This is a genomic window from Peptostreptococcus anaerobius VPI 4330 = DSM 2949 (assembly GCF_000381525.1).
Taxonomy (GTDB): Bacteria; Bacillota; Clostridia; order Peptostreptococcales; family Peptostreptococcaceae; genus Peptostreptococcus; species Peptostreptococcus anaerobius.
Genome location: NZ_KB906614.1, coordinates 1 through 53,776 on the forward strand (window position 1 = coordinate 1; position 53,776 = coordinate 53,776).

General features: G+C 36.2%; 44 protein-coding genes, 1 pseudogene and 1 riboswitch. Of the genes and pseudogenes, 7 read left to right on the top strand and 38 right to left on the bottom strand.

What is annotated here, in order from left to right:
• Window positions 1–352: 352 nt before the first annotated feature.
• Complete coding sequence (locus F823_RS0104360; protein ID WP_004167102.1) at window positions 353–520, bottom strand: DUF362 domain-containing protein; 168 nt, start codon at window positions 518–520, stop codon at window positions 353–355.
• A gap of 426 nt (window positions 521–946) precedes the next feature.
• Between F823_RS0104360 and F823_RS0104365 the strand changes: the two genes are divergently transcribed.
• From F823_RS0104365 to rho, 3 genes are all read left to right on the top strand, one after another.
• Complete coding sequence (locus F823_RS0104365) at window positions 947–1,225, top strand: HU family DNA-binding protein (RefSeq protein ID WP_002845772.1); 279 nt, start codon at window positions 947–949, stop codon at window positions 1,223–1,225.
• A gap of 168 nt (window positions 1,226–1,393) precedes the next feature.
• A complete protein-coding gene (locus F823_RS0104370; RefSeq protein ID WP_002845770.1) occupies window positions 1,394–1,633 on the top strand; it encodes an RNA-binding S4 domain-containing protein in 240 nt (79 codons plus the stop codon).
• 129 nt (window positions 1,634–1,762) lie between these two features.
• A complete protein-coding gene (rho, locus tag F823_RS0104380; RefSeq protein ID WP_002845769.1) occupies window positions 1,763–3,298 on the top strand; it encodes a transcription termination factor Rho in 1,536 nt (511 codons plus the stop codon).
• Window positions 3,299–3,455: 157 nt separating this feature from the next.
• Here the strand turns inward: rho and F823_RS0104385 are convergent, their stop codons facing one another.
• The 6 genes from F823_RS0104385 to tsaE form a co-directional block, all read right to left on the bottom strand.
• On the bottom strand, window positions 3,456–4,094 hold the full coding sequence (locus tag F823_RS0104385; protein ID WP_002845768.1) for a redox-sensing transcriptional repressor Rex: 639 nt from the start codon (window positions 4,092–4,094) through the stop codon (window positions 3,456–3,458).
• 188 nt (window positions 4,095–4,282) lie between these two features.
• Window positions 4,283–6,211 carry a ribosomal protection-like ABC-F family protein gene (abc-f, locus tag F823_RS0104390; RefSeq protein WP_002845767.1) on the bottom strand — a complete coding sequence of 643 codons (1,929 nt, stop codon included), beginning with the start codon at window positions 6,209–6,211 and terminating at the stop codon, window positions 4,283–4,285.
• Between the two features lie 11 nt (window positions 6,212–6,222).
• On the bottom strand, window positions 6,223–7,242 hold the full coding sequence (gene tsaD, locus F823_RS0104395; RefSeq protein ID WP_002845766.1) for a tRNA (adenosine(37)-N6)-threonylcarbamoyltransferase complex transferase subunit TsaD: 1,020 nt from the start codon (window positions 7,240–7,242) through the stop codon (window positions 6,223–6,225).
• The gene (gene rimI / locus F823_RS0104400; RefSeq protein ID WP_002845761.1) at window positions 7,242–7,688 is read right to left on the bottom strand and encodes a ribosomal protein S18-alanine N-acetyltransferase; all 447 of its coding nucleotides are present in this window, start codon (window positions 7,686–7,688) and stop codon (window positions 7,242–7,244) included. Before rimI ends, tsaD begins: the two co-directional genes overlap by 1 nt.
• On the bottom strand, window positions 7,678–8,409 hold the full coding sequence (gene tsaB, locus F823_RS0104405; protein WP_002845760.1) for a tRNA (adenosine(37)-N6)-threonylcarbamoyltransferase complex dimerization subunit type 1 TsaB: 732 nt from the start codon (window positions 8,407–8,409) through the stop codon (window positions 7,678–7,680). Before tsaB ends, rimI begins: the two co-directional genes overlap by 11 nt.
• Window positions 8,406–8,864 (bottom strand): tRNA (adenosine(37)-N6)-threonylcarbamoyltransferase complex ATPase subunit type 1 TsaE, encoded by a 459-nt coding sequence (gene tsaE / locus F823_RS0104410; protein ID WP_004167125.1) that lies wholly within the window; start codon window positions 8,862–8,864, stop codon window positions 8,406–8,408. Before tsaE ends, tsaB begins: the two co-directional genes overlap by 4 nt.
• A gap of 318 nt (window positions 8,865–9,182) precedes the next feature.
• On the opposite strand from tsaE, the gene bioB reads away from it, so the two are divergent.
• The gene (gene bioB / locus F823_RS0104415; protein WP_002845758.1) at window positions 9,183–10,178 is read left to right on the top strand and encodes a biotin synthase BioB; all 996 of its coding nucleotides are present in this window, start codon (window positions 9,183–9,185) and stop codon (window positions 10,176–10,178) included.
• Between the two features lie 129 nt (window positions 10,179–10,307).
• On the opposite strand, the gene F823_RS0104420 is transcribed toward bioB, so the two are convergent.
• From F823_RS0104420 to F823_RS0104550, 26 genes are all read right to left on the bottom strand, one after another.
• Complete coding sequence (locus F823_RS0104420; protein ID WP_002845756.1) at window positions 10,308–11,222, bottom strand: bifunctional enoyl-CoA hydratase/phosphate acetyltransferase; 915 nt, start codon at window positions 11,220–11,222, stop codon at window positions 10,308–10,310.
• Window positions 11,223–11,611: 389 nt separating this feature from the next.
• Window positions 11,612–12,223: an ECF transporter S component gene (locus tag F823_RS0104425; RefSeq protein ID WP_002845754.1), complete on the bottom strand. Its 612-nt coding sequence runs from the start codon at window positions 12,221–12,223 to the stop codon at window positions 11,612–11,614.
• A gap of 75 nt (window positions 12,224–12,298) precedes the next feature.
• A riboswitch (FMN riboswitch) is annotated at window positions 12,299–12,415 on the bottom strand.
• Between the two features lie 148 nt (window positions 12,416–12,563).
• Window positions 12,564–15,197 carry a YfhO family protein gene (locus F823_RS0104430; protein ID WP_002846626.1) on the bottom strand — a complete coding sequence of 878 codons (2,634 nt, stop codon included), beginning with the start codon at window positions 15,195–15,197 and terminating at the stop codon, window positions 12,564–12,566.
• A 5-nt stretch (window positions 15,198–15,202) separates the two neighbouring features.
• Window positions 15,203–16,132, bottom strand: coding sequence for a glycosyltransferase family 2 protein (locus F823_RS0104435; protein WP_019595422.1), 930 nt, complete (start codon window positions 16,130–16,132; stop codon window positions 15,203–15,205).
• Window positions 16,133–16,293: 161 nt separating this feature from the next.
• Complete coding sequence (locus F823_RS0104440; protein ID WP_002846629.1) at window positions 16,294–18,444, bottom strand: Tex family protein; 2,151 nt, start codon at window positions 18,442–18,444, stop codon at window positions 16,294–16,296.
• Window positions 18,445–18,460: 16 nt separating this feature from the next.
• Window positions 18,461–19,577 (bottom strand): peptide chain release factor 2 gene (gene prfB / locus F823_RS0104445; protein WP_100068881.1). Its coding sequence is split into 2 segments (ribosomal slippage): window positions 18,461–19,501 and window positions 19,503–19,577, totalling 1,116 coding nucleotides; the frame shifts between segments, so codons are not numbered across the junction.
• 108 nt (window positions 19,578–19,685) lie between these two features.
• Window positions 19,686–22,370 (bottom strand): preprotein translocase subunit SecA, encoded by a 2,685-nt coding sequence (gene secA, locus F823_RS0104455; RefSeq protein WP_019595423.1) that lies wholly within the window; start codon window positions 22,368–22,370, stop codon window positions 19,686–19,688.
• Between the two features lie 494 nt (window positions 22,371–22,864).
• The gene (locus tag F823_RS0104460) at window positions 22,865–24,709 is read right to left on the bottom strand and encodes a cell wall-binding repeat-containing protein (RefSeq protein WP_002846632.1); all 1,845 of its coding nucleotides are present in this window, start codon (window positions 24,707–24,709) and stop codon (window positions 22,865–22,867) included.
• 303 nt (window positions 24,710–25,012) lie between these two features.
• The gene (locus F823_RS0104465) at window positions 25,013–25,645 is read right to left on the bottom strand and encodes an A24 family peptidase (protein ID WP_002846633.1); all 633 of its coding nucleotides are present in this window, start codon (window positions 25,643–25,645) and stop codon (window positions 25,013–25,015) included.
• The gene (locus F823_RS0104470) at window positions 25,639–26,706 is read right to left on the bottom strand and encodes a type IV pilus twitching motility protein PilT (RefSeq protein WP_019595424.1); all 1,068 of its coding nucleotides are present in this window, start codon (window positions 26,704–26,706) and stop codon (window positions 25,639–25,641) included. Before F823_RS0104470 ends, F823_RS0104465 begins: the two co-directional genes overlap by 7 nt.
• A gap of 144 nt (window positions 26,707–26,850) precedes the next feature.
• Entirely contained in the window at window positions 26,851–26,970 is a 120-nt protein-coding gene (locus F823_RS11150) for an ABC transporter ATP-binding protein/permease (protein ID WP_147285840.1), read from the bottom strand.
• 31 nt (window positions 26,971–27,001) lie between these two features.
• A complete protein-coding gene (locus F823_RS0104480) occupies window positions 27,002–27,682 on the bottom strand; it encodes an ABC transporter ATP-binding protein (RefSeq protein WP_004167118.1) in 681 nt (226 codons plus the stop codon).
• A gap of 25 nt (window positions 27,683–27,707) precedes the next feature.
• Window positions 27,708–30,248, bottom strand: coding sequence for an FtsX-like permease family protein (locus F823_RS0104485; protein WP_002846640.1), 2,541 nt, complete (start codon window positions 30,246–30,248; stop codon window positions 27,708–27,710).
• A complete protein-coding gene (locus F823_RS11155; protein WP_002846641.1) occupies window positions 30,226–30,402 on the bottom strand; it encodes a hypothetical protein in 177 nt (58 codons plus the stop codon). Before F823_RS11155 ends, F823_RS0104485 begins: the two co-directional genes overlap by 23 nt.
• A 356-nt stretch (window positions 30,403–30,758) precedes the next feature.
• Entirely contained in the window at window positions 30,759–31,307 is a 549-nt protein-coding gene (locus tag F823_RS0104495; RefSeq protein ID WP_002846643.1) for an Mpv17/PMP22 family protein, read from the bottom strand.
• Between the two features lie 178 nt (window positions 31,308–31,485).
• Window positions 31,486–32,442: a ribose-phosphate diphosphokinase gene (locus F823_RS0104500; RefSeq protein WP_004167105.1), complete on the bottom strand. Its 957-nt coding sequence runs from the start codon at window positions 32,440–32,442 to the stop codon at window positions 31,486–31,488.
• Between the two features lie 143 nt (window positions 32,443–32,585).
• Window positions 32,586–33,962, bottom strand: coding sequence for a bifunctional UDP-N-acetylglucosamine diphosphorylase/glucosamine-1-phosphate N-acetyltransferase GlmU (gene glmU / locus F823_RS0104505; protein WP_002846645.1), 1,377 nt, complete (start codon window positions 33,960–33,962; stop codon window positions 32,586–32,588).
• Window positions 33,963–34,008: 46 nt separating this feature from the next.
• Entirely contained in the window at window positions 34,009–34,665 is a 657-nt protein-coding gene (locus F823_RS0104510) for a C39 family peptidase (protein WP_002846646.1), read from the bottom strand.
• Window positions 34,662–35,510 carry a hypothetical protein gene (locus tag F823_RS0104515; RefSeq protein WP_002846647.1) on the bottom strand — a complete coding sequence of 283 codons (849 nt, stop codon included), beginning with the start codon at window positions 35,508–35,510 and terminating at the stop codon, window positions 34,662–34,664. Before F823_RS0104515 ends, F823_RS0104510 begins: the two co-directional genes overlap by 4 nt.
• A complete protein-coding gene (gene rsmA, locus F823_RS0104520) occupies window positions 35,504–36,385 on the bottom strand; it encodes a 16S rRNA (adenine(1518)-N(6)/adenine(1519)-N(6))-dimethyltransferase RsmA (protein WP_002846648.1) in 882 nt (293 codons plus the stop codon). The genes F823_RS0104515 and rsmA overlap by 7 nt, the downstream gene beginning before the upstream one ends.
• A gap of 39 nt (window positions 36,386–36,424) precedes the next feature.
• The gene (rnmV, locus tag F823_RS0104525; RefSeq protein ID WP_004167144.1) at window positions 36,425–36,955 is read right to left on the bottom strand and encodes a ribonuclease M5; all 531 of its coding nucleotides are present in this window, start codon (window positions 36,953–36,955) and stop codon (window positions 36,425–36,427) included.
• A 206-nt stretch (window positions 36,956–37,161) separates the two neighbouring features.
• On the bottom strand, window positions 37,162–38,307 hold the full coding sequence (locus tag F823_RS0104530) for a S1C family serine protease (RefSeq protein WP_004167131.1): 1,146 nt from the start codon (window positions 38,305–38,307) through the stop codon (window positions 37,162–37,164).
• 109 nt (window positions 38,308–38,416) lie between these two features.
• On the bottom strand, window positions 38,417–39,748 hold the full coding sequence (locus F823_RS0104535; RefSeq protein ID WP_002846652.1) for an MATE family efflux transporter: 1,332 nt from the start codon (window positions 39,746–39,748) through the stop codon (window positions 38,417–38,419).
• A 127-nt stretch (window positions 39,749–39,875) separates the two neighbouring features.
• Complete coding sequence (gene preA / locus F823_RS0104540; protein WP_004167112.1) at window positions 39,876–41,129, bottom strand: NAD-dependent dihydropyrimidine dehydrogenase subunit PreA; 1,254 nt, start codon at window positions 41,127–41,129, stop codon at window positions 39,876–39,878.
• 1 nt (window position 41,130) lies between these two features.
• A complete protein-coding gene (locus F823_RS0104545; RefSeq protein ID WP_002846655.1) occupies window positions 41,131–42,363 on the bottom strand; it encodes an FAD-dependent oxidoreductase in 1,233 nt (410 codons plus the stop codon).
• A gap of 184 nt (window positions 42,364–42,547) precedes the next feature.
• Window positions 42,548–43,051, bottom strand: a complete 504-nt coding sequence (locus F823_RS0104550) for a DUF1097 domain-containing protein (protein WP_002846656.1) — start codon at window positions 43,049–43,051, stop codon at window positions 42,548–42,550.
• A 514-nt stretch (window positions 43,052–43,565) separates the two neighbouring features.
• Between F823_RS0104550 and F823_RS0104555 the strand changes: the two genes are divergently transcribed.
• The 3 genes from F823_RS0104555 to F823_RS0104565 all read left to right on the top strand — a co-directional run bounded on the left by F823_RS0104555 (window position 43,566) and on the right by F823_RS0104565 (window position 48,357).
• Window positions 43,566–45,146, top strand: a complete 1,581-nt coding sequence (locus F823_RS0104555) for a sigma-54 interaction domain-containing protein (RefSeq protein WP_002846657.1) — start codon at window positions 43,566–43,568, stop codon at window positions 45,144–45,146.
• A gap of 450 nt (window positions 45,147–45,596) precedes the next feature.
• Window positions 45,597–46,976, top strand: a complete 1,380-nt coding sequence (gene hydA / locus F823_RS0104560) for a dihydropyrimidinase (RefSeq protein WP_002843416.1) — start codon at window positions 45,597–45,599, stop codon at window positions 46,974–46,976.
• A 103-nt stretch (window positions 46,977–47,079) separates the two neighbouring features.
• Entirely contained in the window at window positions 47,080–48,357 is a 1,278-nt protein-coding gene (locus F823_RS0104565) for a Zn-dependent hydrolase (protein WP_002843438.1), read from the top strand.
• A gap of 220 nt (window positions 48,358–48,577) precedes the next feature.
• Here the strand turns inward: F823_RS0104565 and F823_RS0104570 are convergent, their stop codons facing one another.
• The 5 genes and pseudogenes from F823_RS0104570 to F823_RS11160 form a co-directional block, all read right to left on the bottom strand.
• The gene (locus F823_RS0104570) at window positions 48,578–49,924 is read right to left on the bottom strand and encodes a glucose-6-phosphate isomerase (RefSeq protein ID WP_002846658.1); all 1,347 of its coding nucleotides are present in this window, start codon (window positions 49,922–49,924) and stop codon (window positions 48,578–48,580) included.
• A 208-nt stretch (window positions 49,925–50,132) separates the two neighbouring features.
• A complete protein-coding gene (locus F823_RS0104575; protein ID WP_002846659.1) occupies window positions 50,133–51,731 on the bottom strand; it encodes an NAD(P)/FAD-dependent oxidoreductase in 1,599 nt (532 codons plus the stop codon).
• 53 nt (window positions 51,732–51,784) lie between these two features.
• Window positions 51,785–52,159: a hypothetical protein gene (locus F823_RS0104580; RefSeq protein ID WP_002843440.1), complete on the bottom strand. Its 375-nt coding sequence runs from the start codon at window positions 52,157–52,159 to the stop codon at window positions 51,785–51,787.
• 10 nt (window positions 52,160–52,169) lie between these two features.
• Window positions 52,170–53,279, bottom strand: coding sequence for an SEC-C domain-containing protein (locus tag F823_RS0104585; protein ID WP_002843415.1), 1,110 nt, complete (start codon window positions 53,277–53,279; stop codon window positions 52,170–52,172).
• A gap of 288 nt (window positions 53,280–53,567) precedes the next feature.
• Window positions 53,568–53,776: pseudogene (locus F823_RS11160) on the bottom strand (hypothetical protein); the annotation flags it as partial.

The window sequence follows — 53,776 nt, forward strand, 5'->3', positions numbered from 1 at the left end:
CAGTTCGTTGTTACTAGGTTTTCCCTCTGTGAGACCTCACGGGATAAGTCGTCAGTCTTTCCTCGTCTACCTGCCTAATTTACTTACATAAGTTACGTTTGCCTTTTGGACTTCGTGACTTTGAGCCCACTCATCCTTTATGTAAGCCTTTATATTAGGTTTCTGTACGTCAGGCTACGATTTTGCTATTGCTTCTTCTCGCCATCACCTCACGGTGATAACCTTGCAAGTTGCTATGAGGTTCGTCGGCAACTACGCCTTACGTGGACTTTCACCACAGACTGACGGCATGCCCGTCATACGCAAAAAACACCCTAAGAATAATCTCAGGGTGCTGAATAATTTTTAATTATTATTCTGGCTGAGGAGCGTCAACTGGACAAACACCAGCACATGAACCACAGTCTATACAAGCAGATGCATCTATTGAATAGATATCTCCGTCAGATATACAAGATACTGGACATTCAGCAGCACATGCTCCACAAGCGATACAAGAATCTTTAATTACGTAAGCCATTTCTAAATCCTCCATTTTTCGATAAATATATTTTCTTTACAAACTTATTATAACATCAAGAGGGACTTTTTGCAATTGATTTATTAGTTTTTTTTATTTTATTTTTTATTTTTGTTTTACATTGAAATTTCAGTATTATTTATTTATATATTTAAATATATCCCCCATATCTTCCTTTCAATTGATAATATATATTAATAAATTCTTTTTATCATTTCATCTTATTAAACCTCCACTTCTCCACCACAAAATTTACTACTTTCTTCTTTTATGTGTTTATTTTTAAAAATATTCCCACATCTTTATTTGCAATAATTTCCTTGTTTTTGTTGATATTTAAGCCTTCTTGGGGTATAATAATCTTGTCAACAAAGTAAATTATAATTTATGTTGTAAAAAAATATATTATTACAGGAGGTAATTATTGTGAATAAGGCAGAATTAGTTGCTAAGATTGCAGAAAAAAGTAACTTAACAAAGAAAGAAAGTGAACTTGCATTAAATGCATTTATGGATGTTGTAGAAGAAACTCTAGTAGCAGGAGAAAAAGTTCAGTTAGTAGGTTTTGGTACTTTTGAAACTAGAGAAAGAGCTGCTAGATCAGGTAGAAACCCAAGAAAGCCAGACGAAACTATAGAAATACCTGCATCAAAGGCACCAGTATTCAAGGCTGGTAAGGGTCTTAAGGAATTAGTAAACAAATAATAGTTGATTCGCATAAAGCAAAAATGGTATTGGTCATAAGATCAGTACTATTTTTTTATTCACATTAATTAACTTCTTTTTAAAACCTATATATAATAATATTATTTCTACATTCTTCTCTTCTATGATATAATATATAGGATATAAGAATATTATGGAGATGTAGAAATGAGATTAGATAAATTTTTAAAAGTTTCAAGAATAATAAAAAGAAGAACTGTAGCCAAAGAAGCCTGTGAAAAGGGCTTGGTTCAAATAAACGGTAAGACAGCAAAGTCTTCATCTGAAGTTAAAATCGGAGACGAACTTACCCTTACTTTTGGCGAAAAGGCAATCAGATGTAGAATTACTGATATAAGAGAGCACGTACTAAAAGATGACGCAAAAGATTTATATGAGGTGATATAATGTCTAAAACAAAGAAAAAAAATGATAAACTACTGTACAAGGTTATTGCTGTTTCTATAGCCTTAATGTTTGCTGTATCAAGTGTAGCTTTTACAATCAGCTTGTTTTTATAGAAAGGCGGTATAGAACTTGGAATTAAACAAAAAGATTGATGATTTAAAAAAGGAAAGTCTGATAGAACTTAGGATCATAGCCAAGAACCTAGGCGTTAAATCATCTACTACTTATAAAAAATCGGATTTGATAGAAAAAATAGCTGAAATGTATGCCAAGAGAGAAGATATCGTTGAGAAAAATGATACTAGCTCTGATTCTGATCTTGATAAGCAGATGAATAAAACTGTGACTTACAGACAAAACACAGGTGATCAGATGGCAGACCAGCAAAACAACCGTCGTAGTGACAACCACTATGATAATAGACAAGATGGTCGTAGTGATAACCGCTATGATAGTAGACAAGATAATCGTAGTGATAGCCGTTATGATAGCAGGCACGACAATAGAGACGAGAAAAAACTTTTATACACCACTCCTCCTGAAATGACTGATGAAAATAAGGTGGAGGGTATCCTAGAAATACTTCCTGATGGTTTTGGATTCCTAAGAGGTAGCAACTACCTATCAACAGAAAATGACATCTATGTATCACCCAATCAGATAAGAAAGTTATGGTTAAAGACTGGCGACTATATCACAGGTGTTGCTAAGCCTGAGAACCCTAATGAAAAATTCAGAGGAATGATGTTTATTCACCTAGTAAACGGAGACAATCCTTCAGTTGCAAGAACAAGGACACCTTTTGAACAATTAACACCAATTTATCCAGACAAGAAATTGAGGTTAGAATCTGAAAATAGCGGCCTGTCATCAAGAATTGTAGACCTATTTTCTCCAATAGGAATGGGTCAGAGGGGGCTAATAGTAGCACCACCTAAGGTTGGTAAGACAATGCTATTAAAAGAAATCGCCAACTCAATATCAGAAAACTACCCTGATGTTACTCTTATAATCCTTCTAATAGACGAAAGACCAGAAGAAGTAACAGATATGATGGAGTCCATAGATGGCGAAGTAATATACTCTACTTTTGACCAGGCATCTAGTCACCATGTCAAGGTAGCAGAGATGGTACTTGGCAGGGCCCAAAGGCTTGTAGAACATGGCAAGGATGTCGTAATCCTACTAGACAGTATCACTAGGTTAGCAAGAGCCTACAACCTTACAATCAATCCTACAGGTAGGACACTTTCTGGTGGACTTGATCCCGGAGCTCTTCATGGTCCAAAGAAATTCTTTGGTGCTGCAAGAAACATTCGTGGAGGTGGTTCACTTACTATATTGGGAACAGCCCTTGTAGACACAGGATCTAAAATGGATGATATAATTTTTGAAGAATTCAAGGGAACTGGAAACATGGAGTTGTGTCTAGATAGAAATATGGCTGAAAAGAGAATATTCCCAGCTATAGACATCTACAGGTCTAGCACGAGACGTGAGGACCTACTCCTTTCAAAGGAAGAGATGGATTCCTTATACAAACTAAGGAGAAGCCTTGACTCCAAAAATTCACAATTAGCAACAGACCAAGTAATAGAGGAAATGAAAAAGACAAAGTCAAATAAAGAGTTCCTTGATATGATAAAACAAATTCACTTTAGGTAGGACTTATTTAAATAGGCTAGATAAAAAATAAGAGATTGAAGAATTTAACATTCTACAATCTCTTTTATATTCTCTAAAATTTTAAACATAAGCCCTAGACACTGTGGTTAAGATAGAAACTAAGCATCAAAACCTAAAGTCTAATAAAGAATTATCCCTATAACTGGTCATCACTTTCCTTCATCAGATATGAAAGAGTAAATAGACTCTCTGTAAGGTTTACATTTTCAACTATTACTTCTGATGGAACTTCTAGGTCTATTGGAGCAAAGTTCCAAATACCCCTAACACCAGATGAAACCAATTTGTCAGCTACTGCCTGAGCCCCGTTCTTAGGTATACACAAGATAGCTATATCTATATCGTTGTTAGATACAAATGACTCTATATTATCTGAATCCATTATCTCATAGTCTCTAATCTTTAGCCCTATCATCTTAGGATTGGCATCAAAAACAGCTTCGATATTAAATCCTGCATTCTTAAATCCAGAATAATTTGTCAAGGCCTGACCTAGGTTACCAGCACCAACCAAAACAGCCCTGTACTTTCTATCAAGACCTAGTATCTTACCAATTTCTCTATGTAGTGCCTCTACATTATATCCATAACCCTGCTGACCAAAGCCACCAAAATTGTTAAGGTCTTGTCTAATCTGAGATGCAGTAAAACCAATTATCTCACTTAGTTCTTTTGAAGATATCCTCTGAATATCTCTAGATAATAAATCTGCCAAATATCTATAGTATTTCGGCAATCTTCTGATGACTGCCATTGATATGTTTTTATTTCCCATTCCAATTAATCCTCCTTGTGTTTTTAGCTTTATTTTAAAGTAGTAGCATTATAATTATCCAAATAATAAAACAATCTCATAAAATTTTATTAGTAAATACCTATATCTATTTATAGTTTTACAATAAAATAACAAAATTGAGATTTATACATACTATTATACATTATTTTAGATAAATTTAAAACATATTATTCTATTATTTCTTCCCATTTTGTATATAATTTTTCAAGCTCTTTTTCTAGGTCGGATTTCTCTAAATTTACCTCTTTTAGCTTGTCTGGGCTAGAGTATATCTCTTCTTGACACAACATCATCTCAAGACCACCTATCTGTTTTTCAACTAGATTGATCCTATCTTCTATATCTTTTACGATTTTTTTGGCCTTGTTGGCTTCCTGTCTTTTTTCCTTTTCTCTTCTTCTCTCTTCCTTTATCTGAGTCTTTGTTTTACCAGTGTCTTGAGGCTCAACATATAAATTTTCAAGGTCATATTGTTGTTTTTTCTTGGCCTGATAGTAGTCATAATTTCCAAGATATTCTTCTATTCCATTTTCACCTAAAACTAAAATTTTGTCAATGACTGTGTTAAGAAAATATCTATCATGAGATATAGTAAATAAAGTGCCTTCATAATCTAATAAAGCTTCTTCCAAGACTTCTTTTGAATCTATATCCAAGTGGTTGGTAGGTTCATCCAGCAATAAAAAGTTTGATTGAGATAAGATCAACTTTAGTATTGCAACTCTGGCCCTCTCTCCACCACTTAGGGACTTAATCGGTTTAAATACCTCTTCTCCTTCAAACAAAAATCCTCCAAGCATGTTTCTAACCTCAGTCTGACTTAAATGTGGGTTGGCATCCCATATTTCATCAATTATAGTATTTTTGATGTTTAAGGTTTTTTGCTCCTGGTGGAAGTATGATGTTTCAACATTTTGTCCTATTTTGACCAAGCCCTGGTCATAGTCCTCCTGGCCTAGAATCATCTTGAATAAGGTAGATTTGCCCGCACCATTCGGCCCTATCAATGCAACCTTTTCTCCCCTGTATATATCCAGGTTTAGGTCCTTAAATAGGATTCTTTCTCCGTAAGACTTTTTTATATCCTCAAGGTGAAGGACATCATTACCACTTTGTCTAGTCTGGCTAAATGTAAACCTAGCCTTTTTCTTTATCTCCTGTGGTTTTTCAAGTCTTTCAACCTTGTCTAGCATCTTTTCCTTGCTTCTTGCCCTTTTTATATGTTTTTCACGTCCGTAAGACTTGAGTCTCTCTATTGATTCTTCCTGCTTCTTTATCTCTCTTTGCTGGTTTTCATAGTTTTTAAGGTCTATCTCCCTCTGGAGTTTAGCCTGTTTTTGGTATTCAGTATAGTTACCCTTGTAGGCGGTCAACCTCTTGTTTGACATTTCAAATATCCTGTTGACAGATTGGTCTAGGAAATACCTGTCATGGGATATAATCATTAGGGTTGCATCATAGGACCTCAAAAATCCTTCCAACCATTCTACAGCCTCTGAATCAAGGTGGTTTGTAGGTTCGTCAAGTAGGAGTAGCGACGGCTTAGAAAGCAGTAGTTTACCAAGGAGAACCCTGGTCTTCTCACCACCGGATAGGACATTTACTTCCTTGTCCATGTCTTCATCCTTAAAGCCCAAGCCCCTTAGGATTCCAAGCACTTCACTCTTATATCCATAGCCGTTGTTCTGCTCAAAGACTTCATACTTGTGACCGTATTCGTCCATTAATTTCTTTAATTCCTTGCCAGAGCCAGAATCACCAGACATCTGAGCTATCTTGTGCTCCAATTCTCTTAACTCTTTCTCAGACTCAATCAGGTCTTCAAATACAGATACAAGTTCTTCATATATGGTCTTTTCTGAGTAGAAATTTGTATTCTGTTCTAGATACCCCATCCTACAATTCTTGGCTGTATATATATCTCCATTGTCATAGCCATATATTCCAGTTATTATCTTAAATAGTGTCGTCTTACCAGTACCGTTTATCCCTACTATACCGACCTTGTCACCCTCGTTTACCGAAAAAGATATATCTTCAAGTATAGTATCGACACCAAAGTTTTTTGTAACATTGTTACAAGACAGCATTATCATTTTATGTCCTCCTAACCCTCGTTTATCTTCAGGTTTGGCACAGCATTTAGGTACATATCGTCTCTTCTGCCATTTATATACCTATAATAACCTGCACAGCCTATCATCGCTGCATTATCCGTACACAAAACCATCGGTGGGTACTTCAAATCTATACCTTCAAGTTCAGCCCTTGTCTTTAGGGTATCCCTAAGAGCTGAGTTCGCAGCTACCCCGCCTGATAGGGTAAGCCTTGTATATCCCTTGTCTTTTGTAGCCTTTATAGCCTTATAAGACAATACGTCAACAACAGCCGCCTGAAAAGATGCACACACATCCTCTGCTACTATTTCTTTTTCCTTCATCTTCATAGAGTTCAGGTAGTTTAAAACAGATGATTTTAGGCCACTAAAAGAAAAGTCATAGCCTTCTTCATGAATGCAGGCCCTAGGAAAATCAATGGCATTGGGGTCTCCCTCTTTGGCCAACCTATCGACTATTGGTCCGCCCGGATAGCCTAGTCCCATAGCACGAGCTATCTTGTCAAATGCTTCTCCTGATGCGTCATCCTTAGTCTTACCAAGTATCTCATAGTCGCCATAGTCCTTGACCTCTACAAGATGAGTATGGCCACCTGATACTATCAAGGTCACAAATGGAGGTACTAGGTCCTCATGCTCAATGTAATTGGCTGAAAGATGACCCTCTATATGATTGACCCCTACTAAAGGTATACCAAGACTAAAAGCTAGGCTCTTTGCATATGAAAGCCCCACCAACAAGGCTCCAACAAGACCAGGACCATATGTCACAGCTATATGACTTATGTCTGAAAATTTCATTCCTGCCTTTTCAAGAGCCTCCTCGACAACTATATCTATATTTTCTATGTGTTTTCTCGATGCCACTTCTGGTACGACACCGCCGAATTTCTTATGTATGTCAATCTGCGTAGATATCACATTTGCAAGGACCTGCCTGCCATTTTTAAGTATAGCACAGGCAGTTTCGTCACAACTAGATTCTATCGCTAGTGTTATTATATCCTTCATTAAAATACCTCCCTGAGTTGCTTCCACATTATCAAAGCATCTTCCTTATTGTCATGATAGTATTCTTTTCTTATACCGCTTATCAAAAAACCGTATTTTTTGTAAAGATTTTGGGCTACTGTATTGCTAGACCTTACCTCTAGGGTAATAGATGCTATATTATATTCCTTGCATTGCTTATCCAAGGCTTCCATCAGTCCGTTACCTATGCCCCTACCCCTGTAGTCCTTATGAACAGCTACATTGGTTATGTGGGCCTCATCTATTATATGCCATGTGCCCAAGTATCCCACTATCCTTCCTTGGTCTTCGGCTACTATGTATTTCGCCAGCTTGTTTTTCAATTCATCTCTTAGGGCATTGTATGACCAAGGCTCGCTAAAGGCAGATACTTCCACCTCATAGACCCCATAAATGTCCGTGTCCTTCATATTCCTATAAATCATTTTTTAATTTCCTCTGTTTTTCTTCGTACTGGACCTCTGCCTGTGACTTTCTTAAATAAATCGGTGCTAGGTCATAGCAAGTTGAAATATCTTTCTTTTCTTGGTATTTTATAGAAGCACAATGGCAAAGACTCGCTGCCCTAGATACATTGGAATTAGGGTTGGCTACCCTTATCCTATCAGATAAGGCTGATAGCAACTTGTCCATATACTTGTAGACCCCTTCACCAACTATTGTCACTGTCTTTTTTTTATCTTCTAGTTCTTTTGCGTAGGCAAGTACATCTCTTATATCCTCAACACACATGTCTTTTATTGTATTTAACTCGCCCCCTACAAACTCGTATGCTCCTGTGTATACCTGGCTTGACTGGGCGTCCAAGATAGGTATTATAGTCGTACTAGAGTCGATCATTGAATAGGCTATATTCTCCAAAGAATTGATTCCAACAATCGGGAGGTCCCTAACATGGGCTATAGCCTTCACTGTAGCAACTGCAATTCTTATACCTGTAAATGAACCAGGCCCCAAGCATACAGCTAAAAGGTCTATATCCTCTATTTTCATATCAGCCAACTTAAGTAGGTCCTCAAGCATTGGCATTAGCTTTTGTGAATGTGTTCTCTTATCGTTTATTAGGATTTCTCCTAGCAATACTCCATCTCTCCATAAGGCAACGCTCGCTGCCCTTGAAGAAGTATCTAGTCCTAGTATATTCATTGTCCAACAACCTCCCCGACTAGTTTTTCGTATTTTTCTCCATGTGGTATAAACTCAATTGTCCTACCCATACCCTCATAGTTTATGTCTATATCAAGTCTTTCCTCTGGTAGGATGTCCTCTATAATAGTAGACCACTCTATGATAGACACCCCATCTGAATTTATGTATTCATCAAATCCTATATCGTACATTTCATCACTAGACCCTATCCTATAGACATCAAAGTGGTTTAGCTTTAATCTACCATCTCTATATTCATTAACTATAGTAAAAGTAGGACTTGTTATATCTTCATCAATGCCTAGGGCCTTGGCTATTGATTTAGTCATTGCAGTCTTACCTGCACCCAAATCTCCGTTAAGACAGATTATAGCCCCGGAAAACAAGGCTCTACCTATCTTTTGTCCCATATCATATGTAAAACTTTCATCAGCTAGATAAATTTTTTCCATATTCCCTCCTATTTTATAATAAAACACAAAACCACAAGTAGCCTAGCAAACTAGATAAGCCTGTATTTTGCGAAGTAATTTCTCTGAACAATTAAGGGTATGTAAACTACCCATATCTTTTTATTATATCACATAGTCATTTGTTTTTTGTATTATAATAAGCAAAAAGTAGAGTAAAAGCCACCTATAGCCCCCTTTATAGACTCTTATTTATCATTTTTCCTATAAAACCCATATTGTAAACTATATTCTTTAAAGGTTTACAATATAGGTTGTTTCATGTTATCATATCTTGTATAAGAAAGGTGGTATGTATTTATGGATAGTAAAGAAAATCAAATTAATTCACAAGCAATTTCCTTAAAAGATATGATTATAAATGGATATCAGGTAAGTTATAATGACATGGAAGTCCTAAAAAAATGCGAGCTAGACCTATTATCTGAACTGGCCTGTGAAATCAGGGATAACTTTTCTGATGGTGAGTTTGACCTATGCACAATCATAAATGGTAAAAGTGGGTCCTGCAGCGAAAATTGTTCCTTCTGTGCCCAGTCAGCCCACCACAATACCCATGTAGACATCTATGATATATTGGATACAGACCAGATCAGCCAATCAGCAATAAAAAACTACCAAGACAAGATTAATAGGTTTTCTATAGTTACTTCAGGTAGAAAATTGAACGACTCTGAGCTCGATAGAATTTGTCAGGCTTTTAAGAAAATCAAGGACCTCTGTCCAATCAATCTTTGCTCTTCTAATGGTCTCTTGTCCTATGACCAGTTTATAAAGTTAAAAAATGCAGGAGTTTCAAGATACCACAACAACCTAGAAACATCCAAATCATTTTTCAAAAACATATGCACAAGCCATACATACGAAGACAAGGTAAATGCTATAAAAGCTGCTCAAAGGGCAGGACTAAAAATATGCAGTGGCGGTATATTTGGACTTGGAGAAAATCTAGACAACAGGATTGAAATGGCCTTTGCCCTAAGAGACCTGGATGTAGATTCAGTACCACTGAACATCTTAAACCCAATACCAAACACCCCCCTAGAAAATAATAAGCCCCTTTCCTATGAAGAAGTAAGAAGATCTATAGCAATATATAGATTTATCCTTCCTCAAAAAAGCATCAGGCTTGCAGGAGGTAGGGTCCTACTTAAGGACAAGGGTAGAGCTGCCATAGATTCAGGTATAGATTCTATGATATCAGGTCATATGCTGACAACATCAGGAATCAGCCACCTAGAAGACATCAAGATGGTCGAGGAGATGGGTTTTACCATAAAAAGAACATCTATCTAGGACTATGACTATAATAAAATATAGCCCTATCACAAAGTAATAAAAAGCAAAAAACCGACCTCCCAATTGTCAGCCAAGCTAACTTTTGAGGGTCGGTAATTTATATGTCTTATTTATAAATAATTATATTTATTTGTTTCTAGCTGCCATCATGCAAGATACTGCTATTGAAACCAACTTAGCAGCTTCTCCATCAGACCTTGAGCATACAACGATAGGTACCTTGGCACCAACTACAACACCACCAAATGTCCATCCACCTAGGTATTTAGCAGTCTTTAGTAAAACATTCCCTGCCTCTATAGCTGGAACAACTAGTATATCAGCTTCACCTGCAACTGGGTCATCAATGCCCTTTACTTCAACGGCATGCTTGTCTACAGCATTGTCCATCTGAAGAGGTCCACTTACTATACATCCAGATAATTCACCAGCCTGATTCATCTTCTGTAACTCAACTGCATCTACAGTAGCTGGCATCTTTTCATAGTACTTTTCCTTGGCGCATATCATAGCTACCTTTGGCATTTCATTACCAAGAGCATGGGCTACCTCTACTGCATTTTCAACTATACCCTTCTTCTGAGCAAGATCTGGAGCTATAAGCATAGCGCCATCAGAAGTTAGGAAGTACTTTTCGTAGTCTTCCTTGAATAGGATACCAACGTAGCTTAGAGTCTTTCCAGTTCTAAGTTCATTTTCCTTCTTTACAACTGCCTTTAGAATAACTGATGTATCTATAAGTCCCTTCATGATTAGACCAGCCTTACCCTGTCTTACCATGTCAACTGCCCCCTGAGCACATCCTGCTAGGTCGTCAGCATGTACTAATTCCATATCGTCAATCTTTACATTGCCTTCTTTAGCTGATTCCTTGATTATACTTTCGTCACCTACTAGTATTACCTTTACAAATCCTAGGTCCATTGCATTTCTTAGTGATTCAAGAGTTGCAACATCATATGGCGCAGCTACGGCAACTGTCTGTATTGCATCACCAGCTTTTTCTTTTGCTAAATTAATAAAATAATCCTGATTTATCATTTTTATTCCTCCATAAAATATTATTATAAAAAATAACAAGCAATAATGTACGACTATATTATTGGTTGCTTAAATTCTCCAACTAATTCAAATATATTGAGCCCAATTATAAATCGCCTCTTACACTATATTTTACCATATTTTAGGCTCCTAGGAAATGTTTTCCTACATTTTTTTGAAAATCATCTCTTATTAAACATTTTGTATATATTATTAGGCAATTTGGACTTTACAAGCCCACATAATATATAAAATTATATTTTTCACCTTACTAAGATTTTGCATTTTAAAAGGGCCAGCAAAAATAGCTGACCCCGATTATCGTATAAATTATAATTAGTCTCTAGGGTGCCTCTAAACCTAGGCTGTTTTAAAAAGTAACTCTAAACTTAGGCTGTTTTAAAAAACTTCTCCAACTTCTTGTATATAGGAAGTGTTAATAAAGAAATTAGGATACCCTTTATTAAATTGAATGGTGCGATAAACCATAGAACGAAAGACAATAAGTCGTTAACTCTAGGATTAACTGCCTTACCCATTCCTATTATAGCTTCCATACCCATGAACTTTCCATAGAAAGGCAACATTACAAAGTAGTTCATAACTGACCCTATAAATGTCATCATTATTGTAGCTGCGATAAATCCTATAACTATGCCCTTTATATTCTTCATGTTAGCATATATTGTAGATGCTGTCACCACAAAGGCTCCTCCAACTACCACATTAGCCAACTCTCCTACTCCGCCAGTAGATGTCGCAGTGATAAAATGTAGGAAATTCTTAACTCCCTCAACTGCAAATCCAGCGACCGGTCCCATGGCAAAGCCTGCTATAAGGGCTGGTATATCAGATATATCGATCTTCAAAAAACTTGGAAACAAGCCCGGTATAGGCATCTCCACAAACATTAACACAAATGCTATAGCCGACAATAGGGAAACCTTTACCAGCTTCTTTGTTGATGTTCTCTTACTAACTGCACTACTTACTCTTTCCATTATTTTCCTCCTAATTAGTTCAGGGGTCAAAAAAATCCCGAAACCTATGGCCTCGGGATTGACTAACTAAATTAGTAATTTCTTCTCTCATCCAGACTTTACTGTCGGCTTTGGAATCTCACCAAATCATACCACTAGTGGCTCGCGGGCTATACCGCCGGTAGGGAATCTCACCCACCCCCGAAGATTTATATTTGTTTTACAACTCTATTATAGTAATTTTATCAAATATTGTCAATGTTTTATGAAAATATGACAGTGTCAAGTTTTTATGGACTTTTTTATTAGGTTGATTGTATAATCAACCTCTATTTTTTATTTCAAAAACTCCATACTTATTTTACACTATCGAAAATATTTTTCTTTTTGTAAATTCGAACCCTATCAAAAATATTAAGGCTAGTAGGCTAATCACATAAGCCAAGCTTTGACCGGGTCTATGATAGTCTATGGATACAAAATTGTTGCCACTAGGTAGCTTTACAGCCATAAATCCTATATTCGCCCTGTATACTTTAGCACTTGTCCCATTGACTTTTATATCAAATCCCTTACTGTATGGTATTGATATAAATAATAACCTATCCTTGTCACAGTTAATTTGTCCTGTAATTTTATCACCCTTTATATTGAGGTCAACAAGGTGTTCTCTTGAGGGCTGAGTAAAATCATCCTTGATTTTACCCGTATCGACAAGTATATAGTCTATATTTTTCGAGTCAATATTGCAATCTGCAAGAAGTCTATAGGATAAATTATAGTCTCCCTTTTTCAAGTGTCCAAGATTTACAGTCAATCCCTTTTCTCCGGTATACCATTTCGATGACTTGTCCGTTATAAATGTAGTGTTTACTTTTTGGATGCTGTCTTGACCTAAACTGCTGACAAGGCTTGTAAACCTATTATTTTTACAAAATATACTCGGGTTCTTGATTATAGCATACAACTCACCCTCATTAGGAATATTTATCCTAGTGCCTATATTTAGGCTTTGGTCTTGTTCCCTTTCAAGCCTGTAGGGTCCATTCTCAACTTTTACTATATTTCTCTTATCCAAGTAGTCATTTACTTTTACCAATCTCTTTATGCCGTCTATTTTTTCTTCCAACAAACACGCACCTAGAAGAAAGGACTGCCTTTCGATTGGGTTCATTGTGTCTAGTTCATCCTTACATACATACTTGTCATAGGTAAACCCGAATGGTATATAGTTATGATTCTGGTATACTCCACTGATGTCCGTATTATTAAATTCAAGGGGTACGTTGTCCGTTCCATAATGATATTTTACTGATAGTAGGCCATCTACTAAAGACCTTGAATCCATACCAGTAACACTATTTATTGGTGATGCCTTAGAATTTTCATAATAACGGTTGAAGCTAGAGTAGTTATAATTTTGTATGCTATAATAACCAGAAACAGATGGATAAGAGAATATATCTGAAAAATTAGCATCCCGGTTGGCACCTGTCTCAACTCTTTTCATACCACTTGAAGTGATATTTGACAGCATTTTTATATTATAGTTATTGTCTATCCTGTCAACGTATTCTTTTTCTATGAGATGTTTGCCGCTTGAGATATAGTCTGTATATATGACCACGTTGGTTGTCATAAGCAGAAAAGCTACAGATATCATAGCTATATTTCTATACTTAAATTTTTTCAACCATGATAGAACTATAAAAATACCCGCTCCTACTAGAGGGCCTATACTGCCCCTTATCCCTAATTGGTCACTGCCTACGCTTTTGTACACTATAAAAATATAGGCCAATATAAATACCATAGCACCAAGCCTTTTTTTATCTGACATCTTTAATATATTATCGTATTGGTCAACAAAAATATATGCAAGTAGTAGGTCTATAGCAAATACCCACCTATATGTTGGATAAGAAAATCCATTCATCATAGATTGAAGCTTGGGGCAAACTACAAACAAGCCAGCTATTACTAATAGGCTTATAATTTTCTTTTTTTTGCTTGCAATGGCGCTATATATTCCAAGTATTACAAGACCACTAATGCCTAGGTAAGCATCACTCTCAAGGTCTGGAACTGAGGATATATGCAATAGAAAATCTCTGACTTGCTCAAGACCTATAAATAGGTTTATAGACTCTTTTTTACCTATGAACCTATAGCTATCTACATAGCCCAATATAAGTGGAACTATGACATATGCTGATAAGAGTAATCCTAATAAAAAACCTCCAATACCTCTTTTAAAGGCTCTCATAGTTTCCTTACTACCCAAGTCCTTTTTTACAAAGACTAGAGAAGTAACTGCATATATAAATCCAACCACAAGAATCATATAGGCAAAATAAAAATTGATGACTATAGTAGAAAATACACTTATCACAAAGGCAAGTGTCTTTCCATCCCTAATCAATATATCTATGGAGGCTATCAGTAGTGGTAAGAGTATCATAGGGTTAATAAAGTAGGGATGCATAAATCCCACAGTTAAACAATAACCACAAAATACATATATATAGGCCCCCACTAGAGATACTGCCTTATTTTTCTTAAACCTGTTGGTCATAATTATAAAGCCAATGCCAGCCAGATACATCCTGAAAAACAGGAGAAAGGCATATAGTTTCTGGTGGTTATAAATCTTTCTAAGACCTGTAAACACACTTATAGGATCATTTAATCCATAATAATGGTAAGTGGTAAGTATATCCTGGCCCAAGGCTAGCTTATAATTTATCTCACTAAAGACAGATGTCTTAAGGTGGATTATATCATAAAAGAAGTTCGCCAAATACTGCTGGCTAGCATAGTGCTGTACAAGAGCATCCCCATTATATATTGCCGTCAACCCATTTTGATCCAAACTATTTTTTATTATCCATGCCAATATTAAAAAACCTACTGTATATACTAAAAATTGAACTGCATATTCTTTGTAGATAGTCTTTATATTATTGACAATATTGCTAGTGATTTTATCTAACATAAGATCTACTCCGACTTTTCTTTTTCGATATATATAGGTCTATTCTTGACTTCTAAGTATGTCCTTGAAATGTACTGCCCCAGTATACCTATAGTCAGTAGCTGTATGCCTCCAAGCAAAAATATCGAGCATATTATAGTCGGGAAACCTTCTACAACTTCTCCAAATATAAGTGTCTTGAATACAAATATAAGCAATATTAAAAATGCCACCAAAAATGATATAATACCTAGAAAACTAGATATCATAAGTGGAGTCGTAGAAAATGCGACTATTCCTTCTATGGAATACTTAAATAAGGACTTGATACTCCACTTGCTGGTCCCAAGTTCCCTATCGACATTTTCATATTCTATCTCTGTACACTTATAACCTACCCAGCTAAAAATCCCCTTTGTAAACCTATTGATTTCACTCAGCATCAAGACAGAATCTACAAACTGCCTAGTCATCATCCTGTAATCAGTGGCATTTTTCTTTATCTCCGTGTCAGACATTGCATTTATAATCCTGTAAAAGCAAGTCGAAAAGAAGCTCCTACAAATAGCCTCTCCACGCCTGTCCTTCCTAATTGCTCCAACACTGTCATATCCGTCTTCTATTATTTTATAGGCCATCTCATGCATTATCTTTGGTGGATGCTGCAAGTCTGCGTCCATCAGTACAACAAGGTCTCCCTTACTTGCCCTAAGACCTGCATATATACCTGCTTCCTTACCAAAATTTCTTGAAAATGATATAAACCTTACATTTTTGTCCTTAGTCCTGAGAGCTTTGATAATACTTAGGGTACTATCTCTTGATCCGTCGTCTATAAATATTAACTCGTATTCATCAAAAATATTATTAGCGTCTATCTCCTTACGTAAAACAGAGTATAGGTGCATCAATGTATCTTCTTCATTAAAACATGGTACTACAATTGACAATAACAATTATTTCTCCCCTCCTTTTGAAATTTTTATCAATACATTAAATTACTTTAAATCAATTTTAACACATTCATGCAACTTTGAATACCAAATTTATATTGCAATTTTGGGAAAATTTCAAATATAGAGTCATTAGCTTTATGTATAAATCCAATTAAAATAATCTACTGCTTTACATTCTTCATTGAAAGAGACACCTTGCCCCTCTCCTTATCTATTCCTATGACCTTGACCTTGACAATATCTCCAACTGTCAGAAGGTCTGAAGGGTTCTTGACCCTCTTGTTTGATATCTGAGATATATGTACTAGTCCATCATTTTTAATGCCTATATCGACAAAGGCACCAAAGTCGACTACATTTCTCACTGTTCCTGTTAGTTCCATATCTTCCTCAAGGTCTTCAAGGCTCATGACATCCTTCCTAAGTACTGGCTTCACGCCTGAATCCCTGATATCCCTACCCGGTTTTTTTATTTCTTCTATAATGTCTTTTAGAGTAGCTTCTCCAAGTCCTGAATCTTGACACAGTTTTACTAGGCCATAAGACTTAAGTCTCTTGTCTATATCTCCTAGCCCATTTGAGCTTATATCATCCAGGCTATATCCCAAAAGATCTAGTATATTCATACAGGCCTTATATGACTCTGGATGAACACCTGTATTATCTAGTGGATTCTTGGCATTAGTTATTCTGATAAAGCCCGCAGCCTGTTTAAATGCCGCTGGTCCCAATCTCTTTACCTTCTTTAGGTCCTCTCTATTCTCAAATTCACCATTTTCATCCCTATAGGCTACTATATTCTTGGCTATGGATTTAGAAATACCAGATACGTGTTCAAGAAGTGAATATGAGGCTGAGTTTAGGTCTACACCTATCTTGTTTACAGAGTCCTCAACTACCCCATCAAGGACCTCATTCAACCTTTTTTCGTTGACATCATGCTGGTACTGGCCTACACCTATACTCTTTGGGTCTATCTTGACCAACTCTGCCATAGGATCTTGCAACCTTCTAGCTATTGATATAGCACCTCTTATAGATACGTTTATATCCGGATGCTCTTCATTTGCTAGCTCTGATGCTGAATAAACTGAGGCACCCGCTTCATTTACTATGACATATGAGACTGGCCTATTTATTTCTTTTAACATATCTGATACAAACATCTCAGACTCCCTAGATGCAGTTCCATTACCTATAGATATTATATCTACCTTGTGTTTATCTATCATTTTTTTCAATGTTTTTTTGGCTTCTTCAACCTTGTTATGTGGCTTTGTTGGATAAATTGTAGTATAGTCTACCAACTTTCCATTTTTGTCCACAACAGCTATCTTGCAGCCAGTCCTGTAGGCAGGGTCAAAGCCCATAACAGACACATCCTTTATAGGTGGCTGAAGCAGTAGGCCATTTAGGTTTTTACCAAATACCTGGATTGCCCTTTCTTGGCCAATGTCAGTCAGGTGGTTTCTAATCTCCCTTTCAATAGATGGGAATATTAGCCTCTTGTAGGCATCTTGGGCTATTTCAAGGATTATACCGTCATTTCCCTCATTTTGAAGAGACAGATAGGCTGACTTTACCCTCTCTATCATATTTTCGTCATCTAAAGACACCTTTACAGACAAGAACCCTTCTTTCTCCCCCCTGTTTATAGCCAATATCCTGTGGGGAAGTACATCTCTTACAGGCTCACTATAGTCATAATATATCCTGTATACAGAGTCCTCCTCTCCCTTTGCCTTTGATATTAGAAGTCCTCTTTTAAGGGCTTCTTCCCTGATCATTTTTCTTATCTGGGCATCATCACTCATAATTTCTGCTATTATATCCTTGGCTCCGGCTATGGCAGTGTCTATATCTTCCACATCTTTTTCCTTATTTACAAAGGCCTGTGCCTCTTTTTCTAGGTTTATGTTTTTTGACAAGAGTATCATATTGGCTAGGTTTTCTAAACCCCTTTCCCTAGCTACAGTCGCCCTAGTCCTCTTTTTCTGCTTGTATGGAGCATATATATCCTCTGCTTCTTGAAGGGTCATGGCTTTTTCAAGAGATTTTTCTATATCCTCTGTTAATTTGCCCTGTTCTTCAATCAATCTTTTTATATCTTCTTTTCTAGCATCCAGGTTTCTAAGATATTCCAGCCTGTGGTTTAAGTCACGCAGTTGGATATCTGTCATCTCTCCTGTTACATCTTTTCTATACCTAGCTATAAATGGTATTGTATTTCCTTGGTCTATCAGGTCAATAGCACTGACTACCTGATTTTTTCTTAGGCCTAGTTCTGAGACTAGGATATCTACTATATTCATATTACATCCCTATCTTCTATAAGTTTTGTTTCTTGAGGTATTCAAACATAAAATCGTCTAAGCTACCGTCCATAACGGCGTCTACATTTGTATTTTCCTTGTTGGTCCTATGGTCCTTGACCAACTTGTAGGGTTGAAATACATATGACCTTATCTGGCTACCCCAAGATATCTGTGTATATTTGCCTTGTAGGTCCTCTATTTTTTCTTTGTTTTCTTCTTCCTTTATCTGAATCAACTTGGATATTAGCATCTTCATAGCCACATCCTTGTTAATCCTCTGGCTCCTCTCATTTTGGCACTGAACTACTATTCCTGTTGGCAAGTGGGTAATCCTGACAGCTGAGTCAGTCGTGTTTACGTGCTGACCTCCAGCCCCTGATGACCTGTAGGTATCTATCTTCAGGTCATTTGGATTTATATTTATATCTGAATCATCTTCTATCTCAGGTAGTACGTCAACTGAAGCAAATGATGTGTGCCTCTTGCCCGAAGAATCAAATGGAGATATTCTAACCAGGCGGTGGACTCCCTTTTCAGACTTTAAGTATCCATAGGCGTTTACACCACTGACCATAAGACTGGCTGTCTTTATGCCTGCCTCTGGGTCCGATATTATATCCAAGAGCTTGACTTTTAGACCTCTGCCCTCAGACCACCTAATATACATCCTCAACAACATCTGGGCCCAATCCTGAGCATCAAGCCCTCCTGTGCCTGAATTTATAGACAAGATGGCATTGTTGGAGTCATATTCTCCACTGAACAATAGCTCCATTGTCGTATTCACTATCTTTTCATTTACATCGCTGATATAGGCCACCAACTGGTCCTCTATCGTCTTGTCCTCCTCTGAATCACTAGTCTCTTCTGCCATCTCTATTAATACGGATATATCTTCTAACTGGCCGACCAAAGAATCATAGTCCTCTATCTTAGACGTGAGTTGCTTGTTTTCCTGTAGTATCCTATTGGCATGGTCGCTATCCTCCCAAAAGCCCTGGTCTTCCATACTGGCATTTATATCTGCTTGTCTAGTCTTTAGGCTATCCAAGTCAAAGAGAAACACCTAACTCTCTTACTTTTGAAGTCAATTCTTCATATTCTGACTTATAATCCTGTAAATTAATCATCAGCATACCTCCTCGTATCTTTTACAATTATTATCGGCACTTACCAATAATATGATAAATTAAAAATATGCCACCTAATAATAGGCGGCATATTTTTATATATCTTACTTATCTTCCGCAACAGTTCTTATATTTCTTACCTGAACCGCATGGGCAAGGATCATTTCTTCCAACGCGTGGTTTGTCATTTACCTGTGTTATTGGAGCGTGTTCTTTTCCTTCTGTATCAGGTGATTCTAAATTATCAACATCTACTACAGCCTTTCTCTCAACAGGAACTTCGACCTGTATATTGAATAGGTAGGCAACAGTATCCTCTCTGATAAGCTTGTTCATGTCGTCAAACATCTCGAAACCTTCCATCTTGTAGGCTATTACTGGGTCTATCTGACCTATAGCCCTAAGACCTATACCCTGACGTAACTGGTCCATAGCATCTATGTGGTCAATCCAATGGTTGTCAACAGACTGAAGAAGTATGATTCTTTCAACTTCTCTCATCCTCTCAGAACCTATGAACTCTTCTTTTTCATTGTATATGGCCATCATCTTGTCATATGTAGCCTCTATAGCATCCTGTGGTAGAAGTCCTGAGTAGTCTATATCGTCAATCTGTCCACCTGGAACAAACTTGTGGTATAGGTGGCCCTTAAAACTCTCTACATCCAATGTTCCCTTTTCATCTGTATAAAGGTTGGCTGCATCTGCAATTACATCCTTCATCATATCTTGAATCTGGTCTTGTAGGTTTTCTCCTGATAAAACTCTCTTTCTCTCTGTGTAGATTATTTCTCTTTGCTTGTTCATTACATCATCGTATTCAAGAACGTGCTTTCTAATACCGAAGTTCTTTCCTTCAACCTTCTTCTGAGCATTTTCTATAGACTTTGTAAGCATCCTATGTTCTATTGGAGTCTCGTCATCCATGCCTAGTTTACCTAGTAGTCCCTGGACTTTTTCACTACCAAACAACCTCATAAGATCGTCATCAAGCCCTATATAGAATCTTGATGCACCTGGGTCACCCTGACGACCAGCACGACCTCTTAACTGGTTATCTATACGTCTAGACTCATGTCTTTCTGTACCTATGATACAAAGACCACCAGCCTTGATTACTTCTTCCTGTTCCTTGTCTGTTATCTTCTTGAAGTCTTCATATAGCTTCTTGTAAGTGCTTCTAGCTGCATCGTACTCTTCATTTTCTTCTACACCGGCAATTTCATTGGCATTGTTAACCCTGTTGATCATCTCGTCAGTGAAGTTTAGCCTCTTCATTTCTCTTAGGGCCATAAATGCTGGAGACCCACCTAGTAGAATGTCTGTACCTCTACCTGCCATATTTGTAGCTATAGTCACTGCTCCTAGTCTACCTGCCTGGGCTATTATCTCAGCCTCTTTTTCATGGTACTTGGCATTTAGGACTTCATGAGCTATACCTCTTTCAGTAAGGATCTCAGAAAGTAATTCTGATTTTTCTATTGATACAGTACCAACTAGAACTGGCTGGTTCTTGGCATGTCTTTCTTCTATATCCCTAGCCACAGCATGGAACTTGGCCATCTGGTTGGCATATACTGAATCTGCTAGGTCCTCTCTTATTGTAGGCTTGTTTGTAGGAACCTGGAATACGTCCATCTTGTAGATTGACTTGAATTCTTCCTCTTCAGTCTTAGCTGTACCAGTCATTCCTGATAGCTTGCTGTACATTCTAAAGTAGTTCTGGAATGTTATAGTAGCAAGAGTCTTAGACTCCCTCTGGATTGTAAGACCTTCCTTGGCTTCTATAGCCTGATGTAGTCCATCTGAATACCTTCTACCAAACATCAGACGTCCTGTAAATTCGTCAACTATGATGATTTCGTCATCCTTAGCAACATAGTCAACGTCCTTTTTCATTATTACATGGGCCTTTAGGGCCTGATTTATATGGTGATAAAGTTCAGTATGCTCTAAAGTTGTTATATTTTCAACGTTGAAGTATACTTCAGCCTTCTTTATACCAGACTCTGTAAGCGATACTGCCTTGTCCTTTTCTTCCTTTTCATAGTCGTCTTCATCCAAAGTCATGATAAATACATTGGCATCTGAGTATAGGTGAGTAGACTTGTCCCCAGGTCCTGATATGATAAGAGGAGTTCTAGCTTCATCGACTAGGATTGAATCGACCTCATCGACTATAGCATAGTTAAGTCCTCTTTGAACCATCTGTTCTTCATGGATTACCATATTGTCCTTTAGGTAGTCAAATCCGTACTCATTGTTTGTACCATATGTGATATCACATTCATACTGTTTCTTCCTAACCTGTGGGTTCTGGCCATGAACTATTACACCTACACTTAAGCCCAAAAATTCATATACTTTGGCCATCTGATCACGGTCACGCTTTGCTAGGTAATCATTGACTGTAACCACGTGAACACCCTTTCCTTCAAGAGCATTTAAATACACTGGACAAGTTGCAACAAGCGTCTTACCTTCACCAGTCTTCATCTCTGCTATACGACCCTGATGTAGGACCATACCACCTATCAACTGAACCCTGAAGTGTCTCATTCCAAGTATTCTAGTAGAAGCCTCTCTTACAACAGCGAATGCATCTACAAGTATATCATCAAGAGTTTCTCCATTTGCTAGTCTTTCTTTAAAAATAGTAGTCATGCCCTGAAGTTCTTCGTCTGTCATAGCCTTATACTTGTCTCCAACAGCGTCTATCTTATCGACTATCTTGTTAAATTCTTTTAAATCTTTTCTATCGGCCATGTTAAATAGCCCGTCTAAAAAGCCCATATTTTAATCTCCTTTTATTTATTTTTCTTTATTAACATCTTAATTTATCTATAAAATTCAGTTAACACAATAAAATTGCACATATATTATCTATTTTAACACAAATATATTTTTTTGAATATACCTAATACTTGATATAACAATAAAATTTCTCACTAATTACTAGTATAACATACAATGCTAATGAAAATATTAACTGTAGAAATAAAAAAGCCCCCAAAAAAATTTGGAGACCTTATTTTTATTTGGCTGACCTGATCTTTGACCCCACACTCGCCTGCTGGAACTTTCGCTTCGGGGTTACCTCACTACTAGCCCTCTCGATTTTGTATCGGCAGGTCTTACTTCTAAGCCGCGCCATGCTCACTCTTCCATTTTTAGAAGTAGCTTACGTGGATCCCTTTGCCCGCGACTGGCTTGGACTTGCAACCACAGACCCAAATACTTTTATATCATATATTTATTTTCAGCAAATGTCAATATATTTTGCAAACTTACTGGTTGTACCTAAGTGCATTTGGAAGGAACCTACAACCCCAAGCACCTATAACGCCTGTTGTCTCTATTGCTAGACCATTTGGACCAGCTGAGTGGATTATCATCGGTCTACCACCGTTCCTACCTAGATAGATCATGGCGTGGTTGTATATATTTGAACCGCTGCTGCAATACAACAAGTCTCCACCGAACAGATTGTTCCAATTGCGTGGAACGTACTTAAATCCATACTGGTTGGCCATCTGGTATTGAAGCCTTACCATTATATATCCTCTCTCTGAGTTCAAATTCCTTATGATTTCAGGTCCTGGAATCAATACGCCAAACTCCTTATAGGCTGCATAAGGTAGCCCACAGCAGTATACACCCTGACCATTTTTTAGGTTTGTTCCTATCCACCTATATGGCAGGTAGTCATACTTAGCAGCAAAGTTGGCAACCTTCTGAGACTTAAATCTCTGGGCTGAATCAGACCTATTTATCCATTCATTATCTATCTTTATTTCGTTGTTTGTAGGCGCCGACCATCTCACATACTTGGCAGGTCTACCAGTCCTCTTAGCCCCTGTTCTTACAGCTCCATTATCAGCAAACCAGTAACAATGTGGTCCTGTTGTAAATACTCCGTTCCTATACATTTCATATGATTCAGGAGAGAAATATCTATTGGCACCGTCTATGTAATTCCATCCCCTAACCAATCCATTTGGCATTGTTGAATAGTATTTTTTACCAAACATAGAAATCCAACCATTTCTTATAGAACCATCACCTGCTAGGACATACTTTTTATTTCCTATCTTAACCATACCCTCAGTTTTTGAATTGTACTTTAGGTACTCACTAGTGGAATTGTTCTTAATGAAATTCTTTCCGCCTTCATTAACTATTGTATACTTTCCTAGAGATGCTATATCTCTGGCCGGATCCTCTGGTTCTACACCTTCAAGAGCAAGCTTTACTCTTTCATCTGATACAGCACCTTGACCACCTACTACAAATATTTCATCTGCATAAGAAGCCATATCCATTATTCTAGGATCCTTATGACGAGGGGCTAACACAACATCCGCTTCCCTAGCATTTGCAATGTTGACAGAGCTCAGTGCATCAGCAAAATTATCCCCACTTACCAAGACCATATTAGCAGCATCAGTCATTTGGGCAATTTTAGCAGAAGTATCATATCTATCTTTACCAGATATTCTTATACCCTCATTTATTGACACACTGTTTTCGCCACCGAATACATAATCAACACTAGCCTCTATATCACTTGAAATTTTGGTATCATCAGCTTCAACCAAGGCTAGACCTATCTCTTTTTCTTTTATAAATCTTGAAGCACTTAGGGCATCTGGATACATCCTACCATTGGCAACGCCTACATGATCATAACCAGCTTCTTTAAGGGTACTGATATTTGTCAAATACCTATTGCTTCCATAAAGCCTCTTAACTTCAACACCAGTCGGTTCAAGTCTCGATACAAAACTCTCTGGTATGGAGTTTTGACCACCTATTATGTAGACTTTTTTAAAGCCTCCATTAGATACATAGGATGACATATCTTCACTACCTCTAACTAAGACCAACTTGGCATCAAACCTGTTACAGATATTAACTGAACTTAGGGCATCTGCAAATTCATTACCACTGGCGAATACAAGTATTTCAGATTCCATATAATCTGCTGACTCCATAGATGTCCTGTATCTTTCTGGACCTGATACCCTTCTCGGTTGGTATTCTGCATAAGAAGGGCCAACTGTAGAAAGACCCATTAAAATGGACAAACCTATAGCTGACAATAGACTTACTTTTGTTTTTTTCTTAATCATAATTCCTCCTAAAATAAAGTATTTTACAAATATAAGTTCGGCTCAAATTTAACAATTGATAATGTTATATTTATAGTTTCATACTATCATATTATCACGCAAACTTTTTCACATCAATAGAAATATACGATTTTTCTTAATTCCTTATTTTAATTAGTAAATATCTCGAAAAAATATTATATACTTAATTTTTATCCATTAAAATTTAATTTTCATCCGTTAAGACTTAATTTTACAGCTCAATTCACTTTATACTAACTAATTATATCCTCTATAAATCACACCCAGTTAAATATCTTCATTTCAGAGTATAAATGCCATACATATAAAGGGACCTAGACCAACTCTTTCTTCAAGCTCACCGTATATAAAATAATTAATCACCAAATAGCTAGCTGCTAGCATATAGGAAAGGAAAAATACCACTGTAGTCGCATAATAACCCATATGCAGAGTAATAATAAAATATAGGTAGGGATCAGCTCCACCCATAGCCCCTTTTATTTTGCTTAAACTAAGGGTCAGTGCGAATATTATAAGACTTGAGATAAGATTTTCAGGGCAAGATCCCAAAACAAGATTAATCCATTCTCTACCATAGTATAAAACATAGTCTGTACCATACTTTATAAAATACTCAATAAGGTTTACTGTCCCAAAAGATATCCCCACTACAAGCTGGACTATCAACAAAAAACATAAGTCTATATCATATATGTACCTCCACCTAGAGTCCACCCATGATATTAAAAAAATTGGACCCAATAAATAAGCCTTGTAGGAGTTGCTCGGATTTTGCAAGTAGATATAGGTAAGTACTAGTATTTGCATAAAAAAAATCCCTATAAGTATCTTAAAATCAAAATCTATACCTTGGTCCTCATATACCTGCCCAAGCCTAAATATAGTGTATATACTAGAAAATATCGCTACCATATCCCTATACTTCCTCCCCCAACCTTTCTCCTGCAGTAATTAATATCCAAGCAGTTATTGATAAGATCACTTGAAGATATCTCACCATTTTTATAGAGACCTATCAAATCATCATCCATCATATTCATTTCTTTTGACTTACCTGTAGACATATAGTTGGGTATCTGGTTGGTCTTGCCCTCCCTGATCATATTGGCAACAGACTTGTCTACAAACAATATATCAAAACAAGGCTTTCTCCCCTTGATTGTCTGTACTAGGTTTTGGGATATTACAGCCTTCAAGACTAGGGCTAGGTTGCTTGCCACCTTGTCTCTTTCAGAAATACTAAACATATCCATTATCCTATCTATGCTCTGTGATGCGCCCATAGTATGTATTGTAGCTATGCACAAATGTCCCGTCTCAGACGCTCTAAGGGCTATCTTGAGGGTTTCTTCATCCCTTATTTCCCCTATTACAATCACATCAGGGTCCTGTCTAAGAGAGTTAACCAAGCCCCTATTAAATGACTGGGTATCTATCCCAACCTCTCTTTGACTTATTAGGGATTTTTTAGATTCAAACTCATACTCTATTGGGTCTTCTATGGTTATGATATGCTTTTGGTAGTTGATATTTATCTCCTCAACTATAGCTGCCATGCTGGTTGACTTTCCAGAACCTGTTGGTCCTGATATTATAACTAGTCCGGATTTCATTGCAGCAACTTTCTTAAAACAATTAGGTAATTCCATATCCTTTATAGTCTTTACATCCGCTACAATCTTTCTCATTACCAGACCTAACTTTCCCCTTGTAACAAACATATTGCACCTGTACCTCATAGGTGCAAGTTCCAAGGAAAAATCCACCTCATTTTCAGTTAGATTCTGTATGTATAACTCAAACCTCTGCCAACCTATCAGGTCCCTAAAGTCATCCCTATTTAATTTATAGTCATACCGCTTCAATCTACCCACTTCCCTGTAGTAAATGTCCGTCCCCTCTCTCAGGTGAAAGTCTGAAATATCCCTTTCTTGTAAGGCTTCCATGATTTTAATGACACACTTATCTTCCATACCGTACCACCCCTCAACAAATACTTGCCATAAACTTTAATTGCCACGTTAGTTCATAGACATGATATATAAAAAATCAACCCCCTGTAACATAATTTCACGCACAGGAGGTAATAAATTCCATTGAATATTTAATTTTAAAAACTATTCGCTATAATATAAATTTCTATATTCGCCAGAGTTGACTAATAAATCTTCATGTCTTCCCTCTACAACAACTCTACCATTATTCAACAAACTTCTCTCACCTATCTTTGTGTCCATACAATCCTTTAAGAAAAATCTTTTTAGGTTTCTATTTTTTTCTTTCATCCTTAATTATTTTCCCATCACTTATAGTTATAATCCTATCTGCTTGGTCTGCTATATTTTCATCATGTGTTATCATCACTAAGGTTTGATTTAGCTCGCTCACAGTGTTTGTCAATAAATCCATAACCTCTGTTGTTGTTTTACTGTCCAGATTCCCTGTTGGCTCATCTGCAAAAATTATCGATGGCTTGTTGGACAAGGCTCGTGCTATTGCAACTCTTTGTTGCTGTCCTCCAGACAATTCATTAGGGAATTTTTTGAGTTGGTCTTCTAGTCCGACCTTTTTTACTACACTCATAATATACTCTTTATCTTCTTTTTTGCCATCAAGTTGAACGGGCAATACAATATTATCGTATACATTTAATACTGGTATGAGGTTGAAACTTTGAAATATAAATCCAAACTCCTGCCTTCTGATTTTTGATAGTTCATCATCACTTAAACTGTATATGTCTCTATTATCAAATTTCACCTTGCCATGGGTTGGCCTGTCCAGTCCAGCTAGGCAGTGCAGTAGGGTACTTTTACCAGATCCACTAGTTCCCACTATTGCGGTGAATTTACCATTTTCTACGTCTAAGGATATACCATCAACTGCCTTCACTGTAGTCTCACTTTTACCATAATATTTTTTTATATCAATAAGTTCTAAATGCTTCATACATACACCTCTCCAAAAATTTACACTAATCATTTTTAGAATTTATTACAACATTCGTTGAAATAAGTTTTCTGCTTGAGTATCTTTGTATTACAAAGAATACTATGAAAACTGATATTAAAAACAATAATATTGTCGTCATTGGTAATACAAATTTTATATGTGTTACTCCCTTATAATACATGTCTAGATCATGTGTTTTTTTGTAGTAACCATATATTCTAAATACACCTAGTGCTACTGCAATTAATGAACTACTAACTACAAATACCATATTTTCTAAAAGTAAAATTTTACTAACCAACTTCTTATTTGCACCTAACATTCTTAATATACCGAAATCTTTTTCTTTTTTTGCTATTATTATCCTAATTGTGAATGTCAGCGAGAATAATAACAGAATTATGTAAAATGCTAGTCTAAGTTTTATTTTAGCAAAGTAGGTTTTATCTCTTAGTTCTTTTTGTTTTATCCTATTCATCTCTCTATCTTTAATATCATACTTTGATGAAAATATGTCATTTACAATTTTTCTCTCTTTATCCGATTTTACATTAAATCTAACAGCACTTACATCATTTACATTTGTTATTTCTTTCAGCTTATTCAAATCAAAAACGAATTCTACATTTGTTTTATCTATTGCACTTGTCTGCTCTACAAAAGCCTTAGTATTCTTTATATCCAAAATTTTAACAGGAATGGTTTTGTACTTTTGAATCCCTTCTGAAATATACGGTATTTTCAAGGAAATATTCTCACCCTGTTTAATATTTTTAATAAACTCTTGATACTTATTTGTGCCATTATCATAATACAAATTATTATACAGTACATAGGCTACTTCATTGGACTTTATTTTTTTAATATCATCCATGCCCATAATTCCCATTTTTTCAAGTTCTTTTTCTCTAGTAGAGTCTATTCCTGTTATTGTGCAGTCAAACTCATACTCACCTTTCTTTTGTGATATAGCATTGTTAGAAAGATAAGATTCATTCACCAGCCCCACATCACAAACTAAATAACCATATATATTTAAATTTTGCGTAAGACCACTATAATTGTCAACTTGCTTTATATCATCCATACTTATTCCATTATTGACAGAGAAACCATCTTTTTTCACTAAAAAATTCCTTCCCAAATATTCCGACTCATAAATGTCATATTCACTCCACTCCGTCGACATAATTTTTTCCACTCCCACAACACTTATTATGCTACTTCCAATAATCACTATGATTATTATAGGTAATATATAGTTTGAGAAATTATTAATAAATCCTATTATGGATATCTTACTAGCGAAATCTTTAACTTTTATTTTAACGAGATTTGTATTCTTAGAACCTCTCCTTCCCTCATTTATTAATTCTAAAGCCTGAGTTTTTTTATAGCTTATAATTAAACTGACTAGATTAATTATAATCGGTGTAAAAACTACAAGTAGTACTAATAATATGTCATTTTCATTAAAATATACCTTGTATGTATCAAGCGCTACATCGATAGCTGAATCTGTAACATTAGTCCCACCTATCAATTTATATGTTGTTACATAACTAATGCACAAGCCGACTATCGTACTGATTAATCCTAAAATTAAATTTTCAAATATAAGTGCAATACATACATCTTTAGAACTCGCCCCTAATGTTTTTAATAGACCTAAGTTTCTCAGCCTAGTATCATTTAATAGTCTAAACAAACTCGCAATAAATAAAATTGAAACGAAAATTAAAATATAATCGTCTCTACTCCTTGTTACTCCAATTATTGATTCATTTAATCTAGAAATCTCGAAATTCTGGACAACCTTCTGAGGATTTTCAGCTACATCAACCCCCAACTTTACACAATTGCCATACAGGTTATCTAGACCACTCTTGAGCTTTATCAACACCGTATAATTCACACTATTTTCTGGATATTTATCTGTATTATATAGCCAAAACATTGGCTGTTCCTCAACTCTATTTTTAGTCTTTATTTTAGACAATACTCTTGTATATTCAGGATTTTTTTCAATAATTCCAACCACTCTGTACTTCTTTTTGGCTGAATATAACTCATTACTGTCATTTACCTTATAGGGTAAATTGTTTAATCCTCCAATATACTCTCCTAATTTTGTATCCTTTTCTTGTTTAATATATGTTTTATCTATTACTATCTCGTTATTTTTATTAGGATATCGACCACTTTTTAGAACATAGTTATTTTCACCTATTGCTTTTTCACTAAATCCCATTAATTTATATTCTATGCCCGAATTTTCGCTTATAAAAAAACCAAATTTCTCATATTTAATGGATTCTGTGACATTTTCATTTTTTGCAATTAAGTCGGCTTCTTTACTGGTGGCATCATATGATGCCGCCGGATATTTTGGATAAACGTTTTCAACAACTTTCTTATAGTTTATAGACTGGCTCTTTGCCGTTACAAATGGTACAAATACGGTAAATACAGAAACAATTATTGTCAAGAATACCAAAGAATAGATTAACCAATTCTTCTTTATGAAATTGTATGTCACTTTAACATAAGCATTTTTTATCATATTTATCCTCCATTCTATTTTTGATAATTAGTTCTATTAGAGAGTTCACTCTTGTCACCTGGTGTAAAAATACTCCCTCCAAATGGATTTTTGTGTTAAAATTTTTATTTATTTCATCAACAAAAGCATCTACATTATGTTTTACTTTTAACATATTATCCCCTCAAAAATAGCACGTCATATTTAATGCGAATATTATAAATATTCTTTATTTCATTCTACAAAAAATTATACACTAACTCAATATATATCATATTTTTAGTCTATTTAATAATATTTTTAATTAAGATATATTTCATTAAAATACAAGGTAAACTTAGACAATATATCGGGTTTATAACACCATAAGTATTTTTATTACTTATGACGCTAAATTATATAATACAAGAATAGCCATTCATGAAAAACGGATGGCTATTCTTTATTTTCCTGCTACATAAAATATTAAATTGACCTTGTTATATAAGCCTCTATTATATTGTCACTAATATTTTAATACCTATATTATTTTTATGATTTTAATGACAATATTATTCCTAGGCATATTGATAGCAAGGCTGCAAATACAATCCTAAACTCACCTGGCAACAAAAAAGTAATAGTGTGGGCAGGTAGCCAGAATGTAGGTATAGTACCTATAAGTACGTTCTTGGCATAGGCAAAGTAATCTATATTATTACACACCCTCTTTAGGCTGATCTTTTCTCCCTTGTGCTTGTATCTAAGGTCTAGATATGTATCTGTATGCTTGTGTAATACCATAAATACAGGACCAAAGCTAGTATTCATGACAAGTGATGTCAAGAATGCAAACATCAATGTAGACTTCATAATTGGACTATTGCTAGCCTCAAGCTTAATATGCATAGCTGATGCAAAAACTCCCATCATAAAGGCAATCCATACTCCTAGAATACCCCATATAAACATCCTCCACCCTATTGAGTGTGGTATAGTTAACTTCTTATTTTTAATACTTGCAGCTATTATTTCACCAAGAGTTGCTAGTATGGCAAACTTGATAAATGATAGCACATAATGATTTGTTAATATCGACATAATTCCTCCTTTTTGAAAACGTTATCAATGCCTATACATTATAACATGATAGCCTATCTTTTACAATAAAAAAGCCCATTGACTGGGCTTTTTTATCGTTGATTATGATTTTGATTTTGATTTTTTGAAAGTATAGACCTATATCTGTGGACCATACCTCAATTTTAATTATATTCTATTAGAATAACTTACTTACTGAATCACAAGTGTATATTCTATTTATAGCATCTGCAAATACATCAGCTACTGACATAACTGATATTTTTTCTATCTTCTTTTCTTCTGGAAGTTCGATTGTATCTAGTACTATTAGTTCCTTTATACAAGATCCTTCTATTCTCTCTATAGCTGGACCTGAAAGTACTGCATGAGTACAGCAAGCATACACATCCTTAGCACCAAACTTCTTTAAAGCTTCAGCTGCATTTACTATTGTTCCTGCTGTATCTATCATATCGTCAAGTAATATAACATTCTTATCTTTTACTTCACCTATGATGTTCATTACTTCACTAACATTTGGCTTAGGTCTTCTCTTGTCTATTATTGCAATAGGCACTTCCTTGCTGATATTATTAGCGAACTTTCTAGATCTTGTAACACTACCAAGGTCTGGAGATACTACTACTAGATCTTCTATGTCTAATTTCTTAGCAAAGTAATCTGCAAGTATCTTTCCACCTAGTAGATGGTCAACTGGAATATCGAAGTATCCCTGGATCTGTCCTGCGTGCAGGTCCATTGTAAGAACCCTATCTGCACCAGCTGATGTGATTAGATTGGCAACCAACTTGGCTGTAATTGGATCTCTAGCCTTTGCCTTTCTATCCTGTCTAGCATATCCATAGTATGGAATAACTGCCGCAACTGTACCAACAGAAGCTCTCTTAAGCGCATCTATTAGAATTAATAATTCCATTAAATTGTTGTTAACTGGGCTGTTTGTAGACTGGATAACAAATACATCACAACCTCTGATTGTCTCATTGATTGTAACAGATATTTCACCATCACTAAAACTACTAACCTGACAGTCAACTAATTCTACTCCTAAACATTTAGCTATCTTTTCAGCTAACTCTTTAGATGCGTTACCAGCTATAAGCTTCATCTTATGGCTATTGTAACAACTCATAATACACAAACCTCCTAAAAGTAATCTCTTAAAACTCCTAATTTTCTAATAGTATAACATATTTTAAAAATATGCCCTATTTCTTTATATAATTAACACACTATCTATAATTATAACATATTTTTTACATTTATTCACGTTTTTTAGTCAAGTCCTTGGTCTTTTCTTCTCTTTTTTTCAACCCAACCTGGCTTTAAAACCTGACGAGCCCTAGCTATGGCAAGATTACCCTCTGGTATATCGTCTGTTATAGTAGATCCAGTAGCAATAAATGTGTCTTCTTCAACTGTTACAGGAGCTACTAGGTTAGAATTTGAACCTACAAAGGCCCTGTCCTTTACAATAGATTTGAACTTGTTCTTGCCGTCGTAATTAACAAATACAACACCACAACCTACATTTACGTCACAACCTACTTCAGCATCCCCTATATATGATAGGTGAGATGCCTTAGACCCATCACCAAACTTGGCATTCTTGACTTCGACAAAGTCTCCTATCTTACAGTGGTTTCCTATATTTGCCTTTGGTCTTAGGTAGGCAAATGGTCCTACTGTAGTGTTTGTTCCTACACTTGCATCTATTACTTCAGACTTCTTTACGCTTGTAAAGTCTCCAATTATAGAATTTTCTATGCTTGTATGAGGACCTATCTTGCATGATAGACCTATCTTTGTACCCTTAGTCAACATACATCCAGGTAGGATGATAGTATCCTGACCTATCTCTACATCTGAATCTATATATGTAGAATCTGTATCTATTATAGTGACACCATTAGTCATGTGTCTATCGTTTATCCTTCTTCTCATGATTCTTTCTGCGTCTGAAAGCTGGTTTCTAGAGTTTATACCCATCAATTCTTCTATAGTTGCTCCAAGAAAGGCTCCTGCCTTTAGGCCCTTACGTCTGATTATCTCTATCGTATCTGGAAGGTAATATTCGTGCTGGGCATTGTTGTTGCCAACTAGGTATAGGGCATCCTTTAGGTCAGCTCCATTAAAACAGTATATACCTGAGTTTATCTCTTTGATGGCACGAGTTGCCTCATCAGCATCCTTCTGTTCAACTATTTTTACAAGGTCCCCATTTTCATCTCTGACTATTCTTCCATAGCCTGTTGGGTCTTCAATCTGGGCTGTTAAAACTGTTACTGAACAGCCATTTTTATCATGGTAGTCAAAGAAATTGACTAGGGTTTCTGGACTTATAAGTGGCGTGTCTCCGCATAATACAACTATTGTATCAGTGTCTCCTATATAGTCCTGGGCCATCAAGACTGCATGGGCTGTACCTAGCTGTTCTTTCTGATATACAGTCTGTACATTTGATTTTAAGGCAGCCTCTACCTCATCAGAACCATGTCCAAGAACCACTATAGTTTCATTTACACCTGCACTTGTAGATGCATCTATTACGTGGTTTACCATTTCCTTACCGCATACCTTATGTACAACCTTTGGATGTACTGATTTCATTCTAGTCCCCTTGCCTGCTGCAAGTATCACTGACTTCTTCATTATATTTCCTCCAAATTATAAAGATTTATATCTTGTTAATTTTATCTTACTTTACAACTATAGCCCTCTGCCCCATCTGGTAGTAAATCTTGGCAAACTCAATGAAATTCACCGTCTTTTTACCATGTATAGGATCAGCTATATATACCATACCCTTGCCCAAACCATGAACTACTACGCAGTGGAGATTTTTGTAAAAACTTACCCTTTCTCCCCTCTCATCTGTGTAAGAATTGACGCTATACTCAGGTGACTTGCCATCAGTTGTATACCATACAGCTACTGGTTTTTTGGATATAGCAACACTATGTAAAAGTGACAGTATATTCATGCCTGTCTTGTCTAGAGCATAGTTTCTAGCTCCTATGCTTTCAAAGTAGCTATTTGCACACTCTACAATAGGTCTTGCATATGCATAATACCCCCTGGAATTGGACCTTGGATTACCTATATAGGCCAGGTCAGGGTTGGCATTTGTTAGTCCACTCTTCTTCAAAAAATTGTCACTCAATTGCTCAGGCCTTACATTTATACCCTCGTGGCTGATCAGCATAGAAAGTGATGTCACTTCACAACCATTTGGCAAGTTAGGATACTGGCTTTTTAGGTCAATTTCCATAACCCTTGTAGGACCTAGATAAAATCCTAGTGCTATTACAAGCGCCAAGAGCGACAACTTAATTATCCTAATTACATTTTTCATTTCTTAAAAACCTCATCATGTAGGTAACTATACAAGTCTTGGTAAACCTCGTAGTAGGCCGTATTATCGCCACAGTCCACCTTTATAAAGTCTTTTCCCATAGTCTGTATGCTTATCTTTATATTGGATTTTTCCATTTTTATAGTATAGTTATCCTTGCTATTCTTAAATTCTTTTTCTGGCTGAATCTTGCCCACCTCTCTCTTGTAAAGGATCTTGTGAACCACATCATCCTTTCTCCACGGCCAAATTCTTTTTTCATCATTGCCATGTAGGACCGTCATCTTACCTATGCCACTGTTATCAGTTATAAAATCTAGGGAAGTATAGATCATCCTCCTATACATAGACTGAAACTCTTTTTTGCTTATTACAGGTATCTTATAAAATTCTGTCTTCTTGCCATCACTTATCTTAAAATAGTTAAAGTCTGTTTCAAATTTTATTCCTGTATCTGTTCTACCATAATTTTTAGGCGAAAAATCTCCATCTATAGACCTTATTTTGACAAATACCTCCATAGACCTCTTGAATTTATCAAGAGTGTCTCCAGATATTTTTATATTCTCTACCTCTTCATCAGAAATGTATACTTTTTTTCTCTGACTCAGCCTAACTACCAGACTTTTCTTTTCTTCCTCTTTTTTCCTCTGTTCTAACATCTGCTGGACAGAATTTTTTTCATCTCCAGTATCAACCTTTAATACATCATTGACTTGTGCTTGATCATTATTGTATTCTGTCAATTTAAAAACTACGAGATATATCACAAAACAAGCCAATACTACTAATACAGTAAAGAATATCTTATTATGTGTTATTTTTTTCCAAATACGTCTTAACATTTTTGCAGCTCCTTTATCCTAGAGTGCATACAGTCTGAAAGTCTTGCAAATTCTTCCAAGCTAAGTGTTTCTCCACGCCTTTTTTCATCTATACCAGCCACTGACAAGACAGCTGAGATATCTGTTTTGTCAAGAATACCCATGCTTGTAAGTGAGTTTAAAAGGGTCTTTCTTCTCTGACCAAAAGAAGCCTTGACTATCTTAAAGAACAAGTCTTCATCTTCAACCTTGTACTTTCTTTCTGGCCTTACCCTTAGTGCTATAACTATAGAGTCAACATTTGGTTGTGGTACAAATAAGTGTCTTGGAACCTTGGCAACAATCTCAGTATCGCAGTAGAACTGGACTGCCACAGATAAGGCACCAAAGTCCTTCTTTCCAGGATTTGCATTCATTCTCTCAGCAACTTCCTTTTGAACCATTACCACTATATCGGTTACATTTATATCCTCTTCCAAAAACCTCATAATTATAGGAGTTGTTATATAATATGGCAGGTTGGCAACCAACTTAACTGGACCACCGTCCAAGTTTTTATCTATAAGGTCCTTTATGTCCGCCTTCATTATATCTTCATTCACAATAGTAACATTATCAAAATCAGATAGGGTATCTCCAAGGATTGGTATTAATTTTTTGTCTATCTCTACTACCATTACCTTTTCTGACCTTGAAGCTAGTTCTCTTGTAAGTGTACCTATTCCGGGACCGACCTCTATGACCTTATCTCCCTGACCAGCTAGGGACCCATCTACTATTTTGTCTATTATATTGTCATCTATCAAAAAATTCTGTCCAAGTGATTTGGTGAATTTAAAATCATGCTTCTTTACTATTTCCATCGTCGCCTTGTGCGATGAAAGTCTCTTATCCATTCTATACCTCTGCTTTCACTCTACCTATAATTAATATATTTAAATGTTCCTTAGGGCTTCGTCAAATTCTTTCCTAGTAACCCCGTAATTATTCAACCTATTTAAAAACTGCTTGGAGTTGCCGTATCCTATACCCAGTATACGTCCTAGCTTGTCCCTCTTATCCGAAGAATTATCCCCTGCCAAAAGACCGTATTTCATCATATCAGCCTGAGAAAATATCTTTTCATTAGAAGGATTCTCCGTCCTCACCTTTTCAAGGGCAGCCCTTATATCCTCTGGACAGGCATTTTCTATACCTATATCGCCGTCTTTGGTAGCCTGGTCTCTAGGTAAAAAGGCATGCTTGCAACCATCAACCTCACTTGCTATCTTTTTTCTTATCTTCTCACCAGCAAAATCAGGATCAGTAAATATTATTACCCCCCTCTTTTCCTTGGCTGTTTTTATTCTTTCCATAACTCCCTTAGGAAATCCAAAACCTCCTGTAGCAATCAGTTCACAATCAAAGGCCCTCTTTACAGCCCTTATATCGTCTCTGCCTTCTACAACTATTACCTCTTTTATCATCTATATTAACTCCCATCCTAAACGAATACATTTTTATAAAATTAAAAAATAACTTCTCAACTAAAAAATTACGCTATTTTTATTATACTACAAATCTAGCTAGTCTCATAGTTCAAATAACATCTTAAATAGACTATAGATAAAAAATGATAAATATAAGACCCCAGGAAAATTCCTAGGGTCCTATATTTATATATAAACTATTTTTAGAAAGCTGCTTCAAGTTTGACCTTCTTACCATTTCTGTAGACCGTTATAGAATCCTTAGCTCCAGATGAGTAAGAATACAATTTTTTACTTACGTCTCCCAATGTTTTGATGTCACTATCACCTATCTTGATGATTATATCTCCTGGTTTAACTCCTGCCTTGCCAGCTATAGAGTCCTTCTTAACTGACCTTATGGCTATACCATTTTCTACACCCAAGTCTTTTCCTGTATAAGATGTATATGTGGATACGTCTATACCGGATATACCTAAAATAGGTTTTGTAAGGTTGCCTTCTTCCACAACCCTATTAACCACGGACTTGACTATATTTATAGGTATTGAGAATCCTAGGTTGTCTGCATTGGCCTTGGCTGTATTTACACCTATTACCTGGCCTTCTTGGTTAAATAGAGGACCACCACTATTACCTGGGTTTATACTTGCATCTGTCTGTATCAGACCAGACATATTGTTAGATGCTGTATTTACATTCCTATTTAGACCACTTATTATACCCTGGGTAACTGATGTCATAAGGTCTGTTCCCAGCGGATTACCTATTGCTATGGCTATGTCACCTACGCTAATCTTGTCGCTATCACCCAATTCAAGAGGCGCTAGGTTAGACTTTGATACCTTAACTATAGCAAGGTCTAGATTGGTATCATACCATATAACCTCGCCCTTTGTAGACTTGCCATCAGAGAATAATACACTCACCTTATTGGCCTTGCCATCAGATACAACGTGTGAGTTAGTAAGTATATAACCCCTCTTATCAACCACAAATCCTGTACCTGTTCCCTTCTGAACACGTCTATCAGGTCCACCTTCATCGTCAAAATCTCCAAAAAGGCCACCTAATCCGTCTCCAAGAGAAAGTCCAGAAGATTGAACTGTCTCAGATACTATTCCGACAACAGAAGGAGATGCCTTTTGGGCTACTGCCTGATATACATTTTGACTCTTGGCAGATGCACTATCTATCACTTTGTTAGATGTCTGCCCTGTATTGCCAGTAGGTTGGCTATCGCTAACTAGCGCCCCCCTGTTCTGAAGCATATTCATCGTAAACACACTACCACCTACAGAAGACACCAGTGCCACTACCAAAACTAAAACAAAAGTTCTAAATTTCATATTCGTCATTCCTTTCCATATCTTTTAGCCTATTATATGATTAAGCACTTAATATAAACTTAAATCAAATAAGAATTGTATATAAGATATCAAATTAATGACGACTATATTAAACTAGTCTTTTTTTCTTAAATACCATACCTGCATAAATAAAACATATAAATTCTGCAACTATAAAGGAATACCAAACGCCTTCCATGCCCATCAGCCTAGTCAAGATCCACATACTAGGAACCAAGAGCAATAATTGCCTCATCAAATTTATAATTATACTATAAGATACCCTTGCTGTCGCCTGCATATATGAAGCTATAATGGTTGATAGGCCGTTAAATACATAAGATAAGGCCATTATCCTAAGTGCACCTACTCCAAAATCCATCATGGCCTCAGATGCCATAAATATCCTAAGAACCAACCTTGGAAATACTATAAGCAAGATTCCACCGAGTCCCATCATAAGGCCTGCTATAATACTCGCATACCTTGCTGAATCATTAAGCCTCTTATAATTCTTAGCCCCAAAATTGTAACTCATAATAGGTATAGTACCCTGGATCAGACCATTGACAGTCATAACTATCAACTGTTGGACCTTGAAATATGCCCCAAAAAATGCAACTGCAGTAGTTGAATATACAATCAAAAAGGCATTGGCAATAGACACCATTATAGCCCCAAGGACATTCATAATAAACGATGGCAGTCCAAATATGAATATATCCTTGAATATCGACATATCTAGCCTTAACCCCTTAACCTTTATCTTGACCTTTTGCCTTGTAAATATCAAAACATAGAAGGCCAATGCCATAGATAGGCTGTAGCCCAATACAGTAGATACCGCCGCACCACCTATTCCCATCTCAGGAAAGGGGCCATAGCCAAATATCAATATGGGGTCTAGGACAAAATTTAAGACTACACCCGCTATCTGAAATAGCATTGGGGCCAACATATTGCCAGTAGCCTGAATAATCTTTTGTATGGCAATATGGACCATATTGGGTACCTGCATAAGCGTACATATCATCATATAAGTTATGGACAGGTCATATACATTTTCACTTAGGCCAAATGACATAAAATATGGCTTTAATATAAGATAAACTAGGGTCATAATTATAAGCCCCATAATCGTTGAAAGAATAATCCCGTGACTTACTATTGAGTTTGCCTTATCAAAGTCTTTTTGTCCCAATTTTTTGGCTATAAGTATATTTATCCCCACGCCTATACCTATCGAAGACGCCAACATAAATGTTGTAAGTGGAAATGACAGGGATACTGCTGTCAAGGCATCTTCAGATATCCATGAAACAAATATACAATCTACAAAGTTGTATGTATATTGAAGAAACATGGAAAATAAAGGTGGTAGAGACATGGATATTATTAATTTTAACATTGGCGTGGTTTCCATTTTATTTTGTTCAACCATTTTTTTACCCCCAACTCCCCTTTATTTATAAGACAATAGGATGGGAACACTCCCATCCTACTATATTATAGGTCGAGGCAACCTATTATTTATTAATTGTGTCTACAAAGGATTAGAAGAATCTCCCCTATAGATAATTGTGTTTCATTTCTATGTCGTGTACCTCTCTACCTTCCTTGAACTTAATCTCTCCAGGAAGTATACAGTCAAGCACTGGACATACATTTAGGCATAGGTGGCAACCAACACAGTTGTCATTTATAACTGGCTTTCTAGTTTCGCCATCCCAATCTATAGCCTGGTGGGCAGCATCGTAGCATGATACATAGCATCTACCACAACCTACACACTTGTCTTCATCTATCTTTGGTATAATCTTGAAATCTCTGTCTAGTTCTTCAGCTGGAACTATATTAGGAAGGGCCATACCTACTAGGTCCTCAATCTTGTCAATTCCTCTTTCATCCATGAAGTGAGATAGACCAGAGATCATATCTTCTACAATTCTATAACCATACTGCATTACTGAAGTAGTAACCTGAAGATTGCTAGCTCCACATAGCAAGAATTCTAATGCATCTGACCATGTTTCTATACCACCCATACCAGTAATTGGCACGTCCTTTAGTTCTTCATGCTGTTTCATCTGAGTTATAAATCTTAGGGCTATCGGCTTTACAGCTGCTCCTGAATAACCAGATATAGAAGACTTAGCGTTTACAACTGGCATAGCAGTCATATTCTCAACGTCTATATTAGTGATGGCCTTTATTGTATTTATAGCAGCTATACCCTTGGCTCCACCCTTCATTGCAGCCATGGCTGGTATTTCCATATTACCTATGTTTGGAGTCATCTTAGCTATTACAGGTAGGTGTGTTGATTCAACAACCGCCCTAGTATACTTCTCAACTAACTCTGGATTCTGACCAACATCTGAACCCATAGCATGGCTAGTCATCTGTGGACATGAGAAGTTACATTCGATCAAGTCTGCACCAGCTTCTGTAACTTTCTTTGCAAGTATACTCCACTCTTCTTCTGTAGATCCCATTATAGATACTGCAAGTACCTTAGTTGGGAAATCCTTCTTTAGTCTGCTTATATATTCTAGGTTTTTTTCTAGAGGCTTGTCTGATATCTGTTCCATGTTCTTAAAACCAGTCCAAACAGCACCTTCTTTTCTAGTTATATCGAATCTAGGTGAACATTCATCAGGTATAAATATACCTATTGTCTTGTAATATACTCCTGCCCATCCAGCTTCGAAAGCCTTCTTTATCATATCGTAGTTACTACATACTGGAGATGAAGATAAGAAAAATGGATTCTCACACTTAACTCCTAAAAAGTCTATTGAAAGGTCTTTAACTAATGCCATCTTATTTGTCCCCCTTTATTCCTAGGTAATTCAAAATCTCATCTGCAGAAACTTTACCATCTGCAACAGCCTGTACTACAGTCATACCGCCGTTTACTATATCTCCATTCATAAAGGCACCCTTTGGAAGATCTATCTCTCTATAATCGTCACTGGCCTTTTGTCCTATAGCAAATATTACTGTATCAGCCTTCATGCTCAGTTCTGAAACATTGTCCCATGACTTAAATAACATCTTTTCAACCTGCCCGTCAGCATTCTTTTCAATCTTTTCTGGAGCAAATCTAGTATGTATTGGTACACCCATTGACTGAACATATTTTATTTCTTCGTGGTAGGCTGGTGCTTCTTCTATAGTTCTTCTGTATACTATAGCTACATTCTTTGCGCCTAACTGCTTAGAAGTAGATGCACAGTCCATGGCAACATCGCCACCGCCTATTACAAGGATATCATCGCCAAGCTTGATATTTCCATCGTTTTCTCTAGCGTATTTCAAGAATTCCTGAGCTGAGTACACTCCCTTAGCATCCCTGCCTTCTATATCAGGAATTGATCCCTTCCAAAGGCCAACACCAACGAATACAGCATCATATTCTTTTAGTAGTCCTTCAACTCCGTCCTTACCATCTATTCTTGTATTGAACTTAAACTCAACACCTAATTTCCTAACCTGGTCTATGTCGTGTTCTATAACATCCTGAGGTAGTCTTGATGGAGTGATTCCATATGTCAACACACCGCCTGCCTTTTCATACTGTTCAATGATTGTTACATCAAGGCCTGCCTGAGCAAGTTTTGCAGCACATGCTAGGGATGCTGGACCTGAGCCTATACAAGCTACTTTCTTGCCAACCTTAGTCTCAGGAGCCCTTAGTGTCTGCATATTGAATAATTTTTCTTGCTCAATAGCAAACTTCTGTAGCTTACCAATCTTAATTGGCTCGTCTATTCCACACCTTGCACACTCTTTCTCACAAAGGTTTCCGTATGGACAGACAAGGGCACAAGTTCCACCAAGTATATTATTTTCTCTGATAGTTTCAGCTGCACCCTTAAAGTTTCTCATTCTTATAGATCTTATAAACTTTCCTGGGTTAGTTCCAGCTGGACATCCCTTGCTACATGGAGCATCTTCACACAACAGACATCTAGTAGCTTCTTCCATAGCTGTTCTGATATTAAAGTCTTTTTCTGCCGGTTCACCGTACATTATTTTTTTTACATAACTCATTGCATAGTCCCCCTGTTTAGATTTTGTATAGGATAATTATCTTTATAATTGATATCTTCTTGACAACGCAAGGTATAGGTCCACATATTAGATAAGACCCAGCCCGGTTTTTCTTTTTTCAAAACGAAAAAAGGCAAGAATATCTTTTAATAATCCTGCCTTAATAATCAAGTCTGTATAATTCCTAGTTAGACTGCTCTTCTTCTTTACCGAAAAGCTTAAATAAAAGACCCGCTCCCTTGTCACATGATACAGCCAAGACTATACCACAAAGAAGAGATGCAAGGTGAGGTATAATTCCAGGTCCCATTATGTCGCCACCTGATGATAGGTATGCGAAAGTTGAGAAACATCCCAAGAAAGCCCCCGGTATAAACCATAACTCTTTTAATTTCGACTGGTAACACATAGTTCCTGAGATGATGGCTGTCATTAAAATAGCTACTCCTCCTACTGTAGGAAACTTGCTAGATATTAGGACTGCAACAAATGCAGATGCCACTCCAGACATAAGAGCAAAGAAAGCTGTCTTCATACCCTCAAAACCATGTTTACCCGATGCAAAGTAAGCTGTGCAACCAGCAAAACCTATCCAAGTAATCAGTTTCAAAGAAGTGAATGAAGCTATCAAAGCCCAGATACCACAACATATTCCCGTCGATAACGACAATGCAACTAAAAAACTCATTAAAACACCTCCAAATTAATATAAGAATAACAATCAAATTCCTATCAATAATCTATAATATATCATCTTTTCGATGTTTTAACTATACTTAAATTGCATTAATTGTATTTTTTATAAATTGTAACAGTCTTTAATAGTTTAAGGCAGATATTAAGTTTTATTCAATCAAATAATACGTAATCAAGATATTTATCATTCGTATGCTAAGTATAAAGCAAATCGTATGCCAACTTTTTAACTAATTTCGATATCTATTGATAATACAAGATTCTCAATAGATAAATATTTTTTTGTTGATATTTACAATAAATTTCAACCCCTGGCTAATAGGGGGAATTGGTGATTTTTAAGTCCATTTGGAATTGATAAGCCTATTTTTAAGTTATTTTTGACTTACTATGATTTTTTTCTTGAAAAAAATTAAAAAATACTGTAAAATATAATTCATAATTAACTTATTTTCTTCAAAATAAATTTATTATCCACACTTTTTATAATTCGAGAGGAGTTTTCCATGTTAAAAAGCAAGAATAAACTGTTTAATTCACCACTAATTTTGACAGACAAAAAGAACAAAATAATCGACTATAACATCCAGGCTAAAGACAATTTCCCAGGGGTTATATCTGCAGGAAGAGTTGATATATCTAGTTTTGATAAGTTTGACCTACTTTGTACAAACCTAAATGAGACCAGGGTTTACACAAAGAGCGATTATTTTTCAATTGATAATATATTTCTATATGCAATTGATAATTTTTGTGAGGAAATCATTATTATAGATAGTGCCGGCATAGTCATTTATTGCAATCCTCAATTCGAAACTAATCATGGAATAAAACCTAGTGATATAATCGGCAAGGATATCCACTATATTACAGACAAAAACATAGTAGACCACCTTATGTTCGACAAGGTCATATCACAAAAAAAGACTATAAGCTTCAAACAAAAGACAAAAAACGGAAGAATATTCCTGAACACCTCTTCTCCAATATTTGATGATAAAAGAAATATAATATATGTAATAGAAAACTGTAAGGATATAACTGAAACTGAAATCCTAAACAATACACTTAACCACGCTCAACATCAGCTAAAAAAAACAAACGACACCAAGGATGAAGATAATGTTGTAAAAAATACCTTCCAGTATTTCAAGAGCCCTACAGTAAGAGACCTACTGATTAAGACCCTTAGGTTCTCGGAAAAAGACGTCAACGTACTTATAACAGGGGCATCAGGTACAGGCAAGACCTCATTGGCAAGATTTATACATGAGAATAGTCCTAGAAAAAATATGACTTTTGTGTCCATAAACTGTACTACCCTTCCAGAAAATCTAATAGAATCGGAGTTATTCGGCTACAAAAAGGGATCCTTTACAGGTGCCCTTCACTCAGGCAAAAAGGGTTTAGTTGAGCAAGCCCAAGGCGGGACTCTATTTTTAGACGAAATAGGAGAACTACCTATGAACGTCCAGGCCAAACTTCTTGAGCTAGTCCAAGAGAAGAAATATCTTCCTATAGGTGCTCGAGACAAAAAAGACGCAGATATAAGAATAATCACTGCCACAAACAGAAAGCTCCAAGACCTAGTTGAAAAGGGAGAGTTTAGGGAAGACCTCTACTACAGACTAAATGTAGTGCAGCTTCATATGCCCCCTCTTAATGAAAGAAAAGAAGACCTAGAGGTTTTCATCAACCACTTTGTCAACTTTTTCAATAACAAATACGGTACCAATATCAAGTTCTCACCAAAGGTCTACACCGCTTTTAGCAAGTATTCATGGCCTGGAAATATAAGGGAACTTGAATACTTGATCGAGTACCTGATAATCAATGCTCAAAAAAACATCGTCAATACAGAAGATCTACCAACAAATATAACAAACGTTGAAAATAAAACAGAGGAAGTGAGTTCTTTTTACTTCGATACGGACGAAAAAAATGATTTAAAACTCCTACTCGAAGAGGCTGAGTCGGGTATTATAAAGTCCTTCTATACTAAATATCCCTCTTCATATAAGCTAGCAGAAGTTCTTTCAATTTCTCAGAGCAAGGCCCATAGACTGATCAACAAGTATTGTAAGTAGTCACTTAACTAGGCAAACCAAGGACTCTTGTTTTGTTTTAGACCTGTAAAAATTGTATTTTATCACACACATAAGAAACTTCATAAATATAATAAATATACTATAAGACAGGCTAACTTGAAAAAACAAGCTCATAAAGAAATGTTTTTTCATAGCCTGTCACCTATTTATTTAACTGATCTTCAAGTACTTTGTGGATTTCTATACAGTTTCAATATATCAAATTTTCTAAAAATTACTATTGACCTTTTAATTCTTTGGTGATATCATAGTTACATAATAATCAATCAAATTCAATAAAATCTTAGATTTTAATTCTTTAATTAATAATCTATAGCGTGTCAAGCTTTATTCGTATGTAAATCAAACTATATTACAAGAAAACAGCCAAATTCAAAAAACTAATAGCCAAAATTTAAACAAATAATATAAGAAAAGGGGGACTTTTGTATGTCTACTTATGATTTAGTAATTAAAAACGGTAAAATTGTTACAAGCGGCGATTCTTATGTTGCTGATATCGGTGTTAAGGACGGTAAGGTTATTGAAATTGCTACTTGTATAGACGGTGAAAACGTTTATGACGCAAAGGGCAAGTATCTAATACCAGGTGGTATAGATGTTCATACACATCTTGATATGCCATTCTGTGGTACATTCTCAAGCGATGACTTCTTAACTGGTACTAAGGCAGCAGCAATAGGTGGTACAACTACAGTTGTTGACTATGCTATCCAGCCAGGTGGAAAGACTCTTAAGGATGCTATAGATATATGGAAAGAAAAGGCTGAAGGAAAGGCTGTTATAGATTATGGTTTCCATCTTGCAGTTACAAATCTTGATGACCAGGCGAGAAAAGACCTTCCAGAACTTTTAAAGAATGGATTCTCTTCTTTCAAGGTATTTATGGTTTACGATGGCATGAGACTAAGTGACAAGGAGCTTCTTGAAATACTTCAGATAGCTAAGGATAATGATGGTCTTGTATGTGTACACGCTGAAAACTATGACTCTATCAACTACAATATAGCAAAATTACTAGCTGATGGTAAGACTGATCCAGTGTACCATGCTATTTCAAGACCTCAAAAATGTGAGGCAGAAGCTACAAACAGGGCTGTCAAACTTGCAGAAATGGTAGATGCTCCTATCTATATCGTTCATGTAAGTAACAGGGAAGCTGCAGATGTTATAGCAAGATCTAGACAGGAAGGTTTCAAGACTATGGGAGAAACTTGTACTCAGTACCTACTTCTTTCAATAGACAATTATTTAGAACCAGATTTTGCAGGATCTAAGTATGTAATGAGCCCTCCACTTAGAGAAGGATTCAATAATGAACTTCTTTGGGATTCACTTAAGTTTAGCAAGCTACAGACTATAGCAACTGACCACTGTCCATTCTTTATGGAGCAGAAAAAGATGGGATTAAATGACTTTACTAAGATTCCAAATGGTGCTCCTGGCATAGAAGCAAGACTTGCCCTAATCTACCACAACGGTGTTAATGAAGGTCGTCTACCAATAGAAAAATTTGTTGAATTGACTTCTACTAACCCAGCTAAGATATTTGGTATGTATCCTAAGAAGGGTACTATAGCAGTAGGATCTGATGCAGATATAGTAGTATTCGATCCAGAAAAGGAAGTAACTCTATCAGTTGACAACCTACACGAAAATGTAGACTACACTCCATTTGAAGGCTTCTCTGTAAAGGGATATCCAGTAGCTACATTCTCTAGAGGTGACCTTGTTGCAGAAAACGGAGAATATGTAGGGTCAGAAGCAAGAGGACAGTTGATCAAGAGAGGAAAGCCACAGTTAGTATAATTTAAGAATATAAATTAATAAGATTAGATTAATAGAATAGATTGCTAGTATTGTTTATCAATATTAGAATATATGTGATTACAAGAAAGGGGTACTAAGAACTATGTATAAATGTGATTTAGGAAGAATGTCTGAGAAGATACATACTTTTTCAAAATTTGGAGATGCTGGACACGGTGGTATAACTAGATACTCACTAAGCCCTGAAGCTATCCAGGCAAGAGATTATTTCAAGGAAAGAATGGAAAAAATAGGTGCAATCGTAACTACTGACGACGTTGCAAATATGTACGCTACTCTACCAGGTTCTGAACCAGGTCTAAAGAAAATAGTTACAGGATCTCATTGTGACTCTGTTAAAAACGGTGGTAACTACGATGGTATCCTAGGTGTAATGGGTGCTATGGAAGTTCTTGAAACAATCGTAGCAAATAAGATTCCACATAGACACGACATAGTTGCTATGATTTGGACTAATGAAGAAGGTTCTTTATATCCACCAGCTATGATGTCTTCTGGTATAGTATGTAATGACTACCTACCTGAAGACCTAAGAGGAAACTTCAAATTTGAAAATATGATGAAGTCTAAGAGCGTTGAAGATGGTGTTACTACTTTCGGTGAAAAGTTAGCTAACTTCAAATACAAGGGAGACAAGAAAAACAGATTAAATCCTGAAGAATATATGTGTGATTTTGAACTACATATAGAACAGGGTCCTATCCTTGAAGATGAAGGAAAGACTGTTGGTATAGTTGACTGTGTACTTGGTATGTTCAACTACAGAATCAGTTTTACAGGCCAGGCAGCCCACGCTGGTACATTCCCAATGGACAAGAGAAGAGATGGTCTATTCGCTGCTTCTCAAGCTCTTTGCTACCTACATGAAGAAATCGACAAGCTAAATAGACCTGAACTTGTATATACTACAGGTGAAATTGTTTGTCATCCATGTGTACATACAGTAATACCAGACTATGTTGAATTCTCTCTAGATGTAAGACATGAAGATCCAAAGGTTCTTGAAGCAGTTCGTAAGATAGTACTTGGCCTAGCTGACAAAAAGTGGGCTGGATGTACTTGCGAAGTTAAGTTAGCTTGGGAAAGAGACACAGTATATTGGAATAAGCAGTTGGTAGACTTCGTTCAGGAATCAGCTGACGAACTAGAAATACCAAATATGCCAATACACTCTGGAGCAGGTCATGATGCACAGTTCGTTGCATATATGATACCTACAACTATGATATTCGTAGTAACTAAGGATGGTCTATCTCATTGCGAACCAGAATTTGCTTCAGATGAACAGTGTACAGAAGGTGCTTCAGTGCTTCTAAACGCTATTCTAAAGGCAGACAAGCTAGACGATATAGCTAAATAAAGACCTTTGATCCCTGCATGGTCAAAGTAAAATATAAGTAATAAGACCTTAATTAAAAATCAAAAAATAAAAACCTAATATAATAACAAAATAGTAGTAAGTAAAACGCTAATTACAAAACCAAAAATAAGCCAAAAAATAGTTGGCATCCACGCCTCCCGTTGAGTTCTGGATGCCAACTTTATTTTATTGACTACAAATTTTTTATTCTATTTTATATTTATAATCTAGCTTCTAGCTCTTTCTTCTTTTCTTCAAATCCTGGCTTTCCTAATAGGGCAAACATATTTGTCTTGTAGTCTTCAACACCTGGCTGGTTGAATGGATTTACACCCATCATACAACCACTGATTCCACAAGCTATTTCGAAGAAGTATACCATCTGTCCAAAAGTATATTCGTCTAGTTTCTTTATGTTAATTATAAGGTTTGGAACATCTCCATCTGTATGAGCAAGTAGAGTACCCTCAAATGCCTTGTGGTTTACAAAGTCAACTGTTTGACCTGCAAGATAGTTAAGACCATCTAAATCTTTTTCATCAGACTTTACAGCAAGGTTTCTTCTTGGTTCTTCAACGTTTAGAACTGTTTCAAACAAGAATCTTCTACCATCCTGGATATACTGACCCATTGAGTGTAGGTCTGTAGAGAAGTTTACTGATGCTGGGAATATACCCCTCTGGTCCTTTCCTTCACTTTCTCCAAATAACTGCTTCCACCACTCTGAGAAGTACTGTAACTGAGGTTCATAGTTTACAAGTAACTCTGTATCCTTACCCTTTCTTGAAAGAATTGTTCTAGCTGCTGCATACTGGTAGGCATCGTTGCTCATTAAATTTTCATTTGAGTATTCAACCTTGGCATCTGCCGCACCCTTCATCATTGCATCTATGTCAAATCCTGCTGCTGCAATAGGTAATAGACCAACTGGTGTAAGTACTGAATATCTTCCACCTACATCATCAGGTATAATGAAAGTTTCATATCCTTCTTCATCTGCCATATTTCTAAGGGCTCCTCTAGCCTTATCAGTAGTAGCGTATATTCTACTTGCTGCTCCTTCTTTACCATATCTCTTTTCTAGGTCTTCCTTAAATACCCTAAATGCAAGAGCTGGCTCAGTTGTAGTTCCTGACTTAGAGATTACATTTACTGAGTAGTCCTTGTCTGCTACTAGGTCTAATAGGTCTAGTAGGTATGATGAACTTATAGAGTTACCAGCGAAGTATATCTGTGGAGCCTTTCTTTCTTCTCTTGATAGGTCATTCTTGAATGCAGATCCCAGCATATCAAGGGCTGCCTTAGCTCCTAGGTATGATCCACCTATACCGATAACGATTAGAACATCTGATTCAGACTTTATCTTTTCAGCTGCCTTCTTGATTCTTGCAAATTCTTCCTTGTCATAGTCTTGAGGAAGATCCATCCAACCTAAAAAGTCAGATCCTGGACAAGTCTTTCCATGCAACATCTTGTGGGCTGCTGCTATAAAAGGTTCCATTGCCTCTACTTCTCTCTTCTCTAAAAACTTTCCTGCCTTACCATAATCAAATCTTAAGTTACTCATTGTTACCTTCTTTCTTTCATTTATATGAAATATTTATTACCAAAATCTACACACCAAGAATATGATATGCTCTTTACAATCACTTAATACACAATATATCTTATTAATAGTTTGGTATCTTGTCAAGATGTATTGATGATTTTTACACATTTTCTTTATATTTATATATATGCCTCTTCAACCTTGACTTTAACATATTTTTTAGTTACTAAACAATTTTTGTATATTCTTCTATAATTTTTTCTGCACACTTGATACCATCAACTGCCGCTGTAACTATACCTCCTGCGTATCCAGCACCTTCTCCGCATGGGTATAATTTTTTTATAGATAGGGATTCTAGAGTATCTACATCTCTTTTTAGCCTAACTGGTGCAGAAGACCTCGTCTCTATTCCTGTCAATACTGCATCATTCATAGCGAATCCATGTAATTTTCTATCCATACTCCTAATCCCCTCTTTCATAGACTCAACTACAAAAGGTGGTAGGCATCTTGATAGGTCTGTCATAGTAACACCAGGACTATAAGACGGACAAACCGAACCTATACTAGTCGATGGCTCTCCCCTTAAAAAGTCTCCTACTAGTTGGCAAGGTGCCTTGTAGTTTGAACCGCCTAACTGATAGGCCAATCTCTCATATCTCTGCTGGAACCATATCCCTGCAAGTGGGTGGTCGGACTCGTAGTCACTAGTGTTTATACTGACCAAAAGACCGCTGTTGGCATTTGCCTTATCTCTTGCATGTTCACTCATGCCATTAGTGACCAACTCACCCTCTGTTGAAGCAGATGCTATTACACTGCCGCCTGGACACATACAGAAAGTGTATACACTCCTACCATTTGATGTTTGGGCAGTCAACCTATAGTCTGCTGGTCCTAGCTTTTCATGACCGGCAAATTTACCATACTGGGCATGGTTTATCATATCCTGAGGATGTTCAATTCTTGCACCTATGGCAAATGGCTTTTGCTCAACGTGCATACCTCTTTTATAGACCATTTCATAGGTATCCCTTGCACTATGGCCTATGGCAAGTATCAGGTGTTCAACGTCAATCCACTCAGAACCGTTGATTTCTATAGATTTTATATTACCCGCTTCTACTTTCATATCAGTAAGCTGGGCATCAAACCTAACCTCTCCACCAAGCTTTATTATCTCATTTCTGATATTCTTGACTACATTTTTAAGTATGTCTGTTCCAACATGAGGCTTGTGAGAATATAAAATCTCCTCTGGTGCACCATGCTTTACAAATTCCTCAAGGACCCTGGTAGACCTTATATCCTTGAGTCTTGTAGTCAGCTTACCATCTGAAAAGGTACCTGCTCCACCCTCTCCAAACTGGACATTTGACTTGGGTTTGAAGTCTCCACCTGACCAAAAATTCTCTATATCCCTTGTTCTCTGATCTACATCCATACCCCTTTCAAACATAAGAGGTTTGTAACCTCTCTGGGCTAGGATAAGACTTGCAAAAAGTCCAGCTGGTCCAGAACCTACGACTACAGGTCTGTGTTTGAGTGACTTATCCCCCATTTTGACATCAATATACCTGTTTGTATCTATATGTGTAGTATCTTTGGGCTTGAACTTTAGGATTTTATCCTCATTTTTAACAAGTATATCAACAGTATATACCAATAGGATCTTGTCCTTTTTTCTAGCATCCACAGATTCCTTGTATATGCTGTATTCCAATATATCACTGTTTTTTATCTTCAGCTTTTTTAGTAGCTTTTCTCTGACCAAATCAATTTTATCATCTATATCTATCTTGATATTAGATACTCTTAGCATCCTTACCTCCTATAAAAAAGGACTACCGGGCTTTACCCAGTAGTCCACACTATTTATTCTTTAGAAATCAAGCCCCTTATAAGCTTCATATTGTTGAAAATCTTCTCTAGGAAGTCCTCAGCAACTTCGTCATCAAGCAATTTAATTTCTAGATTCTCGTCCTTATCTATACCCTTATCTTTGCAGTATTCCATGGCCAAATCCATAATATCTCTTTTTGAAGTTTCATCTAACCTATAGTCCTTATAGTCAACAATCACATATTGCTTTGTTGTCTGTAGGTCATCCTTATTGTAGCCTATCTCTATATGGTAGATTACAGCATATAGGTTCTCTATAGCCTCTTCTCCCTTATATACAGGAACTGCAGGATTAGATCTAATAAAATTTGTAGCAACAGGTATTGTCTTACCAATTTTTAAAGTCATATTTTTCTCCTTAATCACTAAATACAGCGGATATTTCCTTATTTCTCTTAGCTAGGGTACTTGTACTTACTCCGTATTCCTTAGCTATGGCAGACTGTGTTGCAGCTATGTCGTTTTGCTTCTTGTAATAGTATTCAAGGCCTGCTGCCCATCCATTCTCAGAGCCACCGATATTAATCTTGTCAGCTATATCTATCCAAAGTCTCATTATACCCTTGTATATTTCTTCGTCTTTTATTTTTTCCTTGAATATATGATCAAGGTTTAAGGTATCTTCATTCTGACCTTCTCTAACTACCTTGGATGATTCTAGTGTAGCTACCTTATCCTCTTGGTCTTCTATAGATTCTATGGTCTCTTCTAGCTCATTGTCCTTGTAGTCGCTAATCTGTAATAACTGTAGCATATACTTGTAGAAGAATAGTGAATTCATGGCTACAAAGTACTCTAAGTTGCCTATCTTATCCTTATTTTCTTCAAATGCCTTCATTATAGCATCGTATATCATGTTCTTAGTTTCTTCTTGGATTCTTATAGTCAGGTCTATTAATACATATATATCACCTATTCTTACAGGTCTTCCTAGTATATAGTCCCCTATAGCAAAGTTACCAAGTATCTTAGAATCAAGAGTCTTGTACTTGTGACCAGTGAACATATCCTTTATCACTACTTCTATATCATCTATTTTATCTATAGTGAATAGACTTGGATATGAATTTACACAAGAATATACTATATTCTTTTCATCCTGATTAAACCTAAAGTGGTTCACAGTGTATATTGCTGGTGTAGTATCTCTATCAATCATATAGTCATAAGAGAAATATGATGCAAAAAATCTATTAGATGCTATATTGCTAGTCAACATATCTCCAAAAAGATTGTTTCTTGATTCCTCTTCCATCTTAGCAAAATTTTCATCTTTATCTATCAATTCTTCTAAGTGGTGCCCCAACTTAACTATTGTAGCTGTATAATTTCTGTCTATCTTGTCTTTTCTATCCAGAAGGGCTTTTTTATTAAGTTCATCAACCCTACCTGATTTGTCTTTTTCCATACAACAATTCTTATATTTTTTCCCACTTCCACAGTGACATAGATCATTTCTTTTTAACATTTGTAACTGCTCCCTAATCTTTTATTTATATTCACTCTTAAAACCTCTCATTTAAGAGGTATACAGCGCACACAAAAAAGCACATCTTACTTGTGCATTACAATTAATTATATCACACAATGGACAAAAAATACATAAATATTTACTTCTTGTTTCTCTTACTTTTCTTAGTTGTCAATACATATGTTACACTTACGAGAAAGTTTTTCAAAATACTTGCTATTTTATCGAAAATTATAAATGGATAAGTCAAGGAGTAAAGCTTTGCGTACCTTGACTTAGTTCATTTTAATTTTCACAATAGCAGGCTGTATTTTTGAAATACTCTTCTACAACTTCATTTGGACTTTTAAATTTTAAACTTGTTTTTGCCGTACTATTATATCTTCTTTCATGCTTTGCCACCTGATTTATCAGATCTTTTTCGCTAGTAAATACTTTTCGATTATATAAAATCTTACCATCTTCCCTGTGACTTCTTTCTACTTTTCCATTTT

Coding starts and splice junctions, on each gene's coding strand:
- F823_RS0104360 (WP_004167102.1), bottom strand. CDS start 520: ATGGCTTACGTAATTAAAGATTCTTGTATCGCTTGTGGAGCATGTGCT.
- F823_RS0104370 (WP_002845770.1), top strand. CDS start 1,394: ATGAGATTAGATAAATTTTTAAAAGTTTCAAGAATAATAAAAAGAAGA.
- F823_RS0104385 (WP_002845768.1), bottom strand. CDS start 4,094: ATGGGAAATAAAAACATATCAATGGCAGTCATCAGAAGATTGCCGAAA.
- abc-f (WP_002845767.1), bottom strand. CDS start 6,211: ATGATAATGCTGTCTTGTAACAATGTTACAAAAAACTTTGGTGTCGAT.
- tsaD (WP_002845766.1), bottom strand. CDS start 7,242: ATGAAGGATATAATAACACTAGCGATAGAATCTAGTTGTGACGAAACT.
- rimI (WP_002845761.1), bottom strand. CDS start 7,688: ATGATTTATAGGAATATGAAGGACACGGACATTTATGGGGTCTATGAG.
- tsaB (WP_002845760.1), bottom strand. CDS start 8,409: ATGAATATACTAGGACTAGATACTTCTTCAAGGGCAGCGAGCGTTGCC.
- tsaE (WP_004167125.1), bottom strand. CDS start 8,864: ATGGAAAAAATTTATCTAGCTGATGAAAGTTTTACATATGATATGGGA.
- bioB (WP_002845758.1), top strand. CDS start 9,183: ATGGATAGTAAAGAAAATCAAATTAATTCACAAGCAATTTCCTTAAAA.
- F823_RS0104420 (WP_002845756.1), bottom strand. CDS start 11,222: ATGATAAATCAGGATTATTTTATTAATTTAGCAAAAGAAAAAGCTGGT.
- F823_RS0104425 (WP_002845754.1), bottom strand. CDS start 12,223: ATGGAAAGAGTAAGTAGTGCAGTTAGTAAGAGAACATCAACAAAGAAG.
- F823_RS0104430 (WP_002846626.1), bottom strand. CDS start 15,197: ATGTTAGATAAAATCACTAGCAATATTGTCAATAATATAAAGACTATC.
- F823_RS0104440 (WP_002846629.1), bottom strand. CDS start 18,444: ATGAATATAGTAGATATCCTAGTCTCAGAACTAGGCCTAAGAAAAAAT.
- secA (WP_019595423.1), bottom strand. CDS start 22,370: ATGGGCTTTTTAGACGGGCTATTTAACATGGCCGATAGAAAAGATTTA.
- F823_RS0104460 (WP_002846632.1), bottom strand. CDS start 24,709: ATGATTAAGAAAAAAACAAAAGTAAGTCTATTGTCAGCTATAGGTTTG.
- F823_RS0104465 (WP_002846633.1), bottom strand. CDS start 25,645: ATGGTAGCGATATTTTCTAGTATATACACTATATTTAGGCTTGGGCAG.
- F823_RS0104470 (WP_019595424.1), bottom strand. CDS start 26,706: ATGGAAGATAAGTGTGTCATTAAAATCATGGAAGCCTTACAAGAAAGG.
- F823_RS11150 (WP_147285840.1), bottom strand. CDS start 26,970: ATGGACACAAAGATAGGTGAGAGAAGTTTGTTGAATAATGGTAGAGTT.
- F823_RS0104480 (WP_004167118.1), bottom strand. CDS start 27,682: ATGAAGCATTTAGAACTTATTGATATAAAAAAATATTATGGTAAAAGT.
- F823_RS0104485 (WP_002846640.1), bottom strand. CDS start 30,248: ATGATAAAAAATGCTTATGTTAAAGTGACATACAATTTCATAAAGAAG.
- F823_RS11155 (WP_002846641.1), bottom strand. CDS start 30,402: ATGTTAAAAGTAAAACATAATGTAGATGCTTTTGTTGATGAAATAAAT.
- F823_RS0104495 (WP_002846643.1), bottom strand. CDS start 31,307: ATGTCGATATTAACAAATCATTATGTGCTATCATTTATCAAGTTTGCC.
- F823_RS0104500 (WP_004167105.1), bottom strand. CDS start 32,442: ATGAGTTGTTACAATAGCCATAAGATGAAGCTTATAGCTGGTAACGCA.
- glmU (WP_002846645.1), bottom strand. CDS start 33,962: ATGAAGAAGTCAGTGATACTTGCAGCAGGCAAGGGGACTAGAATGAAA.
- F823_RS0104510 (WP_002846646.1), bottom strand. CDS start 34,665: ATGAAAAATGTAATTAGGATAATTAAGTTGTCGCTCTTGGCGCTTGTA.
- F823_RS0104515 (WP_002846647.1), bottom strand. CDS start 35,510: ATGTTAAGACGTATTTGGAAAAAAATAACACATAATAAGATATTCTTT.
- rsmA (WP_002846648.1), bottom strand. CDS start 36,385: ATGGATAAGAGACTTTCATCGCACAAGGCGACGATGGAAATAGTAAAG.
- rnmV (WP_004167144.1), bottom strand. CDS start 36,955: ATGATAAAAGAGGTAATAGTTGTAGAAGGCAGAGACGATATAAGGGCT.
- F823_RS0104530 (WP_004167131.1), bottom strand. CDS start 38,307: ATGAAATTTAGAACTTTTGTTTTAGTTTTGGTAGTGGCACTGGTGTCT.
- F823_RS0104535 (WP_002846652.1), bottom strand. CDS start 39,748: ATGGTTGAACAAAATAAAATGGAAACCACGCCAATGTTAAAATTAATA.
- preA (WP_004167112.1), bottom strand. CDS start 41,129: ATGGCATTAGTTAAAGACCTTTCAATAGACTTTTTAGGAGTTAAGTGT.
- F823_RS0104545 (WP_002846655.1), bottom strand. CDS start 42,363: ATGAGTTATGTAAAAAAAATAATGTACGGTGAACCGGCAGAAAAAGAC.
- F823_RS0104550 (WP_002846656.1), bottom strand. CDS start 43,051: ATGAGTTTTTTAGTTGCATTGTCGTTATCGACGGGAATATGTTGTGGT.
- F823_RS0104555 (WP_002846657.1), top strand. CDS start 43,566: ATGTTAAAAAGCAAGAATAAACTGTTTAATTCACCACTAATTTTGACA.
- hydA (WP_002843416.1), top strand. CDS start 45,597: ATGTCTACTTATGATTTAGTAATTAAAAACGGTAAAATTGTTACAAGC.
- F823_RS0104565 (WP_002843438.1), top strand. CDS start 47,080: ATGTATAAATGTGATTTAGGAAGAATGTCTGAGAAGATACATACTTTT.
- F823_RS0104570 (WP_002846658.1), bottom strand. CDS start 49,924: ATGAGTAACTTAAGATTTGATTATGGTAAGGCAGGAAAGTTTTTAGAG.
- F823_RS0104575 (WP_002846659.1), bottom strand. CDS start 51,731: ATGCTAAGAGTATCTAATATCAAGATAGATATAGATGATAAAATTGAT.
- F823_RS0104580 (WP_002843440.1), bottom strand. CDS start 52,159: ATGACTTTAAAAATTGGTAAGACAATACCTGTTGCTACAAATTTTATT.
- F823_RS0104585 (WP_002843415.1), bottom strand. CDS start 53,279: ATGTTAAAAAGAAATGATCTATGTCACTGTGGAAGTGGGAAAAAATAT.